At 64.7% G+C, this 57,671-nt stretch carries 48 protein-coding genes and 5 tRNA genes (2 of these 53 running past the window's edge); 21 read left to right on the plus strand and 32 right to left on the minus strand.

Translation table 11 applies throughout. From position 1 onward, the window contains the following. The 6 genes from BXE_RS13545 to rpsB all read right to left on the minus strand — a co-directional run. Positions 1-793: the 5' portion of a phosphatidate cytidylyltransferase gene (locus tag BXE_RS13545; protein ID WP_011488863.1), read on the minus strand. It extends 29 nt beyond the left edge of the window; the window shows 793 of its 822 coding nt (coding positions 1-793); its start codon is at positions 791-793; the stop codon falls past the left edge of the window. Beyond that, the gene (gene uppS / locus BXE_RS13550) at positions 787-1,569 is read right to left on the minus strand and encodes a polyprenyl diphosphate synthase (RefSeq protein ID WP_011488864.1); all 783 of its coding nucleotides are present in this window, start codon (positions 1,567-1,569) and stop codon (positions 787-789) included. The genes BXE_RS13545 and uppS overlap by 7 nt, the downstream gene beginning before the upstream one ends. Before the next feature lie 64 nt (positions 1,570-1,633). After that, a complete protein-coding gene (gene frr / locus BXE_RS13555; RefSeq protein ID WP_007181435.1) occupies positions 1,634-2,194 on the minus strand; it encodes a ribosome recycling factor in 561 nt (186 codons plus the stop codon). A 100-nt stretch (positions 2,195-2,294) separates the two neighbouring features. Beyond that, entirely contained in the window at positions 2,295-3,008 is a 714-nt protein-coding gene (gene pyrH, locus BXE_RS13560; RefSeq protein WP_011488865.1) for a UMP kinase, read from the minus strand. Positions 3,009-3,228: 220 nt separating this feature from the next. Continuing rightward, positions 3,229-4,110 carry a translation elongation factor Ts gene (gene tsf / locus BXE_RS13565; protein WP_011488866.1) on the minus strand — a complete coding sequence of 294 codons (882 nt, stop codon included), beginning with the start codon at positions 4,108-4,110 and terminating at the stop codon, positions 3,229-3,231. Positions 4,111-4,316: 206 nt separating this feature from the next. Next, positions 4,317-5,069: a 30S ribosomal protein S2 gene (gene rpsB / locus BXE_RS13570; protein ID WP_007181432.1), complete on the minus strand. Its 753-nt coding sequence runs from the start codon at positions 5,067-5,069 to the stop codon at positions 4,317-4,319. A gap of 561 nt (positions 5,070-5,630) precedes the next feature. Here rpsB and map point away from each other — a divergent pair. The 3 genes from map to BXE_RS44275 are packed head-to-tail and all read left to right on the plus strand — an operon-like array spanning position 5,631 to position 11,007. Continuing rightward, the gene (gene map, locus BXE_RS13575) at positions 5,631-6,440 is read left to right on the plus strand and encodes a type I methionyl aminopeptidase (protein ID WP_011488868.1); all 810 of its coding nucleotides are present in this window, start codon (positions 5,631-5,633) and stop codon (positions 6,438-6,440) included. Positions 6,441-6,471: 31 nt separating this feature from the next. Continuing rightward, complete coding sequence (locus BXE_RS13580; protein ID WP_011488869.1) at positions 6,472-9,051, plus strand: [protein-PII] uridylyltransferase; 2,580 nt, start codon at positions 6,472-6,474, stop codon at positions 9,049-9,051. A 6-nt stretch (positions 9,052-9,057) separates the two neighbouring features. Further along, the gene (locus BXE_RS44275; RefSeq protein ID WP_011488870.1) at positions 9,058-11,007 is read left to right on the plus strand and encodes a pseudouridine synthase; all 1,950 of its coding nucleotides are present in this window, start codon (positions 9,058-9,060) and stop codon (positions 11,005-11,007) included. A gap of 577 nt (positions 11,008-11,584) precedes the next feature. Here the strand turns inward: BXE_RS44275 and def are convergent. From def to BXE_RS13610, 5 genes are all read right to left on the minus strand, one after another. After that, positions 11,585-12,118, minus strand: coding sequence for a peptide deformylase (gene def, locus BXE_RS13590; RefSeq protein ID WP_007181426.1), 534 nt, complete (start codon positions 12,116-12,118; stop codon positions 11,585-11,587). Continuing rightward, complete coding sequence (ligA, locus tag BXE_RS13595) at positions 12,115-14,181, minus strand: NAD-dependent DNA ligase LigA (RefSeq protein WP_011488871.1); 2,067 nt, start codon at positions 14,179-14,181, stop codon at positions 12,115-12,117. The genes def and ligA overlap by 4 nt, the downstream gene beginning before the upstream one ends. Before the next feature lie 188 nt (positions 14,182-14,369). Beyond that, on the minus strand, positions 14,370-15,662 hold the full coding sequence (locus BXE_RS13600) for a cell division protein ZipA C-terminal FtsZ-binding domain-containing protein (RefSeq protein ID WP_011488872.1): 1,293 nt from the start codon (positions 15,660-15,662) through the stop codon (positions 14,370-14,372). 138 nt (positions 15,663-15,800) lie between these two features. Further along, positions 15,801-19,319, minus strand: coding sequence for a chromosome segregation protein SMC (gene smc, locus BXE_RS13605; RefSeq protein WP_038458710.1), 3,519 nt, complete (start codon positions 19,317-19,319; stop codon positions 15,801-15,803). A gap of 148 nt (positions 19,320-19,467) precedes the next feature. After that, positions 19,468-20,463 (minus strand): DMT family transporter, encoded by a 996-nt coding sequence (locus BXE_RS13610; protein ID WP_011488874.1) that lies wholly within the window; start codon positions 20,461-20,463, stop codon positions 19,468-19,470. Between the two features lie 136 nt (positions 20,464-20,599). Here BXE_RS13610 and BXE_RS13615 point away from each other — a divergent pair, with 136 nt between their 5' ends. From BXE_RS13615 to cls, 7 genes are all read left to right on the plus strand, one after another. Beyond that, positions 20,600-20,926, plus strand: a complete 327-nt coding sequence (locus tag BXE_RS13615) for a hypothetical protein (protein WP_011488875.1) — start codon at positions 20,600-20,602, stop codon at positions 20,924-20,926. Beyond that, positions 20,923-22,140: a succinyldiaminopimelate transaminase gene (gene dapC, locus BXE_RS13620; protein ID WP_011488876.1), complete on the plus strand. Its 1,218-nt coding sequence runs from the start codon at positions 20,923-20,925 to the stop codon at positions 22,138-22,140. Before BXE_RS13615 ends, dapC begins: the two co-directional genes overlap by 4 nt. Positions 22,141-22,209: 69 nt before the next feature. Further along, positions 22,210-23,037, plus strand: coding sequence for a 2,3,4,5-tetrahydropyridine-2,6-dicarboxylate N-succinyltransferase (gene dapD, locus BXE_RS13625; RefSeq protein ID WP_011488877.1), 828 nt, complete (start codon positions 22,210-22,212; stop codon positions 23,035-23,037). Continuing rightward, a complete protein-coding gene (locus BXE_RS13630) occupies positions 23,037-23,402 on the plus strand; it encodes an ArsC family reductase (protein ID WP_011488878.1) in 366 nt (121 codons plus the stop codon). Before dapD ends, BXE_RS13630 begins: the two co-directional genes overlap by 1 nt. A 250-nt stretch (positions 23,403-23,652) precedes the next feature. Then, positions 23,653-24,792, plus strand: a complete 1,140-nt coding sequence (dapE, locus tag BXE_RS13635; protein WP_038458706.1) for a succinyl-diaminopimelate desuccinylase — start codon at positions 23,653-23,655, stop codon at positions 24,790-24,792. A gap of 16 nt (positions 24,793-24,808) precedes the next feature. Then, entirely contained in the window at positions 24,809-25,693 is an 885-nt protein-coding gene (gene prmB / locus BXE_RS13640; RefSeq protein ID WP_011488880.1) for a 50S ribosomal protein L3 N(5)-glutamine methyltransferase, read from the plus strand. A gap of 145 nt (positions 25,694-25,838) precedes the next feature. Then, complete coding sequence (gene cls / locus BXE_RS13645) at positions 25,839-27,290, plus strand: cardiolipin synthase (protein ID WP_011488881.1); 1,452 nt, start codon at positions 25,839-25,841, stop codon at positions 27,288-27,290. Between the two features lie 46 nt (positions 27,291-27,336). Here cls and BXE_RS13650 read toward each other — a convergent pair whose 3' ends face one another. Then, positions 27,337-27,816, minus strand: coding sequence for a glutathione peroxidase (locus BXE_RS13650; RefSeq protein WP_007181414.1), 480 nt, complete (start codon positions 27,814-27,816; stop codon positions 27,337-27,339). Positions 27,817-27,951: 135 nt separating this feature from the next. Here BXE_RS13650 and BXE_RS13655 point away from each other — a divergent pair, with 135 nt between their 5' ends. Continuing rightward, on the plus strand, positions 27,952-29,925 hold the full coding sequence (locus BXE_RS13655; RefSeq protein ID WP_011488882.1) for an ATP-binding cassette domain-containing protein: 1,974 nt from the start codon (positions 27,952-27,954) through the stop codon (positions 29,923-29,925). Positions 29,926-30,046: 121 nt separating this feature from the next. Then, positions 30,047-31,105, plus strand: coding sequence for a CaiB/BaiF CoA transferase family protein (locus BXE_RS13660; protein WP_049782240.1), 1,059 nt, complete (start codon positions 30,047-30,049; stop codon positions 31,103-31,105). Between the two features lie 147 nt (positions 31,106-31,252). Here BXE_RS13660 and BXE_RS13665 read toward each other — a convergent pair whose 3' ends face one another. The 3 genes from BXE_RS13665 to alr all read right to left on the minus strand — a co-directional run bounded on the left by BXE_RS13665 (position 31,253) and on the right by alr (position 34,254). Next, positions 31,253-31,531 carry a DUF2866 domain-containing protein gene (locus tag BXE_RS13665; RefSeq protein WP_038457735.1) on the minus strand — a complete coding sequence of 93 codons (279 nt, stop codon included), beginning with the start codon at positions 31,529-31,531 and terminating at the stop codon, positions 31,253-31,255. Positions 31,532-31,674: 143 nt separating this feature from the next. Continuing rightward, a complete protein-coding gene (gene radA / locus BXE_RS13670) occupies positions 31,675-33,051 on the minus strand; it encodes a DNA repair protein RadA (protein ID WP_011488885.1) in 1,377 nt (458 codons plus the stop codon). A gap of 132 nt (positions 33,052-33,183) precedes the next feature. Next, complete coding sequence (gene alr / locus BXE_RS13675) at positions 33,184-34,254, minus strand: alanine racemase (protein WP_011488886.1); 1,071 nt, start codon at positions 34,252-34,254, stop codon at positions 33,184-33,186. 218 nt (positions 34,255-34,472) lie between these two features. On the opposite strand from alr, the gene lplT reads away from it, so the two are divergent. Together lplT and thiD are read left to right on the plus strand one after the other, a co-directional pair. Beyond that, positions 34,473-35,780, plus strand: a complete 1,308-nt coding sequence (gene lplT, locus BXE_RS13680) for a lysophospholipid transporter LplT (RefSeq protein WP_007181408.1) — start codon at positions 34,473-34,475, stop codon at positions 35,778-35,780. A 58-nt stretch (positions 35,781-35,838) separates the two neighbouring features. Continuing rightward, positions 35,839-36,645: a bifunctional hydroxymethylpyrimidine kinase/phosphomethylpyrimidine kinase gene (gene thiD / locus BXE_RS13685; RefSeq protein ID WP_011488887.1), complete on the plus strand. Its 807-nt coding sequence runs from the start codon at positions 35,839-35,841 to the stop codon at positions 36,643-36,645. 67 nt (positions 36,646-36,712) lie between these two features. Here thiD and BXE_RS13690 read toward each other — a convergent pair whose 3' ends face one another. The 4 genes from BXE_RS13690 to tsaB are packed head-to-tail and all read right to left on the minus strand — an operon-like array spanning position 36,713 to position 40,317. Continuing rightward, a complete protein-coding gene (locus tag BXE_RS13690; protein ID WP_011488888.1) occupies positions 36,713-37,834 on the minus strand; it encodes a DUF1853 family protein in 1,122 nt (373 codons plus the stop codon). After that, a complete protein-coding gene (locus tag BXE_RS13695) occupies positions 37,831-39,036 on the minus strand; it encodes a uracil-DNA glycosylase (RefSeq protein ID WP_011488889.1) in 1,206 nt (401 codons plus the stop codon). The genes BXE_RS13690 and BXE_RS13695 overlap by 4 nt, the downstream gene beginning before the upstream one ends. After that, on the minus strand, positions 39,023-39,517 hold the full coding sequence (gene rimI, locus BXE_RS13700; protein WP_011488890.1) for a ribosomal protein S18-alanine N-acetyltransferase: 495 nt from the start codon (positions 39,515-39,517) through the stop codon (positions 39,023-39,025). The genes BXE_RS13695 and rimI overlap by 14 nt, the downstream gene beginning before the upstream one ends. After that, positions 39,514-40,317, minus strand: a complete 804-nt coding sequence (gene tsaB, locus BXE_RS13705; RefSeq protein WP_011488891.1) for a tRNA (adenosine(37)-N6)-threonylcarbamoyltransferase complex dimerization subunit type 1 TsaB — start codon at positions 40,315-40,317, stop codon at positions 39,514-39,516. Before tsaB ends, rimI begins: the two co-directional genes overlap by 4 nt. A gap of 200 nt (positions 40,318-40,517) precedes the next feature. Between tsaB and BXE_RS13710 the strand changes: the two genes are divergently transcribed. The 3 genes from BXE_RS13710 (at position 40,518) to aceA (ending at position 44,700) form a co-directional block, all read left to right on the plus strand. Then, a complete protein-coding gene (locus tag BXE_RS13710; protein WP_011488892.1) occupies positions 40,518-40,787 on the plus strand; it encodes an acyl-CoA-binding protein in 270 nt (89 codons plus the stop codon). A gap of 487 nt (positions 40,788-41,274) precedes the next feature. Beyond that, entirely contained in the window at positions 41,275-42,888 is a 1,614-nt protein-coding gene (locus BXE_RS13715) for a DEAD/DEAH box helicase (RefSeq protein WP_011488893.1), read from the plus strand. Positions 42,889-43,395: 507 nt separating this feature from the next. Then, complete coding sequence (gene aceA / locus BXE_RS13720) at positions 43,396-44,700, plus strand: isocitrate lyase (protein ID WP_007181400.1); 1,305 nt, start codon at positions 43,396-43,398, stop codon at positions 44,698-44,700. A 264-nt stretch (positions 44,701-44,964) separates the two neighbouring features. Here aceA and BXE_RS13725 read toward each other — a convergent pair whose 3' ends face one another. Together BXE_RS13725 and BXE_RS13730 are read right to left on the minus strand one after the other, a co-directional pair. Further along, positions 44,965-45,399, minus strand: coding sequence for a universal stress protein (locus BXE_RS13725; RefSeq protein WP_011488894.1), 435 nt, complete (start codon positions 45,397-45,399; stop codon positions 44,965-44,967). Positions 45,400-45,580: 181 nt separating this feature from the next. Then, positions 45,581-46,483: a LysR family transcriptional regulator gene (locus BXE_RS13730; protein WP_011488895.1), complete on the minus strand. Its 903-nt coding sequence runs from the start codon at positions 46,481-46,483 to the stop codon at positions 45,581-45,583. 180 nt (positions 46,484-46,663) lie between these two features. Here BXE_RS13730 and BXE_RS13735 point away from each other — a divergent pair, with 180 nt between their 5' ends. Further along, positions 46,664-47,476 (plus strand): haloacid dehalogenase type II, encoded by an 813-nt coding sequence (locus BXE_RS13735; protein WP_011488896.1) that lies wholly within the window; start codon positions 46,664-46,666, stop codon positions 47,474-47,476. Positions 47,477-47,558: 82 nt separating this feature from the next. After that, positions 47,559-49,169 carry a malate synthase A gene (gene aceB, locus BXE_RS13740; protein WP_011488897.1) on the plus strand — a complete coding sequence of 537 codons (1,611 nt, stop codon included), beginning with the start codon at positions 47,559-47,561 and terminating at the stop codon, positions 49,167-49,169. 221 nt (positions 49,170-49,390) lie between these two features. On the opposite strand, the gene BXE_RS13745 is transcribed toward aceB, so the two are convergent. Together BXE_RS13745 and rraA are read right to left on the minus strand one after the other, a co-directional pair. Next, a complete protein-coding gene (locus BXE_RS13745) occupies positions 49,391-49,792 on the minus strand; it encodes a gamma-glutamylcyclotransferase family protein (RefSeq protein WP_011488898.1) in 402 nt (133 codons plus the stop codon). 108 nt (positions 49,793-49,900) lie between these two features. After that, positions 49,901-50,395: a ribonuclease E activity regulator RraA gene (gene rraA / locus BXE_RS13750; RefSeq protein ID WP_011488899.1), complete on the minus strand. Its 495-nt coding sequence runs from the start codon at positions 50,393-50,395 to the stop codon at positions 49,901-49,903. A gap of 172 nt (positions 50,396-50,567) precedes the next feature. Between rraA and BXE_RS13755 the strand changes: the two genes are divergently transcribed. Then, entirely contained in the window at positions 50,568-51,569 is a 1,002-nt protein-coding gene (locus BXE_RS13755; RefSeq protein ID WP_011488900.1) for an AraC family transcriptional regulator, read from the plus strand. A gap of 48 nt (positions 51,570-51,617) precedes the next feature. Here BXE_RS13755 and BXE_RS13760 read toward each other — a convergent pair whose 3' ends face one another. The 7 genes from BXE_RS13760 to gltX all read right to left on the minus strand — a co-directional run bounded on the left by BXE_RS13760 (position 51,618) and on the right by gltX (position 54,559). Further along, positions 51,618-52,082 (minus strand): GNAT family N-acetyltransferase, encoded by a 465-nt coding sequence (locus tag BXE_RS13760; protein ID WP_038457730.1) that lies wholly within the window; start codon positions 52,080-52,082, stop codon positions 51,618-51,620. 142 nt (positions 52,083-52,224) lie between these two features. Next, positions 52,225-52,301: transfer RNA gene (locus BXE_RS13765), tRNA-Asp, on the minus strand. Positions 52,302-52,393: 92 nt separating this feature from the next. Then, positions 52,394-52,469: transfer RNA gene (locus BXE_RS13770), tRNA-Glu, on the minus strand. Between the two features lie 61 nt (positions 52,470-52,530). Further along, a tRNA-Asp gene (locus tag BXE_RS13775) sits at positions 52,531-52,607 on the minus strand. A 103-nt stretch (positions 52,608-52,710) separates the two neighbouring features. Continuing rightward, positions 52,711-52,786, minus strand: a tRNA-Glu gene (locus BXE_RS13780). A gap of 165 nt (positions 52,787-52,951) precedes the next feature. Then, positions 52,952-53,027 (minus strand) — tRNA-Ala (locus BXE_RS13785). Positions 53,028-53,149: 122 nt separating this feature from the next. Then, positions 53,150-54,559 (minus strand): glutamate--tRNA ligase, encoded by a 1,410-nt coding sequence (gltX, locus tag BXE_RS13790; protein ID WP_011488902.1) that lies wholly within the window; start codon positions 54,557-54,559, stop codon positions 53,150-53,152. A 276-nt stretch (positions 54,560-54,835) separates the two neighbouring features. Here gltX and BXE_RS13795 point away from each other — a divergent pair, with 276 nt between their 5' ends. After that, a complete protein-coding gene (locus BXE_RS13795; RefSeq protein ID WP_407668621.1) occupies positions 54,836-55,918 on the plus strand; it encodes a patatin-like phospholipase family protein in 1,083 nt (360 codons plus the stop codon). A gap of 159 nt (positions 55,919-56,077) precedes the next feature. Here BXE_RS13795 and BXE_RS13800 read toward each other — a convergent pair whose 3' ends face one another. After that, on the minus strand, positions 56,078-56,743 hold the full coding sequence (locus BXE_RS13800) for a C40 family peptidase (protein ID WP_011488904.1): 666 nt from the start codon (positions 56,741-56,743) through the stop codon (positions 56,078-56,080). 136 nt (positions 56,744-56,879) lie between these two features. Continuing rightward, positions 56,880-57,671, minus strand: the 3' end of a protein-coding gene (locus BXE_RS13805; RefSeq protein WP_011488905.1) for an ABC transporter ATP-binding protein. Its footprint extends 840 nt past the window's final position; the window shows 792 of its 1,632 coding nt (coding positions 841-1,632); the start codon falls outside the window, past its right edge — the gene reads right to left on this strand; the stop codon is at positions 56,880-56,882.

Here is a 57,671-nt window from a genome sequence, read left to right on the forward strand (position 1 = left end):
GCACCGGCAACAATGCGTCGATGCGGTCGAGCACGCCACCGTGCCCCGGCAACAGGCCGCTTGAATCTTTCACCCCGGCCTGGCGTTTCATCATGGATTCGAACAGGTCGCCCACCACGCTGAACACGACCAGCAGGGTCAGGGCGAGCAATGTGCGCACGGCGCCCCAATGCGCCAGCAACGCAGAATACAGGGTCGGCTCGAACGCATGCAAAAAGACCGCCGCCGCCGCGACGATCATCACCGCCAACCAGCCGCCGATTGCGCCTTCCCAAGTCTTACCCGGACTGATGGCAGGCGCCAGCTTGTGTTTTCCGAACGCTTTTCCGGAGAAGTATGCGCCGATATCGGCCAGCCATACCAACAGCAGCAACGACAGCACGAACGGCACGCCCTGCATGCGCGCGGCGACGAGAGCATGCCAGCACGCGACGAATATCACAATGCCGGCAAGAAACAGAAAGGGGCGCCAGGCGCCCTGCGACAACGTGGGCTTGCGCAGCAGCACGAACGGACCGGCGACCACCCAGAAAATCGCGGCCGCCTGAAAGAGCGGCCTCGCCTGCTCGATGCCGGCGCCGAGGCGCGTGCTGGCGACCAGCGCCACCGCCGCCACCAGCGCGTAAATGACCGGGCCCGCACCGCCCAGTTTGAGCAGACGCGCCCATTCCCATGCGGCGAACACGACGACGAAGGCGATCAGCGCGCCGAACGCGCCCACCGGCGCGAACAACGTGACCGGCAGGAATACCGCCAGCAGGATGATCGCCGTGATGACACGGGTTTTTAGCATGGAAGCGAATCGACGTTTTGCGATTGCGGCTCGAGTTGAGCACTGGTGCGGCCGAAGCGGCGTTCGCGCTCCGCGTACGAAGCGATGGCGTGGCCGAGCGCGTCGGCGTCGAAATCCGGCCAGAATGTGTCTGTGAAGTAGAACTCGGTGTAGGCAAGCTGCCACAGCAGGAAGTTGCTGACCCGGCGCTCGCCGCCGGTGCGGATGAACAGGTCCGGCTCCGGCGCATAAGCCATTGAGAGGTGCTCGGCGAACGATTCCTCGGTCACTTCGACCGCCTTGCCCGCCAGCGCCGACTGCTCGGCGAGCTTGCGGGTGGCCTGCATGATGTCCCAGCGGCCGCCGTAGTTCGCGGCGATCGTGAGCGTCAGACGGGTATTGCGCGCGGTCTTGGTCTCCGCGCGCCTGATCAGGTCGCGGATGCGTGTGTCGAAGCGCGACAGATCGCCCACCACGCGCAAACGGATGCCGTTCGCGTGCAATTTGCCGATCTCGCGCTCCAGCGCGGTCACGAACAGGCGCATCAGGAACGACACTTCGTCGTTGGGACGGCGCCAGTTTTCCGAGCTGAAAGCGAACAGCGTCAGATATTCGACACCCTGACGGGCGCACGCCTCGACGGCCGCACGCACCGCGTCGACGCCGCGCGTATGGCCCGCCACGCGCGGCAGGCGCCGCTGGGTGGCCCAACGGCCGTTGCCGTCCATGATGATCGCGATATGTCGCGGCACCGCGGCGACATCAGGCACGCGCACGGTTGAGCTGGTATAGGTCATGGCCGTCGGGACAGTGACTGCAAATAAAGAAGTGAAAATCGTGACAGTGTTGAGGCGAGCGGCCTCAGACCGTCATGATCTCGGCTTCTTTCGTCACGACGAGTTTGTCGATTTCGGCGACGAACCTGTCCGTCAGCTTCTGAACGTCGTCACCCGCACGGCGCTCGTCGTCTTCCGAAATTTCCTTGTCTTTCACGAGCTTCTTCAGTTGCTCGTTGGCGTCGCGGCGCAGGTTGCGCACCGCCACCTTGGCCGTTTCCGCTTCGCTCTTGACCACTTTGGTCAGTTCGCGGCGGCGTTCTTCGGTCAGCGCGGGCATCGGTACGCGGATCACGTCGCCTTGCGTGGCCGGGTTCAGGCCGAGGTCCGACTCGCGGATCGCCTTTTCGACAACCGGAACCATCTTCTTTTCCCACGGCTGCACGCCGATCGTGCGGGCGTCGATCAGCGTCAGGTTCGCCACTTGCGAAATCGGCACCGGCGAACCGTAGTAGTCGCACTGGATGTGATCCAGCAGGCCCGTGTGCGCACGGCCCGTGCGGATCTTCGACAGGTCGTTCTTGAACGCGTCGATGGAGCGCTGCATCTTTTGTTCAGCGCCCTTTCTGATATCAGCCACAGACATTTTTAAACCTCCGAACCTTCAAAACGGTGCGAGCCGGCCGGCGCGCGCAAGATGCGGCGACCCGGGCTCGCGTCAAAGCCCACGTTATGTGAACGAGAGTTTACACGTGGACGAGCGTGCCTTCGTCCTCACCTTGTACGATGCGCTTGAGCGCGCCCGGCTTGACGATCGAAAACACGCGGATCGGCAGCTTCTGGTCGCGGCACAGCGCGAACGCCGTGGCGTCCATGACCTGCAGATTGCGGCCGATTGCCTCGTCGAAGCTGATCGTGGTGTAGCGGGTCGCGCTCGGGTCTTTCTTCGGGTCGGCGGAATAGACGCCGTCCACCTTGGTGGCTTTCAGCACGACTTCCGCGCCGATTTCCGAGCCGCGCAGCGCGGCGGCCGTGTCGGTCGTGAAGAACGGGTTGCCGGTGCCGGCCGCGAAAATCACGACTTTGCCTTCTTCGAGCTGGCGAATCGCGCGGGGCCGGATGTACGGCTCGACCACCTGGTCCATGCGCAGCGCCGATTGCACGCGCGCCTCGATGCCGGCGTGGCGCATGGCGTCCTGTAGCGCCAGGGCGTTCATCATGGTGGCCAGCATGCCCATGTAGTCGGCCGTGGCGCGATCCATACCCGCCGCGCCGCCCGCGACGCCGCGAAAAATATTGCCGCCGCCGATCACCACGGCCAGCTGCGTTCCGAGACGGACCACTTCGGCCACGTCCGCCACCATTCGTTCGATGGTCGCGCGATTGATGCCAAAGGCATCGTCGCCCATCAGAGCTTCACCGGAGAGTTTGAGCAGGACGCGTTTATAGGCAGTGGGCATAGGGGTATCCAGATCGCGCAGAACAGGGCAACAACAAGGGACTAATGTAGGGGTGAAATGCTGATTCGGGCAAGCGTCGCCAAATTGACGAACCCCAGGTTCGCCAGCGGCGGCTGCGCGGCGGGGGTCAACCCGCGTGCAGCCTTGCGGCGCTGCCGACCGCGGCAAAGTCTTGCTCCGCCGCGGGTCCAACGGTACAACAGTGATGCTTGGGTGAGGCTTATTGTTGCTTTGCAGCAGCGACTTGAGCGGCCACTTCAGCTGCGAAGTCGTCCTGCTTTTTCTCGATGCCTTCGCCGACCACGAACAGCGCGAACTTCTGGACGCTCGCGTTGCCGGCCTTCAGCATCTGTTCGATTGTCTGCTTGTCGTTCTTAACGAACGTCTGATTCAGCAGCGAAACTTCCTTCAGGTACTTCTGCACGCTGCCGTCGACCATCTTCGCGACGATTTCAGCCGGCTTGCCCGATTCCGCGGCCTTCTGCTCGGCAATGCTACGTTCCTTGGCGATCAGTTCCGCCGGCACGTCTTCCGACGACAGCGAAACCGGCTTCATTGCGGCGATGTGCATTGCCACGTCTTTACCAACCTGCTCGTCGGCGCCCGTGTACTCGACCAGCACGCCGATACGCGTGCCGTGCAGGTAGGCTGCCAGCTTGTTGGCTGTGTCGAAACGCACGAAACGGCGGATCGACAGGTTTTCGCCGATCTTGCCGACCAGCGCGAGGCGCACTGCGTCGACCGTCGAGCCGTCCAGCGGCAGTGCCGACAGCGCGGCGACGTCAGCCGGGTTTTGCGTAGCGACCAACTCCGCGACCTTCTTCGAGAAAGCCAGGAAGTCGTCGTTCTTCGAAACGAAGTCGGTTTCGCAGTTCAGCTCGACCAGCGAACCCGCGTTGCCGCCGATGAACGATGCGACCACGCCTTCAGCCGTCACGCGCGACGCTGCCTTGCTGGCCTTGTTGCCCAGCTTCACGCGCAGCAGCTCTTCAGCGCGCGCCATGTCGCCGTCGGCTTCCGTCAGCGCTTTCTTGCATTCCATCATCGGCGCGTCGGTCTTTGCGCGCAGTTCTGCAACCATGCTTGCGGTAATTGCCGCCATCATTTGCTCCTTGAGTTCCGTCTGTCACACGCCGCCCGCATTTCGATGCCGGCGGCAAGAATTCGTTTCAGCGTTGCGCGTACTTTTTTACGGACAACGCTCGGGGCACCGCTCGAGAGACTGCCGGCCGCGCCCCACTACAATGTCGCGGCTTAAAAAAAGGGGGCCTGTAGAAAGCCCCCTTTTTTGCCGGACACGGGGCAGCTTTACGCTTCCGCGTTGACCTCGACGAACTCGTCGCCGTCGCCGCCACGTGCAGCCTGCACCACTTCGTTGACCGCGTTCGCACGGCCTTCGACGATCGCGTCAGCCACGCCAGCCGTGTACAGAGCGACAGCCTTGGAGGCGTCGTCGTTACCCGGGATCACGTAGTCGATGCCTTCCGGCGAGTGGTTCGTATCGACCACGGCGATGACCGGAATGCCGAGCTTGTTCGCTTCGGTCACGGCAATCTTGTGGTAGCCGACGTCGACCACGAAGATCGCGTCCGGAATGCCGCCCATGTCCTTCACGCCGCCGATCGACTTTTGCAGCTTGGCCATTTCGCGTTCGAACAGGAGCGCTTCCTTCTTGCTCATACGCTCGGTTTCGCCTGCTTCCAGCGCGGCTTCCATGTCCTTCAGGCGCTTGATCGAAACCTTCAGCGTCTTGAAGTTGGTCAGCATGCCGCCGAGCCAGCGTGCGTTGACGTACGGCATGCCGGCGCGTTGCGCTTCTTCAGCGATCGTGTCGCGCGATTGACGCTTCGTGCCCACGAACAGGATGGTGCCGCGATTCGCTGCCAGTTGACGCGCGTACTTCAGCGCGTCGTTGTACATCGGCAGCGTCTTTTCGAGGTTGATGATGTGGATCTTGTTGCGATGACCGAAAATGAACGGGGCCATCTTCGGGTTCCAGAAGCGCGTTTGGTGACCGAAGTGGACACCGGCTTCCAGCATTTGACGCATGGTAACTGCCATGAAAATCTCCGCGAGGGTTGGGTCTTAAGCCGGCTGCCGTATCGGCCGCGCCGCCATTTCATCTATCTGGCTGAACGCGGCGGACACCCTGGATGCGCCGGCTTGCGAGTCTGCTGCCTTGTGACACTTTCCTTCGTGACACTTTCCTGCCCCATGGCGCAGGCAACCAGCGCCATGAGAAGCCATTCCCGCCGCTTTTTTGCTTCTTTTTTACTCCTATGAAGCCCATATGAAGCAATAAGCGAGACGGAGATCGACTTAGCCAAAGATTATAGCACGCGACTATTGCACGACTCAACCTGCCCGGTAGCCCCCGATCGCCGCCAGCGGGTTGCACCTTCATGCCCGCCATCTGCTCGAACCGATCGCCCGCCGCGGCTGACGCAGACAAGGCGCAGCGCCAGCGCGGGCACACGCCCGATGGCCCGCGACGCCTGCGTCAGTTGCCCGGAACACGCCCGTATAAAGGCCCACGACAGCCGCATCCGCTGGCGCAAAAGCCTGCGGCGGCAGGAATATGGTGCGATAATCGTGCAATAAATCGCATTTCAGGCCCGACTCATGGCTATTACGCTCAAAAACGAACACGATATCGCGCAGATGCGCGTCGCCTGCAAACTTGCTAGCGAAGTGCTCGACTACATCACGCCGTTCGTCACGGCCGGCATCACGACCGGCGAACTGGACCGCCTGTGCCACGAATACATGCTGAAGGAACAGGGCACGGTTCCGGCGCCGCTGAACTATCAGCCGCCCGGCTATCCGCCCTATCCGAAAGCCACCTGCATTTCCGTCAATGACGTGATCTGCCACGGCATTCCGGGCGATAAGACGCTGAAAAACGGCGACGCGCTGAACATCGACGTCACCGTCATCAAGGAAGGCTATTTCGGCGACACCAGCCGCATGTTCATCGTCGGCGAAGGCTCGATCATGGCCAGGCGTCTGGTGCAGACCACGTTCGAATGCATGTGGCTCGGCATTGACCAGGTGCGCCCGGGCGCGCATCTCGGCGATATCGGCTATGCCATCCAGAAACATGCGGAAGGCCAGGGCTACAGCGTGGTGCGCGAATACTGCGGCCACGGCATCGGCACGGTGTTCCACGAAGACCCGCAGATCCTGCACTACGGCCGTCCCGGCACCGGGCTCGAATTGCAGACCGGCATGATCTTCACGATCGAGCCGATGATCAACGCCGGCCGCCGCGACATCCGCACCATGCCGGACCAGTGGACCGTCAAGACCAAAGACCGCAGCCTGTCGGCGCAATGGGAGCATACCGTGCTCGTCACGGAGACCGGCTATGACGTGCTGACCGTTTCCGCCGGCACGCCCGCGCGTCCGCCAATCGTCGCGGCCACCGCCTGACCGACCTCCGAACCCATCGCCCCGCCTGCCAATGAGTAGTGTTCCAGCCCTCGCCCAATCCCCTGCCAGGTCGCTCAAGGCGGAGTACAAAGTGGCCAAAGCCCAATTGCTGGAACGCTTCAGGACGGCCACCAACGTCGACGCGTTGATGGCCTCGCTGGCGCGCGCCACGGACGACTCCCTGCGCGCCGCCTGGAACACCTGCGAACTGCCGGCAGAACTGGCCCTGCTCGCGGTGGGCGGCTACGGGCGCGGCGAGCTGGCGCCGCATTCGGACATCGACATTCTGGTCCTGCTGCCCGACACGCCGATGGAGCATCTGGAAGCCCGCATCGAGCGCTTTATCAGCCTCGCCTGGGATCTGGGGCTGGAGCTCGGCAGCAGCGTGCGCAGCGTATCGCAATGCCTCGAAGAAGCCGCCAACGACGTCACGGTGCGCACCTCGCTCCTCGAAGCAAGGCGCATTACCGGCAGCGCCGCGCTGTTCGACGACTTCGCGAGGCGTTACCGCGAAGCGCTCGACCCGAAGGCTTTTTTCCAGGCCAAAGTGCTGGAAATGCGCCAGCGCCACGCCAAATTCCAGGATACGCCCTACTCGCTCGAGCCCAACATCAAGGAAAGCCCGGGCGGCCTGCGCGATCTGCAGCTGATTCTATGGATCACCCAGGCGGCCGGCTTCGGCAGCAGCTGGCGCGAGCTCGAAGCGCGCGGCCTGATCACGGAGCGCGAAGCACGCGAATTGCGCCGCAACGAAGGTTTCCTGAAAGCGCTGCGCGCGCGGCTGCATGTGATCGCCGGGCGCCGTCAGGACATCATGGTGTTCGACCTGCAAACGCCGGTGGCCGAGAGCTTCGGCTACAAGCCGACCGCCACCAAACGCGCGAGCGAGCAGCTCATGCGGCGCTATTACTGGTCCGCCAAGGCTGTCACGCAGCTCGCCACGATCCTGATCCAGAACATCGAGGCGCAGCTCTTTCCGAGCACGAGCGGCATCACGCGTGTGCTGTCGGACCGCTTCGTCGAGAAGCAGGGCATGCTGGAAATCGCCAGCGACGACGTGTTCCAGCGCGAGCCGAACGCGATCCTCGAGGCCTTCCTGCTGTATGAACAGACGCCCGGCGTGAAAGGTCTGTCGGCGCGCACGCTGCGCGCGATCTACAACGCGCGCGACATCATGGATCAACATTGGCGGCGGGACCCGGAAAACCGGCGCCTTTTCATGGACATCCTGAAGCAGCCGGCCGGCATCACTCACGCGCTGCGCCTGATGAACCAGACCAGCGTGCTGGGGCGCTATCTGCTGAACTTCCGGCGCATTGTCGGACAGATGCAGCACGATCTGTATCACGTCTACACGGTCGACCAGCACATTCTGATGGTGCTGCGCAATCTGCGGCGCTTCGCCGTGGCCGAGCACGCGCACGAATATCCGTTCTGCAGCCAGTTGATCGCGAACTTCGACCGGCCGTGGGTGCTGTACGTGGCGGCGCTGTTTCACGACATCGCCAAGGGCCGCGGCGGCGACCACTCCACGCTCGGCATGGCCGACGCGCGGCGCTTCTGCCGCAATCACGGTATCCTGGGTGAAGACGGAGAACTGGTGGTGTGGCTGGTCCAGCAGCATCTGACGATGAGCCAGGTCGCGCAGAAGCAGGATACGAGCGACCCGGAAGTCATCAAGCGGTTCGCCGAACTGGTCGGCACCGAGCGCCGCCTCACGGCGCTCTACCTGCTGACCGTGGCCGACATTCGCGGCACCAGCCCGAAAGTCTGGAACACATGGAAAGGCAAGCTGCTCGAAGACCTGTACCGCGCCACGCTCGCCGTACTCGGCGGCGCGCGGCCGGACGCGCATTCTGAGCTGAAGTCCCGCCAGGAAGAAGCGCTGGCGCTCCTGCGTCTCGAAACCGTGCCGGAAGGCGCGCAAAAGGCGCTGTGGGACAAGCTCGACATCGGCTATTTCCTGCGTCACGACGCGGCGGATATCGCGTGGCAAACGCGCGTGCTGTACCGCCACGTCGAAACGCCCACGCCGATCGTGCGGGCCCGCCCTTCGCCGATCGGCGAGGCGCTCCAGGTGCTGGTCTATGTGAAGGATCAGCCCGATCTGTTCGCCGGCATTTGCGCTTATTTCGACCGCAATGGCCTGTCGGTGCTCGATGCGCGGGTCAGCACAACCCGTCACGGGTACGCGCTAGACAATTTCCTCGTCGCGCATACCGAAGAAGACGTGCATTATCGCGATATTGCCAATCTGGTCGAACAGGAGCTGACCGCCCGCCTCACCGGTGACGGCACCCTGCTTCCGGGACCGTCAAAAGGCCGTCTGTCGCGGCTGTCGCGGACCTTCCCTGTTACGCCGCGCGTCGATCTCCGGGCCGACGAGCGCGGCCAATACTACATCCTGTCCGTGTCGGCGAACGACCGGCCGGGCCTTCTTTATTCGATCGCGCGTGTGCTGGCCGAGCATCGGGTCGGCGTCGCTTCGGCGCGGATCAATACGCTTGGCGAACGCGTCGAAGACGTGTTTCTGCTGGATGGACACGGTCTGTCGGACAGCCGTCTGCAAATTCAGGTCGAGACCGAACTGCTGCGCGCGATTGCAGTGTGAGATTTCATGCGAGTCAAATTAACAGCCAAGCACCCGCGGCCGGCTTCGTCCGAACGCGCCCCTGTCCGTACCGGAAGCACCTCGGCGCGTAAGCCGACGCGGCCGGCGGGACCGAAACCGTCTGTAGCGACGGATTCCGGCGACGCGCGGGGCAAGCGGGCCGGTGCCGCTCCGGCGGGCGGCAAGCGGCCGACCGGCGGTAAGCCGGCGGGTGCAGGCGCGCGCGCGCCGCGCGCTGAAGGGTCGTTCTCACGCGAGCGTGATGCGGGTGGTGCGGGCGCAGCGCGCCGGGCGCCGTCGGACCGGGCGCCGCGGCGTGAGGACGGCGGCGGCGCGCCGCGGCGTTTCGAAGGCGCAAGTGGTCGCGGTCCGCGTCGAGACGATGGTGAGCGTGCACCGCGCAGGTTCGAGGGTGGCGGTGAGCGTAGCGAACGCGCGCCTCGTCGCGTCGAAGGCGGCGCCGAGCGCAGTGAACGCGCACCTCGTCGTTTCGAAGGCAGCGCCGAGCGCAGCGAACGCGCACCTCGTCGCGTCGAAGGCAGTGTCGAGCGCAGCGAACGCGCACCACGCCGTTTCGAAGGCAGCGCCGAGCGCAGCGAACGCGCACCGCGCCGGTTCGAAGGCAGTGCCGAGCGCAGCGAACGCGCACCACGCCGTTTCGAAGGCAGCGCCGAGCGCAGTGAACGCGCACCACGCCGCGTCGAAGGCAGCGCAGGCCGACCGCCGGAAGGCAGAGCTCGCGGCGAGCGTCCAGTACGCAGCGCGGCGAGCGGAAGCACCGATCGGCCGCGCTCTGGCGGTGACCGGGCTCCGCGCGGCGATACCACGCCGCGCCGTTTTGAGAACGACCGCGGTTCGCCGGAGCACCGTGAGCGCAGCTTCGCCAAACCCGTCAAAGGCGCGTATACCGACCGCTCGGACCGTCCGGCACGCGCCCCGCGGGACGATCGCGGCGAACGCGCGCCGGCCAAACGCGAGTTCGGCGATCGCGCTCCCCGCAGCGGCGAGCGCGCGGAACGTGGCGAACGGCCGGCACGCGGTTTCGACAGATCGCTGCCGACTGCCCCGCGCCGCTTCGGAGACGACCGGCCCGCACGCGCCGACAAGCCTCGCGGCACATCGCCCGCCGCCCATACAAAACGCGACGCCGCTGCCGGCGATGCGCCGCGCACACCGCGTCGCGATTACGAAGACGCACCCGGCACCCTGCGCCTGTCCAAGCTGATGTCCGAACTCGGCTTGTGCTCGCGCCGCGAAGCCGACGAATGGATCGAGAAAGGCTGGGTGCTGGTGGACGGCGAGCGCATCGACACGCTCGGCACCAAGGTTCGTCCGGACCAGCGTATCGAGATCGACCCTGCCGCCGAAGCCGCACAGGCGAGCCAGGTGACCGTGCTGATCCACAAGACGGTGGGCTTCGTCTCCGGTCAGGCGGAAGACGGTTACCAGCCGGCCATCACGCTGGTCACGCCGGAAAACCGCTGGGAAGGCGATCGCTCGAACATCCGCTTCTCCGTTGCGCATTTGCGCCAGCTTGCGCCGGCCGGGCGGCTGGACATCGATTCGACGGGCCTGCTGGTGCTGACGCAGGACGGCCGTATCGCGAAGCGGCTGGTCGGCGGCCATTCGGAGATCGACAAGGAGTATCTCGTGCGCGTGGCATTCGGCGAGCACACGACCGACGTCGAAAGCCACTTCCCGCCGGAAAGCCTCGCGCTGCTGCGGCATGGCCTCTCGCTCGACGACGTGCCGCTCAAGCCGGCACAGGTCAGCTGGCAGAACGGCGAGCAATTGCGTTTTGTGCTGCGCGAAGGCAAGAAGCGTCAGATTCGCCGCATGTGCGAACTGGTCGGCCTCGAAGTGATCGGCCTGAAGCGCGTGCGGATGGGCCATGTGATGCTGGGCGCGCTGCCGCCGGGCCAATGGCGCTACCTCGCAGCCGACGAATCGTTCTGACGCTGTGCGCCGGATACCGACGGCGCGATAAGCATCCGCGCCGGCCTTGACAAGTCAGCCGCACAAAAAACAGCCCCACGTTTTCGAAGAAAAACGTGGGGCTGTTGCCAATGAAGCGGCCTTTCAGGCACCCAGCCATTCATCAGCCTGAATGACGCCGGGCGCGAGCCTCAAGTGCCTGCCCGGCCGGCAACGCGCACTTCAGAACACGTAGCCGCCTGCCACCGCAGGCTGGACACTCCCTTGTGCCGGGGCTGCGCGGTCGCGCATTGCCGGCTGCCGGTCGGCATAATCGCGAGCCTGTTGCAGCATTCTCGCGTCCGATCCGGATCGTCGCGGGCGCGGCGCGCGTCTTGCCGACGCTCAGTACAAGCAGGCTGTCCGCGCGGATTGAAACCGGCGGCTGTCAGCGTCAGCATCGGACCGTTGATGGTGCTCGCGCGGGGAAAATCGAGGGGGATGTCAGGGAGACAGCACCACCCCGGGAAGGTGGTGGCCTTGGCGGCTGGAACGACTTCGGCAACGGCGGCAAAACACGCGTTCGCCCGCCGCCCTATCGCAGGCCGAACGCGAGACGTCAGTCGTCGCTATTCGGATCCATATCCGGAAACAGCACTTCCGTGAAGCCGAACTTCGCGAAGTCGTTGATCCGCATTGGATACAACTTGCCGATCAGGTGATCGCATTCATGCTGCACGACGCGCGCATGAAAACCTTCCGCGACGCGATCGATCGGTTTGCCGTATTGGTCGAAACCGTGATACTTGATCATCGAAAACCGGCTCACCGCGCCGCGCAGGCCCGGCACCGACAGGCAACCCTCCCAGCCCTCTTCCATGTCCTGCGAGACCGGCGTGATGGTCGGGTTGATCAGCACGGTTTCGGGCACCGGCGGCGCGTCCGGATAGCGTTCGTTGTGGCCGAAGCCGAAGATCACCACCTGCAGATTGACGCCGATCTGCGGCGCGGCGAGGCCCGCGCCGTTGGCGTCGTGCATGGTCTCGAACATGTCCTTCACGAGTTCATGCAGTTCGGGCGTGTCGAAGTGATCGACCGGATCGGCAATGCGCAACAGGCGCGGATCGCCCATCTTGAGAATTTCGCGGATCATAACTGCCCCTCCAGGAGCTTACGCATACCATCTTCGTCGAGTACGGGAATGCCGAGTTCCTCGGCCTTGGCCAACTTGCTGCCCGCTTCGGCCCCCGCCACCACATAATCCGTTTTCTTCGACACGGATCCAGCCACTTTCGCGCCCGCTGCTTCCAGCATTTCCTTCGCTTCTTCGCGGGCGAGGCTCGGCAAGGTGCCGGTCAACACCACCGTCTTGCCGGCCAAGACGCCTTGCGGCGCTTTGGGCGCGGGCGGCCCCTCCGGCCACGTGACCCGGCCCGGCGCGCGCAGTTGTTCGATCACCGTGCGGTTGTGCTCTTCGGCGAAGAACTGATGAATCGACTCGGCCACTACCGGCCCGACGTCGTTGACTTCCAGCAAGGCTTCGACCGACGCGTCCATGATCGGATCCAGCGAGCCGAAATGTTTGGCCAGGTCTTTCGCCGTCGACTCGCCCACATGGCGAATCCCGAGCGCGTAGATAAAACGCGCCAACGTGGTGTGCTTGGCCTTTTCGAGCGAATCGAGCAGGTTCTGCGCGGACTTCTCGGCAAAGCGGTCGAGTTCGGCGAGCGTCGCGAAGCCGAGGTTGAACAGATCGGCCGGTGTGCGCACCAGATTCTGCTCGACCAGTTGATCGATGATCTTTTCGCCAAGGCCGTCGATATCCAGCGCGCGCCGCTGCGCGAAATGCCACAACGCCTGCTTGCGCTGCGCGGGACAGAACAGGCCGCCGGTACAGCGCGCAATCGCCTCGTCCGGCAGCCGCTCGATGTTCGAGCCGCATACCGGGCAATGCGTGGGCATCACGAATTCGCGGGCGTCGTCGGGGCGCCGGTCGAGCAGCGCGCTCACCACTTCGGGAATCACGTCGCCGGCACGCCGCACGATCACCGTGTCGCCGATGCGGATATCCTTGCGGCGCACCTCGTCTTCGTTGTGCAGCGTGGCATTCGTGACCGTCGCGCCGCCCACGAACACCGGTTCCAGCCGCGCCACCGGCGTGACCGCACCGGTGCGGCCGACCTGCACGTCGATCGCGACCAGCCGGGTGAGCGCTTCCTGCGCGGGGAATTTGTGCGCCAGCGCAAAACGCGGCGCGCGCGACACGAAGCCGAGCGCCTCCTGCTCATCGCGCCGGTTGACCTTGTAGACCACCCCGTCGATGTCGTACGGCAGCTTCTCGCGCTTTTCACCAACGGCGTGGAAAAAGCCCAGCAAACCCTCCGCGCCGTGCACCACCGCCCGTTCGCCGTTCACCGGCAAGCCGAGCTCCTTGTACCAGTCGAGCAGTTCACTGTGCGTGGCCGGCATGTCCATGCCTTCGAGCACGCCGATTCCATAAGAGAAAAACGACAGCGGCCGCTGCGCGGTGATCTTCGAATCGAGCTGCCGCAAGCTGCCCGCCGCCGCATTGCGCGGATTGGCGAACTCCTTTTGTTCCGCGGCCCGCTGGCGTTCGTTCAGACGTTCGAAATCGCGCTTGAACATCAGCACTTCGCCACGCACGTCGAGCACGTGCGGCACGCGTTTGCCCTTGAGCCTGAGCGGAATGGAGCGGATGGTGCGGACGTTTTCGGTGACGTTCTCGCCGGTCGTGCCGTCGCCGCGCGTGGACGCCTGGACGAATACGCCGTCGACATAACGCAGCGAAATGGCGAGGCCGTCGAACTTCAGCTCGGCCGCGTATTCGACCGGCACCGGCGGCTCGCTCGCATTCTTGCCGAGCGCGTCGCCAACGCGCTTGTCGAACGCGACGATGTCCTCGTCCGCGAAACCGTTGTTCAGCGACAGCATGGGCTGCTCGTGCACAACCGGCTCGAAACCGCTCGCCGCCTCGCCGCCCACGCGCTGGGTGGGCGAATCCGGCACGATCAGGTCGGGATGTTCCGTCTCGATGCTCTCGAGTTCCTTGAACAGCCGGTCGTATTCCGCGTCGGGCAGGTCCGGCTGGTCGAGCACGTAGTACGCGTAATTGGCGCGTTCGAGTTCCGCGCGCAGCCACGCGGCACGCTCTGCCGGGGCGCTGGTTGCGGGAGGTGAGACGGGGGTTCGGGCCATGCTGTCGGACGGTTCTTCAGTGAAATTCAGACATTGGATTATCGCAGGAAGCGTGCCCCTTTACATCGGCCGAATGGCCAGTTTCGGCGCGCGGCGCGTCCACGCGAACGGCGCGTGCGAACGCGGCGCCTGAAACGACAGCGGCCGCACATCGTGCGGCCGCTGCGGACACCGGTAAAACGTAGAAATTACTGGCTGAACAACCGGCGCGTGGCCGGCGAACCCGCCGGGATGCCCGCCTGTTCGAGCTTCGCGTAGAGGGTCATGAGCTGCTTTTCGATTGCGAGCAACGCGGTTTCAGGCAACGGACGCCGGCCGTCGTCGACCACCCGCCCGCCAATGCGCTCCGCCAGCGATTTCGCGTAGTCGCACATCAGGCGGAACGGCAGGATGTCTTCGTCGGCCACCGGCACGTCGAGCACCAGCGTGATCATCTGGCCGCCCTTGTAGGTCAGGTCGTCGCGCAGGAAATTAGTATCGCCGAATTGCAGCATGAACACCGGGCTTTGCCGCGCGTCGAGCTTGACGAAACGCGTACCGTCGCGCGACAGCAGTAGGCCGTCCTGCGAGGCGATTGCCTGCACGTAGTTGGCGGACCACGGCGCGCCATCGGAGAGCACGTTGATCGACAACTGCGCGTCGCACTGCGCGGCGAAGCCGTCGAGTTCGCGCGCCATCGCGACCGTTTCCAGCATGTCCGGGAATTCCGGCGAGGCATCCAGCGCGTCGGCAAATTGCTGCACGCCGGTCACGAACTCGGAAAACTCCAGTTCGTTGAGCGCGCCGCTGCGGTTCGCCAATTGCGCGGCCGCGCGCAACTCTTCATAACGCGCGCCGTTTTGCAGCAGTTCCCACGCGCCGCCTTCGAGTTTGCCCTCGATATGCACCGGCTTGCTGCCCGCGCGGCGCAGGCGCTGCGCAAGCGGAATCACCTTGTCGCCGGCAACCGGGCCGTTCAGGCGGATCGGCACGATACAGTCGATGCGCCGATCGACGATAGCCGGCGGCGCCGATGAAATCGTCGTGGCGGCGGGCAGAATCGGTTCGACCGGCTCGTCGTCCTGGCGGGCGGCCGGCGCGGTCTTGCCGGCCTCCGCATGATCGCCGCCTTCGGCTTGAGCCACGCCCTCGGCTTCCGGGTAGCCATTCGGCGTGGTCGTTTCGGCCTGGATATCGGCCGGCGTATCGAGCGGCGCGGCCGTCGCGGCGGGGCTGCCGAACGTCGGCTCGACGCGCGCCGACGCGGTCTGCTCCGCCGCTTCGGTGCCCACCACCGGTTCGCGGCGCATGGTGGGCCGAGCCGGCTCGATGAACGGGCTCTGTTCCTCCTGATCGTCCCGCGTGAAGTTTTCCGCGGCGTCGGCCGGCATTGGCCGCGGCATCTTGCGGCGCACCTTCGCGCCCTGCCACGCGTTGTACACGACCACGCCCCCGACCACCACGGCACCCGCGCCGATCAAACCGAGTGTCAACTCGTCCATGCATGCTCCATCAGCAATTCTTTTATCTGCGCGGCCTAGCGCCCGCTCCACGTGTCGCGCGGCCACCGGCCGCTGCGCTGAACGCGGACACCCGCGATTCCCGACTCAAGCGCAATTCAAGCGCAATTCAAGCGAAACTCAAACGATATTCTGGGCGAAACCCGCGGCCGTTTCCATGTCGACGGCCACGATGCGCGACACGCCCTGCTCCTGCATGGTCACGCCGATCAATTGCTGCGCCATTTCCATCGCGATCTTGTTGTGCGAGATGAACAGGAACTGGGTTTTGTCCGACATCGCCCGCACGAGGTTCGCGAAACGTTCCGTGTTGGCGTCGTCGAGCGGCGCGTCCACTTCGTCGAGCAGACAGAACGGCGCGGGGTTCAGCTGGAACATCGCGAACACCAGCGCGGTGGCGGTCAGCGCTTTTTCGCCGCCCGAGAGCAGGTGAATCGTCGAATTCTTCTTGCCCGGCGGCTGCGCCATCACCTGCACGCCGGCGTCGAGAATTTCGTCGCCGGTCATGATCAGCTTCGCCTGGCCGCCGCCGAACAGACGCGGGAACAGTTCGCCGAAATGCTGGTTCACCTGATCGAAGGTGCCTTGCAGCAGCGTGCGCGTTTCCGCGTCGATCTTGCGGATGGCGTCTTCGAGCGTTTCGATCGCGCTGTTCAGATCGGTGGACTGCGCGTCGAGGAACGACTTGCGCTCGGTCGCCGCCTTCAGTTCGTCGAGCGCGGCCATGTTGACCGGGCCGAGCGCGGTGATGGCGTTGTTGATGCGCGTGACTTCGCCCTGCAAATACGACGGCTTCATGTCCGGCGTGAGCTTGGCCTGCAACTGCGCCTCATCGACGCCGGCCGCGGCAAGTTGCTCGATGAACTGCTCGCCGTTCAGGCGCGCCGCCTGTTCCTTCAACTGCAGTTCATTGATGCGGTCGCGCAGCGGCTGCAACGCGCGCTCGGCCGTCAGACGCGTTTCGTCGGCGGCACGCAGCTTGGCGGTGAGATCGTCCAGTTCGAGGCGCGCGGCGTGCAGCGCTTCTTCCTTGACGGCGCGAATATCGAGCGCGTCCTGCAAGCCGGTGTGCGCGGTCTGCTCGTTGATGGTTTCCAGCTCGGCGCGCGCGTCTTCCAGCGACGCCGCGACACGCTCGCTCTGCTCGTGCGCGACCTGAATGCTGCGCTTCAGTTCGTCGATGCGGTTCGCCATGTTGCGCGCGGCAAAGCGCGCGTCGGTAGCGGCACGGTCCAGATCGCGCGCCTGGCCGCGCGCGGCGGTGAGTTCTTCGTCGAGCGCTTCGAACGCCAGTTGATGATCTTCGAAACGCGCCTGCAGTTCGGCGAGCTCACCGTCATGACGCTCGAAGTTCGCTTCCGACTCCGCGCGCATGGCGCGCTGCTCTTCGATCTGCGCGGTGATCTCTGCAAGTTCCTCGCGAATCTGCGTGCTGCGCTGGGTGTAACGCTCGTGCGCCTGGGTGAGTTTGAGCACGTCCATTTGCAACGCGTGCACGCGCTGCGTGGCGCGCTCCGCCTGCTGGCGCACGTCGGTCAATGCCTGCGCGGCCTGCGTGTGTGCGGCTTCGGCGCGGATCGCGGCGGCTTTCGCTTCGTCCGCGAGCAACGCCTGGGCGCGAACCTGACGCGCGAGATTTTCGATTTCCTGCTGACGGGCCAGCATGCCGGCCTGCTCGGAGTCGGCGGCATACAGCTGGACGCCGACGCGCGTCACCACATGCCCCGCCTTGACGACGAACGAGCCGCCTTCCGGCAATTGCGAGCGCATGGCGAGCGCCTGCTGCAGATCGTCGGCGACGAACGAAAGGCCGAGCCAGTCGTTCAGCACCGCGCGGATGCCCGCGTCGTCGATCCGCACCAGCGACAGCAGCGGCCGCAGCGCAGGCGGCGTGGCGGCAGGCTGACCGGCGACAGGCGGCGCGTAAAAAGCGAGCTTGGCGGGCGGCGCGTCGGTGGCGAAGGCCTTGACCCAGTCGAGGTTCGACACTTCGAGCGCGGCGAGCCGCTCGCGCAGCACGGCTTCGAGCGCGGCTTCCCAACCGGCTTCGACATGCAGTTTCTTCCACAGACGCGGCAGGCCGTTCAGCTCGTGCTTTTCGAGCCACGGCTGGATCTTGCCTTCGGTCTGGACGTTTTCCTGCAACTGCTTGAGCGCGGCAAGGCGCGCGTCGAGCTGATGAATCTGCGAGCTTTCCGCCTGCACGCGCTCCTGCGCTGCGCGGCGCTCGCCGTCGAGGCGCGGCAGCGTTTCCTGCGCGTCGGCCAGACGCGTTTGCGCGTCGTGCAGGATTTCCTCGTGCTCGGCAAGCTGCATGCGCAGGTCTTCGAGCTGCGCTTCGTCGGGTGCGTCGAGACCGCCCGCTTCCGACTTCAACCGCTCGTGACGCGCCTGCAGTTGCTGCAATTGCTGATCGGCATTGCGCTGATGCGCGGCTTCGAGCTTGAGCGCCTGTTCGGTCTGAGCGATCCCGCCACGCTCGGCGTTCAGTTCGGTTTGCGCGTCGCGCCAGCGAGCTTCGAGCGCGGGCATCGCGTCGTGTTTGGCAGCGGCTTCGTCTTCGACCAGTGTGGCTTTTTCTTCGGCCACCGCCAGTTGTTCTTCGGCGTCCGCGAGATCGTCTTGCGCTTTTTGCGCCTGCGACTGCCATTGCTCACGCTGCGCGTTCAGCGCGGCGATCTGCGCCTGCACCCGATTGCGCGATTCGACGATGAACTTGATCTCGGCTTCGAGCCGGCTGACTTCCGAATTCGCCTCGTAGAGCGCGCCTTGCGCGCCCTGCATTGCGTCGCTCGCGGAATAATGCGCGACGCGCAGCGTTTCGAGTTGCGCTTCGACTTCGCGCAGCTTCGCGGTGTGCGCTTCGAGGTCGATCTGGGCCTGTTCGATCGCGCGCTGCTGGCGTTCCTGCTCGCCACCGGCTTCGTTCTTGCGCAATAGCCACAAGAGCCGCTGCTTCTCTTCGCCGTCGGCCTGCAGTTCCTTGTAACGCGTGGCGACCACGGCCTGCGCTTCCAGCTTCTCGAGGTTCGCGCCCAGTTCACGGACGATGTCCTCGACCCGTGTCAGATTTTCGCGCGTGTCGTGCAGACGGTTTTCGGTTTCGCGGCGGCGTTCCTTGTACTTCGACACACCCGCGGCTTCTTCGAGGAACACGCGCAGCTCTTCCGGCTTCGCCTCGATCAGGCGCGCGATCATGCCCTGCCCGATGATCGCGTATGCGCGCGGCCCGAGACCGGTGCCGAGGAAGATGTCCTGAATGTCGCGGCGACGCGCCGGCAAATTGTTGATGTAGTAGCTCGAGGTGCCGTCGCGCGTGAGCACGCGCTTGACGGCGATTTCGGCATACTGGCCCCACTGGCCCGCGGCCCGGCCGTCGGCGTTGTCGAACACCAGTTCGACGCTGGCGCGGCTGCCGGGCTTGCGCGCGGTCGAGCCATTGAAGATCACGTCCTGCATCGACTCGCCGCGCAGTTCGGAGGCGCGCGATTCGCCGAGCACCCAGCGCACGGCGTCGATGATGTTGGACTTGCCGCACCCGTTCGGTCCGACCACGCCGACTAGCTGGCCCGGAACCTGGAAATGCGTGGGATCGACGAATGACTTGAAGCCAGCGAGTTTGATCGAGGTCAGACGCACGGCGATTTCGCTGTTTGAAAAGGGAAAAAATGGGTGGCTCGTGAAGGCCGCGCCAGCCGTTCGCCGATAGAGCGACACGGCCCGCGAACCCTCGGGCCTCGGGTGCCGGCTTCATGCGGTGAAGCATGCGTCGGCCAATGAGGGGCAATCATACCATCGCGCGTGGGCGGTTCTTGCCGTCCTTGCGCTCGCCGGGGTCGGCACCGCGATCGCCGGCGGGGCTCGCGTCCTGAATGGCCGGATCGGGCGGCATCGCCCTGGTCCGATGCACCCAACTGGAGAGCGCCGAGGCCAGCACGATGCACACGCCGCCCGCCCATTCGCGCGGCCCGGGCGTCTCGCCGGCGAAGAGCCACGCCGACAACGCCGTGACCACGATCTCGAACAGCATGATGATCGACGCGCGGTTGGCCGGCACGCGCGCGAGTTCGTACTGCACCAGCATATTGTTCGACGCCAGCAGGAAACCGAGGCCGAGCACCAGCCACGCGGCCGTGCCGAGATGCGCGCCGGTGGGCGGCGCGGGCATCGCCTCGAATAGCGAAGCACAGGCGCTGAAAATCGCCGCGCCGCCGAAGATCGTCGCGGTGCGCATTTCCGGCCTCATGTCAGGCAGCACGCGGCTCGTCTTGAGGATCAGCACGTTGCTCATGGCAAAGCCCATGCCGCCCGCGAGGCCCGCCCATTCGGCGAGATTGCCGGGCACCGGAATGCCCAGTTGCGGCGACCACAGCATGGTCATCGCACCGACGAGCGACAGCGCGGCGAGACCCGCGCCCGCCCAGGTGAGCCGTTCATGCAGGATGAAGTGCGCGAAGAGCGCGGTCCACGCCGGGGTGAGATAGAACAGCAGCAGCACGCGCATCACCTGGCCGTGAATCGAGCCCCACACGAAGCCGAGGTTGGTAATGCCCGCCGCCAGCGCGAGCGCCGGCAGCAGCCAGTGCCAGCGCACGGTCCTGAGGGTTCGATAGCGCACCAGCAGCACGAACAGGCAGCCGGCGCCGCTCGTCAGCGCACTGGCCGCCGTGCCGGTCACGCCGAGCGCCGCCAGCATACGCAATGGATACCAGATCATGCCCCACACGGACGCGCCGAGCATGATCGCGAGCGTCGGCCAACTGTTGCGAAGCCAGCTGGTCATGGTGCGAGGCTCCTTGCGGAGTCGTTCGAGTCGTTCGAGTCGTTCGAGATGTTCGAGTCGTTCGAGATGTTCAGACCGGGGACCGCGGCGCTCCTGCGCCTGTTCTGTCCAGTTGTCTGCGGGACCGCTACGTACATTGCTGCTCCTGCTTCTTTCTTGCGCGAACCGTCGGCGGTTCGCGCCGTTCCCGCTGCAGCGCATTGCCTGCGCCGCCTGGCGGGTTGCGCCGTTGCTCGACGACGCGATGTCCTTCACCTGCTCAACCGTTCAATGGCCCTTCACGGCCCGGCCGCGGATCGCCCGCGACCGCTGCGGCACGATACGTCCGCCACGCTATAATCATCCGCTCGCCGTTGCTACCGTCCGTCTCGCGCGCTTTGCGCGTTTTATCGCCGGCGCGCGTGCCCTGCTTTCCCTTCGTCCATCAGCGCTCATCTTCGATCAGGCTCGATCCGCCCAGTGAACCCGCTACTCGACTCCCTTCAGCCCTACCCGTTCGAAAAGCTGCGCGCGCTTTTCAAGGACGTCACGCCGAACGCCGGCCTCGCGCACATCAGCTTCGGCATCGGCGAGCCGAAACACCCTACGCCCGCGCTGATCCGCGACGCCGTGGTGGCCTCGCTCGGCGGCTTGTCCGCGTATCCGGCCACGAGCGGATCGCCCGCCTTGCGCGAGTCGATCGCGAAGTGGGTCACACAGCGCTACAACCTGCCGCCGGTCGATCCGGCCACCCAGGTGTTGCCGGTATCGGGTTCGCGCGAGGCGCTGTTCTCCCTCGCCCAAACCGTGCTCGACCCGCAAAAGAATGCCGGCGGCGAGCCTGCGATCGTACTCTGTCCGAACCCGTTCTACCAAATCTACGAAGGCGCGGCGATTCTGGCCGGCGCGCAGCCGTATTTCGTGAATAGCGACCCGGCGCGCAACTTCGCCTGCGACTATTCGGCGGTGCCGGCCGAGATCTGGGCGCGCACGCAACTGCTCTACGTTTGTTCGCCCGGCAATCCGACCGGCGCGGTGCTCACGCTCGACGACTGGCGCGAGCTGTTCGCGCTGTCGGACCGCTACGGCTTCGTGATCGCCTCGGACGAGTGCTACTCCGAAATTTACTTCGACGAAGCCAAGCCGCCGCTCGGCGGCCTGGAAGCGGCCCATAAGCTCGGCCGCGGTTTCGAGCGGCTCGTCATGCTGTCGAGCCTGTCCAAGCGCTCGAACGTGCCTGGCATGCGCTCGGGCTTCGTCGCGGGCGACGCGGCGATTCTCAAAGACTTCCTGCTCTACCGGACCTACCACGGCGCGGCCTTGTCGACGGTGTTCCAGAACGCCAGCATCGCGGCCTGGAACGACGAGGCACACGTGCGCGAGAACCGCGCGAAGTACCTGCAGAAGTTTTCCACCGTCACGCCGATGCTCGCCGAGGTGCTCGACGTGCGCCTGCCGGACGCGGCGTTCTACCTGTGGGCAGACGTCTCGCGCACGGGTCTCACGGATACCGTGTTCGCCCAGCGCCTCTACGCCGACTATAATGTGACGGTTCTGCCGGGCTCGTTCCTCGCGCGCACTGCGCACGGCGTGAACCCCGGCCGCAATTTCGTGCGCATGGCGCTCGTTGCCGACGTCGACGAATGCACGCAGGGCGCGCAGCGGATCGTCGATTTTTGCCGTGCGCTGGCGGGTTAGGATTCGTCAACGGCCGCTGCGCACCGCATCCCTTCTTCAGACTTCAACTCTCTTCGATAAAGCACGCATATGTCGCAACAACTTCAGCAGATCATTGACACCGCCTGGGAAAACCGCGCCGAGCTGTCGCCGAAGGCCGCTCCGGCCGACGTGCGCGAAGCCGTCGCCCACGCCATCGAGCAACTGGACAAGGGCCTGCTGCGCGTCGCCGAGAAGAAAGACGGCGACTGGGTCGTCAATCAATGGCTGAAGAAAGCCGTACTGCTGTCGTTCCGCCTGGAAGACAACGCGCCGATGCCGGCCGGCGGCTACTCCCAGTTTTACGACAAGGTGCCGTCGAAGTTCGCCAGCTACACCGCTGAAGACTTCGCGGCCGGCGGCTTTCGCGTGGTGCCGCCCGCCATCGCGCGCCGCGGCTCGTTCATCGCGAAGAACGTCGTGCTGATGCCGTCGTACACCAACATCGGCGCGTACGTGGACGAAGGCACGATGGTCGATACGTGGGCCACCGTCGGTTCCTGCGCGCAGATCGGCAAGAACGTTCACCTGTCGGGCGGCGTGGGCATCGGCGGCGTGCTGGAGCCGCTGCAGGCAAACCCGGTGATCATTGAAGACAACTGCTTCATCGGCGCGCGCTCGGAAGTGGTGGAAGGCGTGATCGTCGAGGAAAACTCGGTGATCTCGATGGGCGTGTACCTCGGCCAGAGCACGAAGATTTACGACCGCGAAACCGGCGAAGTCACGTATGGCCGCATTCCTGCGGGCTCGGTGGTGGTGGCGGGCAACCTGCCGTCCAAAGACGGCACGCACAGCCTGTACTGCGCCGTGATCGTCAAGAAGGTGGACGCCAGGACGCGTGCGAAGGTCGGCCTGAACGAGCTGCTGCGAGGCGACTGATGGCACGCGGCACCAAAACCGTCGTCTACGGCATTCCGAACTGCGATACCGTGAAAAAAGCCCGCGTGTGGCTGGAAGAGCACGGCGTCGAGTTCGAGTTCCACGACTTCAAGAAACACGGCGTGACCGAGCCGCTCGTGCAGGACTGGCTGAAGGACGTGAAGCTCGACGCGCTGCTGAACCGTCGCGGCACCACGTGGCGCGGCCTGTCCGACGACATGAAGGCCGCTGCGGATACGCAGCCGGGCGCGATCGCGTTGATGATCCACAAGCCGTCGGTAATCAAGCGGCCGGTGCTGGTGGTCAACGGGCGCGTCAAGTCGCTCGGCTTTTCCGCGGACGAGTACGCAGCGCTGTTCGCATGAGAGCGGTATTGTTTTTCTGAGCGCAGGGCTGTTTGCCTGGGTCAAAGCGCGACTCGCCTGGTTTGGCGTGCAGTGCTGGATGCCTGGGCTCGCGGTCAGTTCGGCGCGAGTCTCAGGGCATGCGTCGAACGTATCGCGCCATGTAGTAAAAAACGCGGCCCCGGCCGCGTGACTCAAAAAGCTGTTGCCGGCTGCGGTGTTCAACCGCCAGCCGGCATTTTTTCATTTCAAAGTGGCTTGTATCGAATCCATGTCCGGCACCCTCGCCCTTACCGAACAACTGATCGCGCGCGCGTCCGTCACGCCCGACGACCAGCATTGCCAGCGCCTCCTGATCGAACGCCTGGCCGCGCTCGGCTTCGAGCACGAGACGATCGAATCGAACGGCGTCACCAATCTGTGGGCCGTCAAACGCGGCGTCGACGGCACCGCGGGCAAGCTGCTCGCGTTCGCCGGCCATACCGACGTGGTGCCGACCGGCCCGCTCGAACAATGGCACTCGGCGCCGTTCGAGCCGACCCATCGCGACGGCAAGCTGTACGGCCGCGGCGCGGCGGACATGAAAGCGTCGATCGCGGGCTTCGTGGTGGCGAGCGAGGAGTTCGTCGCCGCGCACCCGGCGCACCGCGGCTCGATCGCCTTCCTGATCACGAGCGACGAAGAAGGCCCCGCCACCGACGGCACCATCAAGGTCGTCGAGGCCTTGCAGGCGCGCGGCGAGCGCATGGACTACTGCATCGTCGGCGAACCGACGTCGAGTGCGCGGCTCGGCGACATGGTGAAGAACGGCCGGCGCGGCTCGATGTCGGGCAAGCTGATCGTCAAGGGCGTGCAAGGCCATATCGCCTATCCGCATCTGGCGAAAAATCCGGTGCATCTGCTCGCGCCCGCGCTCGCCGAGCTGGTCGCCGAGCGCTGGGACGACGGCAACGAATATTTCCCGCCCACCACGTGGCAGGTGTCGAACATTCACAGCGGCACCGGGGCGACCAACGTGATTGCCGGCCATGCGGACGTGATGTTCAACTTCCGCTTCTCGACGGCGAGCACGGTGGAAGGGTTGCAGGCCCGCGTCCACGCGATCCTCGACAAACACAAGCTCGACTACGATCTGCAATGGACCGTGAGCGGCCTGCCGTTCCTCACGCCGCGCGGCGATCTGTCGAACGCGCTCGCCGCGGCGATCAGGGACGAAACCGGCGTCACCACCGAACTGTCGACCACCGGCGGCACCTCGGACGGCCGCTTCATTGCGCGCATCTGCCCGCAGGTGATCGAATTCGGCCCGCTGAACGCCAGCATCCACAAGACCGACGAACATATCGAAGTCGCACACATCGAGCCGCTGAAGAACGTGTATCGCCGCGTGCTCGAACAACTGATTGCGTGACCCAAGGACTATTGCGATGACGCTCCCGTTTTCCACCGTTCGCGACCTGCTGCGTTTCGCGGTTTCGCGCTTCAACCAGGCCAATCTGTCTTTCGGCCACGGTTCGGCCAATGCTTACGACGAAGCCGCCTATCTGATCCTGCACACGCTGCATCTGCCGCTCGATCTGCTGGAGCCGTTTCTCGACGCGCGTTTGAGCGCCGCCGAAATCGACGCCGTGCTGAACGTGATCGAGCGCCGCGCCACCGAGCGCGTGCCGGCCGCTTACATCACGCAGGAAGCGTGGATGCACGGTTTCCATTTCTATGTGGACGAACGGGTGATCGTGCCGCGCTCGTTCATCGGCGAATTGCTGCAGGACGGTTTGCAGCCCTACGTGGAAGATCCCGAGCAGGTGAGCGCGGTGCTGGAGTTGTGCACCGGCTCCGGCTGCCTCGCGATTCTCGCGGCCCACGCGTTTCCGAACGCGGACATCGACGCGGTGGATCTGTCCGCGCCCGCACTGGAAGTCGCCACGCGCAACGTCACGGACTACAAGCTCGACGACCGCATCGCGCTGTTCGAGGGCGACCTGTACGCGCCGCTCGCCGAGCGCCGCTACGACGTGATCATCAGCAATCCGCCGTACGTGAACGCGGCGTCCATGCAGGAGCTGCCCGCCGAATACCGGCACGAGCCGGACATGGCGCTGGCGGGCGGCGCCGACGGCATGGACATCGTGCGCCGCATCATCGCTGACGCGCGCAACTGGCTCACCGACGACGGCGTGCTGGTCGTTGAAATCGGCAATGAGCGGCAGCACGTGGAAGCAGCGTTTGGCGGCCTCGATCTGGTCTGGCTGTCGACCAGCGCCGGCGACGACAACGTGTTCCTGATCCAGGCTGCCGATCTGCCGGTCTGAAGTTCTGCTGCATTCGCGCACGAAACCACGAAGCCTGACCGTCACGCGCCCCCAAAGCACGCACGTTCGGTAAGATAGGCGCGGTCAGCTACCCGGCGCTCATCGAACCGGCCCGGGCAGCGCTTCGCCAACCCTTCGTCCACCTATGCAATTCGACCTGCTTCACATCGGCACGCTGGTCGCCCTCTGCCACATTCTCGGCGTGGTCGCGGCGTGCCATGCGATTCTCAACACCCGCACGTCGCAAGGCGCGATTGCGTGGGCCGTGTCGCTGGTCGCAATGCCTTATCTGACGCTGGTGCCGTATCTGTTCCTCGGCCGCAGCAAGTTTGCCGGCTACGCGGACGCGCGCCGGGTCGAGAACGAACTGCTGCGCACGCGCGCGCATCCGCCGGAATGGGACACGCAGGCTTCGTCGGAAAGGCTGCCCACGCAGGAGCTCGGCGGCAGGCTCGTGCATTCGCTCACGCGTCTCGGCGGCATGCCGTTTCTGCCCGGCAACTCGGTGCGCACGCTGGTCAACGGCGCGGCAACCTTCGAGGCCATCTTCCAGGCGATCGAGGGCGCGCGCCGCTACGTCATCGTGCAGTTCTTCATCGTGCGCGACGACGCGCTCGGCGAGATGCTCAAAGACGCGCTGATCGCGAAAGCGCAGCAAGGGGTGCGCGTCTACTTCCTGTACGACAGCATCGGCAGCTTCGATCTGCCCCACCGCTATGTGGCGGCACTGCGCGCGGCGGGCGTGGAAACGCACCCGTTCGCCACCCATCGCCGCTTCGTCAACCGTCTGCAGGTGAATTTCCGCAATCACCGCAAGATCGTTTCGGTGGACGGCGAACGCGCGTTTGTCGGCGGACACAACGTGGGCGTGGAATATCTCGGCGGCAAACCGCCACTTTCGCCGTGGCGCGATACGCATATCGAAGTGCGCGGCCCGGCGGTCGCCAGCATCCAGTTCGTGTTCACCGAAGACTGGCACTGGGCCACGCAGCAGTTGCCCGAATTCGACATGCCGCCCGCTGCGGCCGCCGACCCCGCGGCCGGCCAGGGCATGCACTGCCTCGTAGTGCCGAGCGGCCCGGCCGACAAGCAGGAGACCTGTTCGCTCTTTTTCGTCGAAGCGATCAATGCGGCGCGCGAGCGGATCTGGATCACCTCGCCCTACCTGATTCCCGATGAAGCGGTGTTCTCGGCGTTACGGCTCGCGGCGCTGCGCGGCGTGGACGTGCGCATTCTGATTCCGAGCCGGCGCGATCACCTCGTCGTATTCGCTGCTTCCAAACTGTATGCATATGACTCGCTGCGCGCCGGGATCCGGATCTTCCGCTACCAGCCGGGCTTCCTGCATCAGAAGGTCGTGCTGATCGACAGCGTGGCCGCGGCCATCGGCAGCGCCAATCTCGACAACCGCTCGTTCCGGCTGAACTTCGAGATCATGGTGCTGACCGTGGATCGCGGCTTTGCCAAAGAGGTCGAAATGATGCTGCTGGCCGACTTCGCCGAATCGCGCGAAATCGACCGCAATGAGTACCGGCAGGCAGGCGCCCTGAAGCGCGTGCTGATGCACGTGGCGCGGCTCTTTTCGCCAATCCTGTAGAGACCGCCGTGACGCAACGCCAAGCCACCGTCGCCGTACCGCGGCCTCACAGCAGCTTTTCGATGTCCTCGGTAATCGCCTCGGGCTTCGTCAGCGGCGCGTAACGCTTCACCACATTGCCCTCACGGTCGATCAGAAACTTGGTGAAATTCCACTTGATCGCCTCGAGACCCAGCACGCCCGGCGCCTCGCCCGTCAGATAACGGAATAGCGGATGCGCGTTCGCACCGTTCACGTCCACCTTGTCGAACATCGGGAACGTCACGCCGTAATTCTTTTCGCAGAAGCTGCCGATCTGCGCTGCGTCGCCCGGCTCCTGCTTGCCGAACTGGTTGCACGGAAAACCGAGTACCGCGAGCCCGCGCGCCGCGTAGGTCTCGTACAGCTTCTGCAAGCCGGCGTATTGCGGCGTGAACCCGCATTCGCTCGCCGTGTTGACGATCAGCAAAACCTTGCCGCTATATTGCTCGAGGCTCACTTCCTCGCCGCCGAGCGTGCGTGCCGAAAACGAATAGATCGATGTCATGGGCTCCCCCCGTGAAAGCCGTCAGTCTATGCCAAAAGCTGCGCCGGTACAGTCGGCCGAATGGCCGATCCCGCTTGAGCGCCCGGTGTCGGGCCCGGCAGTCTAAAATAGCGGTTTTCTCCAGCCGGCCTCTTCGTGATCCGCTTTAACCAGTTCAGCCTCGCGCGCGGCACCAAGCCGCTCTTCGACAACACCACGTTCACCCTCAACCCCGGCGAAAAGGCCGGTCTGGTGGGGGCGAACGGCGCGGGCAAGTCAACGCTGTTCGCCGTGCTGCGCGGCGAACTGCATGCGGACGGCGGCGATTTTTCAATTCCGCCCACCTGGCAGATCGCCCACGTCGCGCAGGAAACGCCCGCCGCGGACAAGACCGCCCTCGCCTACACGCTGGACGGCGACGCCGCGCTGCGTACGATCGAAGCGCGCATTGCCGCCGCCTCCGCCGCCCATGACGGCGCGGCCGAAGGTGAAGCGCACGCGGCCTTCGCCGACGCCGACGGCTACACCGCGCCCGCGCGCGCCGAAGCGCTGTTGCTCGGCCTCGGCTTCACGCTCGAACAGACGCGCGAGCCGGTCAGCAGTTTTTCGGGCGGCTGGCGCATGCGGCTGAATCTCGCGCAGGCTCTGATGTGCCGCTCCGACCTGCTGCTGCTCGACGAACCGACCAACCACCTGGATCTCGACGCGATCGTCTGGCTCGAAGACTGGCTGCACCGTTATCCGGGCACGCTGATCGTGATCTCGCACGACCGCGAATTCCTCGACTCGGTCTGCAATGTCACGCTGCATCTGGAGCAGCAGCAGATCAAGCGCTACGGCGGCAACTACTCGCAATTCGAAGTGCTGCGCGCGCAGCAGATCGCGCTGCAACAAAGCGCGTACGAAAAACAGCAGCGCACGGTCGAGCATTTGCAGAGCTATATCAACCGCTTCAAGGCGCAGGCCACCAAGGCGCGCCAGGCGCAAAGCCGCGTCAAGGCGCTGGAAAAGATGGAGCTGATCGCGCCGGCGCATGCGGCCTCGCCGTTCACGTTCGAGTTCCGCACCCCCGATTCCGCGCCGAATCCGATGATGGTGATGGAAGACGTGCGCTGCGGCTATCGCAGCGAGAGCGAACCGGGCGTCGAGATTCCCATCGTCGACCACGTCATGCTGTCGATCCAGAACGGTCAGCGCATCGGCCTGCTCGGCGCGAACGGCCAGGGCAAGTCCACGCTGATCAAGACGCTCGCCGGCACGCTCGAACCGCTCGGCGGCCACGTGCGGGAAGGCAAGGGGCTGCGCATCGGCTATTTCGCGCAACATCAGCTCGAAACACTGCGTCCGGAAGACACGCCGTTGCAGCACCTCGCGCGCCTCGCACCGGACACGCGCGAACAGGAATTGCGCGACTTCCTCGGCAGCTTCAATTTTTCCGGCGAGATGGCGACCTCGAAGATCGCGCCCTTCTCCGGCGGCGAAAAGGCCCGCCTCGCGCTCGCGCTGATCATCTGGCAAAAGCCAAACCTGCTGCTGCTCGACGAACCGACCAACCACCTGGATCTCGAAACGCGTCACGCGCTGACTATGGCGCTCGCGCAGTTCGAAGGCACGCTGATTCTGGTCTCGCACGACCGGCATCTGCTGCGTGCCACCACGGATCAATTCATGCTGGTCGCGAAACATCGGCTGCAGGAGTTCGACGGCGATCTCGACGACTACCGCGACTGGCTGCTGCAACACGCGGCCGAACAGCGCGCCGCGCTCAAGGCGGGCACGGCGTCGAACGGCGGCAATGGTGGTAATGGCGGCAGCGGCAGTGACGGCGGCGCGGACAACGGCGTGAATCGCAAGGAACAGCGGCGCCTCGAAGCCGAAACGCGCCAGAAGCTCGCGCACCTGAAAAAGCCGCTGCAAAGCCGGATCACGAAGATCGAAAAGGAAATGGACGCGCTCAACGCGGAGAAGACCACGCTCGATGCGTTCGTCGTCGATCCGGCGAGTTACGAGCCCGGGCAGAAAAGCAAACTGACGGAGGCGATCCGCCGTCAGGCAGATGTGAACGCGCGCCTCGAAGCGCTCGAAGCCGAGTGGCTCGAGGCGCACGAGGAACTCGAACAGATCGGCTAGCGGCACGCTGTTTCAGGTCCGCGCCGGCATCGACGAGAGGTTGGCCTTGTCTTCTGCGACATCATCCGTCTCAACGCCTGCATCATCGGCCGTTTCATCGGCCACCCCGGCGCCGCCCGCGCTGCAAGGGCTGCGTGTGCTCGACCTGACGCGCCTGCTGCCGGGCCCGGTTGCCGCCTTGCGGCTTGCCGAGCTGGGCGCCGACGTGCTGAAGATCGAAGCGCCCGGCGCCGGCGACCCCACCCGCACGATGATGCAATCGTCGAGCGACCGCGTGGCCGGCCGGCCCGGCGCGTTTTACCGGCTGGTGAATCGCGGCAAGCGCGAAACGCGCCTCGACCTCAAATCCGAAGCGGGACGCAACGTGCTGTGCGCGCTCGCCGCCGAAGCGGACGTGCTGATCGAGAGTTTCCGGCCCGGCGTGATGGAGCGGCTCGGCATCGGCTACGAAACGTTGCACGCCATCAATCCCCGGCTGGTCTATTGCGCGATCAGCGGATATGGTGCGAGCGGGCCGTTCGTCGAGCATGCCGGCCACGATCTCAACTACATCGGCTACGCGGGCGTGCTCGATCAACTGGCGGGCCGCGACGGCGCGCCGATCCTGCCGAATTTCCAGATCGCCGACCTGCTCGGCGGCGCCCTGAGCGCGGTCACGCAGATTCTCGCGGCGTTATGGCATGTGTCGCGCGGCGGCGAAGGCCGCTTCGTCGACGTGTCCATGACGCATGTCACCTACGCGCACAACGTCGTGGCGCAGGTCGCGCTCGCCAACGACGGCGCGGCGCCCATCGTCGGCGGCAGTCTGCTGAATGGCGGCGTGCCCTGCTACAACCTCTACCGCACGCTCGATAACCGCTGGCTCGCGGTCGGCGCGCTCGAACTGAAGTTCTGGGAAACGCTCTGCATGGCGCTCGACCGGCCCGAATGGGCCACGCGCCACTGGAGCCTCGGCCAGGCCATCGGCGGCCCGGATGCCGCCGCGCTCACGCAGGAACTCGCCGACGTGATCGGCAAGCGTGCGCTGGAAGAATGGGTTGCGATGCTGGAGCCGCTCGACTGCTGCGTCTCGCCGGTGCTCACGCCGGCCGAGGCGGCGCGGCATCCGCTGTTCAATCCGCAGGCTGATGAAGCGGCGAATGTGAGTGGCGAAGACGGGGAAGAGCGGTCGATCCGGTAACGTGGGGGTATGTGCGCCGCGGGTGCGATCAAGTTTGGGGCGGCAAGGCAAATCGGCAGTCAATCCGCGCGGCGTGTTCGTCTCAGTTCGTCTCGCAACGAGGTCCGCCCAATACTTTCCGCAGCGGCCCACCCCGCCCCAACAACCTCAGCGCCGCGCCACCGTCTGCCGCGGCAAGGTCTGACGCGGCGTCTTTTCATCGTCGTACAGCATGTGCTTGCGGCCTTCCACATGACGGTCGATGGTCGCACGGACTTCGGCGGCAGTGGCGTCTTCGGCCACCACCCGCCGTGAAATCTGCCCCGCCGTGTCGATCCACTCGACGATCCGGCAGGCACCGCCCCACGGCTGGCGAATGGGCGCGGAGACGCGGCAGCCGCGCACGTGTATCGGCCGCTCGGCTACGGTTTCATATGACTGTTTCAAGGCGCGATCCTTTTTCGGGCATCAGAAGGGATGCAGACCCTTGCAGCTTAGGAAAAAGGAATGTCGGGTAGGTTACAGCCAATATGGAGATATTTACCGGCCATTACGGAGCAGCAGGCGCCCCGAAGCGCCCGAAGCCCCGTCTATTCGAGCGTGCGGACCCGGTCGATCGCCTGTTCGATCCGCTCGACCGCAACGACCTGTAAGCCTTCTATCGGCTGCTTCGGCGCATTGGCCCTGGGAATCACCGCGACGGAAAAGCCCAGTTTGGCGGCTTCTTTCAGACGCTCCTGACCGCGCGGCGACGGCCGGATTTCGCCGGCGAGACCCACCTCTCCGAACACCACCAGGCCCTTGGGCAGCGGCTTGTTGCGCATGGACGAATGGATCGCGAGCAGCACGGCGAGGTCGGCGGCGGGTTCGGTGATCTTCACTCCGCCCACGGCGTTCAGGAACACGTCCTGATCGAAACAGGCAATACCGGCGTGACGGTGCAGCACCGCCAGCAGCATCGCGAGCCGGTTCTGTTCGAGACCGACCGCAAGGCGCCGCGGATTCGGCGCGTTGGCGGCGTCCACGAGCGCCTGCACTTCGACCAGCAGCGGCCGCGTGCCCTCCTGCGTCACCAGCACGCACGAACCCGCCACCGACTGCTCGTGCTGCGACAGAAACAGCGCCGACGGATTGGCCACGCCGCGCAAGCCGCGCTCGGTCATGGCGAACACGCCGAGTTCGTTGACCGCGCCGAAGCGGTTCTTGATCGCGCGCACCAGACGGTACGACGAATGCGTATCGCCCTCGAAGTACAACACCGTGTCGACGATGTGTTCAAGCACGCGCGGCCCCGCCAGCGCACCTTCCTTGGTCACGTGCCCGACCATGATGATGGTGGTGCCCGACTGCTTGGCGATCCGCGTGAGTTGCGCCGCGCACTCGCGCACCTGGGCGACCGAGCCCGGCGCGGAAGTCAGCGCGTCGGAATAGACCGTCTGGATCGAGTCGATCACCGCGACGTCCGGTCGCTGCTCGGCGATCGTCGCCTGAATTTTTTCGAGCTGGATTTCCGCCAGCAGTTGCAGCTCGCTCGCCCTCGAACCCGGTTCCAGCAGTGAAAGTCGTTGCGCGCGCAACGCAATCTGCGCGGCGGATTCTTCGCCGCTGATATAGAGCGCGCGTTTGTCGGCGGCGATTTCCGCGAGCGATTGCAGCAGCAGCGTCGATTTGCCGATGCCCGGATCACCGCCGATCAGCACCACGCCGCCCGGCACCAGACCGCCGCCCAGCACGCGGTCGAATTCGCTCACGCCGGTGGTGAAGCGCGGCACGTCGGACGCTTCGATATCGGCGAGTCGGCGCACCGGCGCGCTCTTTGCGAGCGACTGGAAGCGGTGCGTGGACGGCGCTTCCGCCACCGACTCGACCAGCGTGTTCCACGCATTGCACGAAGGGCACTGACCGGCCCATTTCGGCGATTGCCCGCCGCATTCACTACAGATGTACACCGTCTTGGGTTTAGCCACGCGCTCGTTGCCTGAGTTGCTGTTCTTTGGATTGAAACATTGAAACGGCCGACGGGCGATCCGTTGGCCGCAGTGCCGCCCTGCCTTGTCCCGCCCTTACCCTCGCCCTTACCCGCGCGCTTACTCCTCGCCTTACTCCGCGCGCATAGGCACGCGCGGCGCCACGGCGCACATCAGCTCATAGCCGATGGTGCCGCAGGCCTGCGCGACGTCGTCGATCGGCAGCGCGTTGCCCCACAGTTCGACGCGCGAGCCGACGTTGGCGGTAGGAATCGGCGTCAGGTCCACGGTGAGCATGTCCATTGAGACGCGCCCGACGATCCGCGTGCGCACGCCCTCGACGATCACCGGCGTGCCTTCCGGCGCGACGCGCGGATAGCCGTCCGCGTAGCCGCACGCCACCACGCCGATGCGCATCGAGCCGCGCGCCTTGAACGACGAACCGTAGCCGACCGTATGGCCTTCGTGGAGCGTTTGCACGGCGATCAGTTCCGAGGCGAACGTCATGGCCGGCTGCAAACCCGTGCCTTCGATCGCGGCCGTCACGCCGGACGGCGACGCGCCGTACAGGATGATGCCCGGGCGCACCCAGTCGAAGTGCGTGGCAGGATGCCACAGCGTGGCCGCTGAATTGGCGAGGCTGCGCGCGCCGGCAATGCCCTGCGCGCCGCGCTCGAATGCCTCCACCTGGTAGTCGACACCGCGGTCGCCGTCGGCGTCCGAGAAATGGGTCATCAAGGTGATCTGGCCGACGCCCTGGGCAGCGCGCGCCCGCTCCCACGCGGCGCGGAACTTCTCCGGCGTGTAACCGAGACGGTTCATGCCGGTGTTCATCTTCAACTGGATGTTGACCGGTTTGGACAGGCGCGCCATTTCCAGCATGCGCAGTTGCTCGTCCGAATGCAGCGCGGTGGTCAGGCTGTAGCGGTCGATCACGTCGATATCGGTCGGGCGGAAAAAGCCTTCGAGCAGAAGAATTGGCCCGGCCCAGCCCAGTTCACGCAACTTCACGGCTTCTTCCAGGTCCAGCAACCCGAAGCCGTCGGTTGCGCGCAAGCCCGGAAAAACGCGCGCAAGACCGTGCCCGTAAGCATTGGCCTTGACGACGGCCCAGATTTTGGATTTCGGTGCGTAACGCCGGGCGACGGCGAGATTATTGGCGAGAGCGGAGGTGTGGATCGTGGCTGAAAGGGGGCGCGGCATGAGATATTTTCGTAAAGACGCTTGCGAATCAGCGGCTTACAGGGCGTTTTCAGAGCCAGGTAGCCCGCTGGGCGGTGCGATCAAGGATTTTGCTAGTCCGAATCCAGCTATTTTCGTGATATAAAGCCGTGCGCACAACCCATTTCGAACGGTATAAGCCCGGACGCTCAATCAGCGGCCGGGGCGGACAGACCGCAGCGAGGACAGCATCGCATCAGATGAAAAAAGGTTTTTACACCATCATGGCCGCGCAGTTTTTTTCGTCGCTGGCCGACAATGCGCTTCTGATCGCCGCTATCGCACTGCTGAAAGATCTTCACGCCCCGAACTGGATGACGCCGCTGCTCAAGTTGTTCTTTGTGCTGTCGTACGTCGTTCTTGCCGCCTTCGTGGGCGCCTTCGCCGACTCCCGTCCGAAAGGACGCGTGATGTTCGTCACCAACACCATCAAGGTGGTCGGCTGCATCACCATGCTGGTCGGCGCGCATCCGCTAATTGCGTATGGCATCGTGGGGTTCGGCGCGGCGGCCTATTCGCCCGCCAAATACGGCATTCTCACCGAGCTGCTGCCGCCTGACCGGCTGGTCGCCGCGAACGGCTGGATCGAAGGCACCACCGTCGGCTCGATCATTCTCGGCACCGTGCTCGGCGGAGCGCTCATCAGCCCGCACATCGCCGCGCCAATCCTGCGGCAGCACATTCCCACCGTCAACACACCCGCCGAGGCGGCGATGCTGGTCATCATGGCCATCTACGTCATTGCCGCGCTGTTCAATCTGCGCATTCCCGACACCGGCGCCCGCTATCCGAAACAGGAACGCGGCCCGATCAAGCTCGTCACCGATTTCGCCGACTGTTTTCTCGTGCTGTGGCGCGACAAGCTCGGCCAGATTTCGCTCGCCGTCACCACGCTGTTCTGGGGCGCCGGCGCAACGCTGCAATTCATCGTGCTGAAGTGGGCCGAGGTGTCGCTCAACATGTCGCTCTCCGAGGCCGCGATCCTGCAGGCGGTGGTCGCCGTGGGCGTGGCGGCCGGCGCGATTTTCGCGGCCTCGCGCGTACCGTTGAAGAAGTCGCTCTCGGTGCTGCCGGTCGGCATCATGATGGGCATCGCCGTGATGCTCATGGCGTTCTACACGCGCGACCTGTTCCCTGCCCATTGGGGCCTCTATTTCGGCCGCATGCATGTGCCGGGCTATCTGATCGTCGCGTACATTTTCCTGATGATCGTCGGCGGCCTGTCGGGCTTTTTCGTCGTGCCGATGAACGCGCTGCTGCAGCATCGCGGGCACGTGCTGCTGTCGGCGGGTCACTCGATCGCCGTGCAGAACTTCAACGAAAACCTGTCCGTGCTCGTCATGCTGTGCCTGTATGCCGTGCTCGTGTGGCTCGACGTGCCGGTCACGGCGGTGATCGTGCTGTTCGGCACCTTCGTCTGCGTGATGATGTGGTTCGTCATGCGGCGTCACCAGGCCAACCAGCGCGCGTTCGACTCGGTCGCGCTGATCGGCGAAGTCAAGCACTGATCCGCAGCGGGTTTCGGCTCGCGCCGGTGCCCGCGCCTTCTTTCCTCCTCGCTTTGCCATGACTCAACCGATTCCCAATGTGCTGACGATCGCCGGCTCCGATTCCGGCGGCGGCGCCGGCATTCAGGCCGACCTGAAGGCTTTCTCGGCGCTCGGCGCGTATGGTGCGAGTGTCATCACCGCGCTCACCGCGCAGAACACGCGCGGCGTCACCGCGATTCACGCGCCGGACCCCGGCTTCGTCACCGCGCAACTCGACGCGGTGTTCGACGACATCCGCATCGACGCGGTGAAGATCGGCATGCTGGCGAATGCGCCGATCGCCCGCGCGGTGGCCGACGCGCTGCGCCGGCACAAGCCGAAGCACGTCGTGCTCGACACGGTGATGATTTCGAAGAGCAACCATGCGTTGCTGCTGCCGGACGCGGTCGCGGCGGTGCGCGACGAATTGCTGCCGCTCGCCGATCTGCTCACGCCCAACCTGCCGGAAGCCGCCGCGTTGCTCGGCGTGCAAGCCGCGACCGATGAAGCCGGCATGGTCGAGCAAGGCGAAGCGCTGCGCGCGCTCGGCGCCCGCGCGGTGCTGATGAAAGGCGGCCATCTGAGCGCGGCGGACAGTCCGGACTGGCTGGTGCAGGAGAGCGGCGCGCTGCGTCTGGGCGGCCCGCGTGTGCCGGTGAAGAATACGCACGGGACGGGTTGCACGTTGTCGTCGGCGATCGCGGCGCTGATTCCGCAACGTGGCGACCTGGCAAGCGCCGTCGCCGATGCGAAGCAGTATCTGACCGGCGCGCTGCAAGCGAGCGATCGACTCGACGTCGGTAGCGGCGTCGGGCCGGTGCATCATTTCTATCGGTGGTGGTGAGGGGCGTCGTGCGCGGGAATTGACCGGCCGGGTCGGCCGGCTTACGCGTTTTTTCACTTAACCGCGGCTACTGCCGCGCGTAGTTCTGGGCCTGCTCCGGCCACTCGTCCGGCACGATAAAGCCGCGCGAGCGCTCGATCAGATTGCCCGCGCTGTCCTCGGCGAACGCGGCGACCATCGCCGGGCCGGGTTGATGCGATGTTTGCACCGCGAGCGTTGGCGCATCGGCGAAAATCAATCCTGCGGCCTGCGCCTCATGAGGTGCATGCCGCCGCGGCGCGAGCCACTCCAGCCGCGGCAACGTCCGCCACTTCTCCGTACCGGCCGCAACGAATGCAGGCCAATCGCTGCGCGTCACCCACCAGCCACGGGCATGCGCCGGATTTAGCTCGGCAGGCTCGAGCGGCGTTTCGCCGCGCCGGTAAAACAGCCAGCCTTTGATGAACATCTGCGGCGTCCACGGCCCTGCGTAGCCGACCGATGCGAACTCCTCACGCGCGCTCAACGGCAACTGGTGATTCAGCAGATGGGCGAGCTTGAGGTCGAAGCGGTCTTTCAGATTCGGACCGACGTAGTGGGATAACTGGGCGGGTGACGGCGTGGGTGACGGCTTGGATGGCGGCGCGGATGGCGGCGCGGATGGCGGCGTGGATAACTGAGAGGATAACTGCGCGGATGACTGACCGGACAACGGCGCAAACGACTGCTCCCGCTCTTCACCGGCATGCAGATAGCACTTCACGGCCAGTTCCCAATGCAGCCGCGCGCCCCGCTGCGTCTGGACCAGAAAATCGCATTCGCCGAGCGTGACGCCCGCACGCCGCAGCGGCACGCCCGCGGCCACCAGCCGCGCCGCTGGTCCGTGCTGCAGGAACCAGCCGAGCAGCCGTTCGGCATAGCGGCCGAGTCGCGTGGTGCGCGTTGCCGCGAGGTCGTGATGCAAGGGCTCAGGCGCGGCGTCGAGCGCGCGCAGCCAGTCGACGGTTGCCCGCGCCTCATGCTGCGTTTCAAAGGGATTCGCCAGCACGCCCAGCGGTGGTTGCGGGCGCAACAGATCGGCACTCAGCAGCAACCATGCGAGATCGCGCACGGCAGAATCATGCAGGCTGTCGAGCAGCGTAGCGCGACTCGCGGCATCGATGCCGGGCGCGCCGGAGGAACCGGCCGCCGGCTCCCCGGCAGTCGTCACTTCGACGCGTTCGACGCGTTCGATGGCACACCGCCCGCCGCGCGCCACGTGTCGCGCGCGAGGCACAGGTCGGCCCAGGCTTTCGCCTTGTCGGGCAGGCTGCGCAGCAGATACGCCGGGTGGTACGTCACGATCACGGGCACCCCTTCGTATTCGTGCACGCGGCCTCGCAGCGACGAAATGCTCGCGTCGGTTTTCAGCAGGCTTTGCGCCGCAAAGCGGCCGAGCGCGACGATCAGCTTCGGCTTGACCAGCGCCACCTGACGTTGCAGATACGGCTCGCAACGCGCGACTTCGTCCGGTTCGGGATTGCGGTTGCCGGGCGGCCGGCATTTGATCACGTTGGCGATATAGACGTTGGCGTCGCGCGCGAGCGTCAGCGAACGCAGCATGTTGTCGAGCAGCTTGCCGGCCTGGCCGACGAACGGCTCGCCCAGACGGTCCTCGTTCTCACCCGGCGCTTCGCCGATCAGCATCCAGTCGGCACCCCGATCGCCGACGCCGAACACCGTGTTCGTGCGCTTCTCGCACAGACGGCAAAGCCGGCAGGCGGCGACGCGCTCGCTCAGCGCGTCCCAGTCGAGGGTGTGGATCGCGGTGGCTGGGGGCGCGGCGTCGGCTGCGTCTGCTGGCGCGTGGGTCGGCAGGTCGTCGAACCATGCGAAATCATCTTCCGGTGGGGCGTCGAATGCCGGCGGCTCGGGTGTGCGGGATGGCTGCTGCGGTTGCTTTGGCTGACGCGTTTCGGCGGGCGTTTGTGCCCGGCCTGGCGCCGCCTGCGCCGCATCCTGTGCAGGCGGCGCGCGGCGTTCGCTCTGTGCCGGCGCGGCATCGGCCCGTCGTGCCTCGCCTGCTCGCGACGCGGCCGGCGCGGTTTCCTGCGTGCGCACTGCCGCCGACCCACTCTCCCGCGAGCGCGCGGCGGGCGGCGCAGTTTCCTCCTCCGCAAGCGCAGAGGCCGGCGCGGCTTCCCGCGAATGCGAGCGCGCAGCGGGCGGCAACCCGCGCGCCGCACCGCGCACATCGTCGCGGCTCGCACCCTGGCCGGCCGTGTCGCCAACGCCCTGCGCGGCTCCGGCGTCGGCTCCGGCTCCGCCTTCGGCCTGCGCTTCAGCAGCCGCTTGCGGGGCCGCCGCCATCCCGCGACGCACCCACAGCGGCGCGAGTCCGAACTCTTCCAGTACCGATTCATGCAGCGCCATCTGCGCCCTCCGAGGCAAACGAGAAACGCATCACGATGGCGTCCTCCCGGCTGCGATGTCGCGCCGGATAATAGTTTTTGCGCCGGCCGATCGACGCAAAGCCGAAGCGCTCATACAGCCGGATCGCCCGATGATTCGACGGCCGCACTTCCAGCAGCAGGCCCTCGAGTTTTTCAGCGCGGGTAATGCGCACCGCTTCGCGCAGCAGCGCGAGCCCGGCGCCGGCGCCTTGCGCCGCCGGCGTCACGCACAGATTGAGCAGATGCATTTCGTCGACGACCGGCATCAACACGCAATAACCGATCAGCGTGCCCGTGACGTGGCGCAGACAGACGCCGAAGTAACCGTTGCGCAGCGAGTCGCCGAAATTGCCCCGGCTCCAGGGAAACTCGTAAGCGATCTTTTCGATGGCGGCGACTTCGTCCAGATCGCCTTCGGTCATCGGCGACATGTACCGGTCTGCGAGCAACACGCCACTCATTGCCGGCCCTCGCCGTGAGGGACATCGTGCGCGAGTCTGGCGGCTTTTTCGGCGACCCGCTCGGCCGTGGTCTGGGCGACCTTGTCGCGCACGTACTCGGGCGCGGCCTGATCCGCAGGGACCGTGCGGCCGGCGCGAAACGCGCGCAGCGCGGCGTGGGCGAGCGGCACGGCGTGCGGCAACGCTTCGCCGTCGACGCTGCGCGCCGCAGCGAGCGCGGGCAGCCGCGCACCGAAGGCCGCGGCGGCGTTGCCCGCCAGCGTGAACGGAACGTCGGGCAACGCGAGCCGGTCCGGCGCATCGAGCGAAGCCCGCTGGACCGCGCGCCATTCGCCCTGCGCATCGTCCCAGGCGTAGTCGGCCCAATAGACTTCGTCCATGCGGGCGTCGAGCGCGGCGAGCACGCGCGCGGCCGACGGATCGCGCAGACGCGCGCTTTCGGCACACGCGAGCAGCGTGCTGATCGGCACGACCGGCAGATTCAGGCCAAACGCGAGGCCTTGGGCGACGCCGGTCGCCGTCCGCAAGCCGGTGAACGAGCCCGGACCGGAACCGAACGCGATAGCGTCGCAGTCCGCCAGTTTCAGGCCGGCTTCGTCGAACAGTTCGCGAATGGCGGGGAGCAGGCGCGTGCTGGACACCGCGCCGGTTTGCTCGTGGCGCACCCAGACGCGCGGTTCGGTGCGCGGCTGTCCAGAGGCGGCAGGCGCGGCGCCGGTTGCATGGCCGGCGGCCGACACAAGCGCCACCGAGCAGAATTCGGTTGAAGTATCGAGGGCAAGGAGCACGGTTTCAGTCATGGACCGTATTGTAATCGGCACTGCACGCGCGGATGTGGTTTGGCTTGCGGCGTGGGCGGTCCGGATTTCCCCTCGGGTGATCCGGCTTCGCACCCGGGCCTGCGCCGATGTTTGGAATAAGCCTTCAACCTCACGGCGGCATGCAGTTGTTATGATCGTCAGCCGACCTCAACCCGACCCCGCCCGGCGGGCAAACCCAAATGACCGATATCGACTCCCAGTTCACCCAGGCCCAGGAAGACGTAAAACAACTGCCGGAACGCCCGGGCAACCTCACGCTGCTGCGTCTGTACGCCCTCTTCAAGCAGGCTAGCGAAGGCGATGTTCACGGCGACAAGCCGGGCTTCACCGACATCGTCGGCAAATACAAGTACGACGCGTGGGCCGCGCTCAAAGGCACCGCGCAGGACGCCGCGAAGCAGCAATACGTCGACCTCGTCGAATCGCTGAAGAGCGGCGCGTCGGCCTGAAGCGGCTCTGAAGCGGCTCTGAAGCGGCTCTGAAGCGGCTCCGAAGCGGTAACGGGCGGCCCGACCGGCAATCGGGCGGCCCTCCGGTCGCCTTCCGCTGCAATTTTTCTGCCAGGAAGTTTCCTAACAGTGGCGCGGTGCAGCAAAACCCTATACAATGCTGCCTGCGCTTCACTGCTTTGCCCGGCTTTCTTCTAGCGGCCTTTGCGGCGCAGCGCCTCGTAGCGTTTAGCTCCAATCCAGTTTAGAACCTGTCCCCTCCTGCCTAGCCCCCTACGGGCGATCATGTCCCAGGCTGGCGGCACGCCGTGTTGGCATGTCGCATCCGATACAGCTTCTAACGAAAAGCTCGCCTTCATTGTCGCGAGCTGCCCCCGTTTTTCGATTTGCTCGCTGCTTCTTTGCTCGCTGAATCCGACGACTTGGGTATGCCGATTGGCGCCGACGTTTTAATTCCGTGTGTACCAAGGATTTACCAAGGATTCTCATGACTTCGAGCAACACCCCCAGCAGCCCGTTGAACGCCATCGCCGACCAGGCACTCGGTCTCGCCGACGCACCCGCGCAAGCCGCAGCCATCGCTGCCGCCCCGGAAGCCGTCGTCGCTGAAGCCGCAGCACCGACCGGCCCGTCGTTCGCGTCGCTCGGTCTGTCCGCGGACGTCGTCTCCGCGCTGACCGCCGCTGGCTATCAGAACCCCACGCCGGTTCAGCAACGCGCGATTCCCGCCGGCATCGCCGGCCGTGACCTGATGGTCTCGAGCCCGACCGGTTCGGGCAAGACCGCCGCGTTCATGCTGCCCGCCATCGAACGTTTCTCGCAACTGCAAAAGACGCAGGCCGGCCAGCCGCGTGAGCCGCGTCCGGCCGACGGCGCCCGCACGCGCCGTCCGCAACCGGTTGCCCGTCCGACCATGCTGGTTCTGACGCCGACCCGCGAACTCGCAATGCAGGTCACCACCGCCGCCGCCACTTACGGCAAGCACCTGAAACGCCTGCGCACCGTCAGCATTCTGGGCGGCGTCGCTTACGGCCAGCAATTGATGCTGCTCGCGAAGAACCCGGAAATCCTGGTCGCCACGCCGGGCCGTCTGATCGACCACCTGGAGCGCGGCCGCATCGATCTGTCGCAACTGCAGATCCTCGTGCTCGACGAAGCCGACCGCATGCTCGACATGGGCTTTATCGAAGACATCGAAACGATCGTTGCCGCTACGCCGGCTACGCGTCAAACCATGCTGTTCTCGGCCACGCTCGACGGCAAGATCACTTCGCTGACCGGCCGCCTGCTGAAGGACCCGGAGCGTATCGAAATCGTTCAGCGCATGGAGCAGCGCACCAACATCGCGCAAACCGTCCATTACGTCGACGACCGCGATCACAAGGACCGTCTGCTCGACCATCTGTTGCGCGACTCCGGCCTCGATCAGGCTATCGTCTTCACGGCAACCAAGATCGATGCCGACCAGCTGGCCGGCCGTCTGGCCGATGCCGGTTTCGAATCGGCCGCCTTGCATGGCGATCTGCCGCAGGGCGCGCGTAACCGCACGATCCGCGCGCTGCGCGAGCGCCGCGTGCGCGTGCTGGTGGCAACAGACGTCGCCGCTCGCGGTATCGACATTCCGGGCATCACGCACGTGTTCAACTACGACCTGCCGAAGTTCGCCGAAGACTACGTGCACCGCATCGGCCGTACTGGCCGTGCCGGCCGCTCGGGTATCGCGGTGAGCCTCGTGCATCACGCGGAACAGGGCGCGCTGAAGCGCATCGAGCGCTTCGTGCGCACCCCGCTGGCAGTCAATGTGGTCGAAGGCTTCGAGCCGCGCAAGTCGGCACCGTCGGGTAACGGCCGTCCTGGCTTTGGTGGCCGCGGCCGTCCGGGCGGCGGCAACGGCGGTGGCCGTCGCTTCGGTAGCGGCTCGGGCAAGCCGGCCGGCAACGGCGGCGCTGCGCGCAGCGGCACCGGTAGCAACGGCGGCGGCTGGGCCGGCAAGTCGGCTGGCGGCGGTTCGCGTGAAGGCGGCTTCGGCGGCGGTTCGCGCGACGGCGGCTACGGCGCACGCCGTAGCGACGGTCCGCGTACGGCGCGTCGCGGCAGCTAAGTACTGGGCTGGGCGCACGCTGCTTCGGGTTTTCGTACCGTTGCAGCGCCCAACAAGTACTCAGTCAGCTTGAAAGATGACCCGGACAGCTTCGTGCTGTTCGTCGGCAGGAAGAAACCGGTGCTTACGCGCCGGTTTTTTTTCGCCCGTCGCTCCGGCAGCCCTAAATTTCACGATGTGGAAAATTTTTTTGCGTCGTAAAAAATCGTGCTGCACGGCACAAGACGACCTGTTGCAAGATGGGAAAAATCGTTTCTTGATGTGAAACGAACGCTATAAATCACTGATTATAAACAAAAATAAATATTCAAAAAACATCTCTCAGCGACTGTTGCGTGTTCCTCGATTTGCCTAGACTCTTATATAAGACTTCACGAAACGGAACGCCCGATCAGGCCGACCGCTTCAACGAAGACTGCAAGTTTGCATGGGACCGGAGTAAGCGTCGAAGCGCCAACTCTGGTCGACAGAGTCACTTATTCATTACAGGCAACCAAGGAGCAAATCATGTCCCGTCAGGAACAAGCCAAACAACTTCAGCAGCAATGGGAAACGGATCCGCGCTGGAAAGGCGTGAAGCGCAGCTACACGGCGGAAGACGTGATCCGCCTGCGCGGTTCGGTGCAGGTCGAGCACACGCTCGCCAAGCGCGGCGCGCAAAAGCTGTGGGAAAGCGTGAACAACGAGCCGTTCGTCAACTCGCTCGGCGCGCTGACCGGCAACCAGGCCATGCAACAGGTCAAGGCCGGCCTCAAGGCGATCTATCTGTCCGGCTGGCAAGTCGCGGGCGACGCGAACGTGGCCGGGGAAATGTATCCGGACCAGTCGCTGTATCCGGCGAACTCGGTGCCGCTCGTCGTCAAGCGCATCAACAACACGCTGACGCGTGCCGACCAGATCCAGTGGTCGGAAGGCAAGAACCCGGGCGACGAAGGCTATATCGACTACTTCGCGCCGATCGTGGCGGATGCGGAAGCGGGCTTCGGCGGCGTGCTGAACGCGTTCGAACTGATGAAGGCGATGATCGAAGCGGGCGCTGCCGGCGTGCACTTCGAAGACCAGCTCGCCTCCGTCAAGAAGTGCGGCCACATGGGCGGCAAGGTGCTCGTGCCGACCCGCGAAAACATCGCCAAGCTGACCGCCGCGCGTCTGGCCGCCGACGTCTCGGGCGTGCCGACCGTGCTGCTGGCGCGTACCGATGCGGAAGCCGCCGACCTGATCACCTCGGACATCGACGAAAACGACAAGCCGTTCCTGACCGGCGAGCGCACGGTGGAAGGCTTCTACCGCACGAAGCCGGGTCTCGAACAGGCAATCTCGCGTGGCCTCGCCTACGCGCCGTACGCCGACATGATCTGGTGCGAAACCGGCAAGCCGGACCTCGAGTTCGCGAAGAAATTCGCCGACGCGATCCACAAGGAATACCCGGATCAACTGCTGTCGTACAACTGCTCGCCGTCGTTCAACTGGAAGAAGAACCTGGACGACGCAACGATCGCCAAGTTCCAGCGCGAACTCGGCGCGATGGGCTACAAGTTCCAGTTCATCACGCTGGCCGGCTTCCACGCGCTGAACTACTCGATGTTCAACCTCGCGCACGGCTATGCCCGCAACCAGATGACCGCCTTCGTCGAAATGCAGCAGGCTGAATTCGCTGCGGCCGAAAAGGGCTTCACCGCAGTCAAGCACCAGCGCGAAGTCGGCACCGGCTACTTCGATGCCGTGACGCAAACGGTCGAACGCGAAGCATCGACGACCGCGCTGCACGGCTCGACGGAAGACGAACAGTTCTTCGACAAGCGGGTCGCGTAAGCAGCCCCGCGGTCTTAGCGAAGGAACAAGGCAGACAGACGGACTAGCAGCCTTCGTCAGAAAGGCGCCGTCACAGGGAGGAGCAAGCCGTCGGGGCATGCATCAGTCGATCAGCGCCGGCGGCTGGAATCTGGGAGAGACAGCAGCAGCGGGACAAAGCCAGCACAACGCATTGTGCGGCGAACACAGCGCGCGCCGGCCTCACCGCCGGCGCGTTTTTTTGTCGGCTTCAATCTTGTCCGCCTCAATCTTGCCGGCTTCAATTCAGCGATACACGATCACCGGAATCTTCGTATGCGTGAGCACCCGCTGCGTTTCGCTGCCGATCAGCAGGCTGCCCAGACCGCGGCGCCCATGCGACGCCATGAAGATCACGTCGCAGCCGCCCTGCTCGGCCGCCTCGATGATGCCGAGATACGGCGCCGGGTGCACGCTGGTCCGGCTATGAACCGCGACGCCGACACGGCGCGCCGCCATTTCCACTTCACGCAGATGCACACGCGCTTCGCGTTCGCTGCGCTGCAGGAATTCGGACGGCGGTTCGACCACCACGTCGGAGAACGGCGAGTACGGATATTGCGGCAGACATGCATAAGCGGTCACGCGCGCGTCGACGGCTTGCGCGAGATCGATGGCGCCCTCGATCGCTTTGCGAGACAGGTCTGAACCGTCCGTCGGAACCAGAATGTGCCTGAACATGATGCCCTCCGTCGCCGGCTGCGCGCAGCGCGGCGTCAGCGTCCAACGAGGCTCGGCGTACAAGCCGCTTCAATCGATTGTAGGTCGCGGAATCGGGCCGAAGGATCCGCCGAGGGTCTGTCCGCATATCGGAAACCCCTTGTTCGGCGCGGCGCAAATCGGCGGGCGAGATCGCGCGGCGTCAGCCCCAATAGCCGGGATGTCCATAGGTATGCTTGAGAAAGTCCAGAAACAGTCTCACGCGCAGCGGCAGATGGCGGCGCTGCGGAAACACCGCATGAATGCCGATGGGCGGCGCGGCGAATTCGTCGAGCACGCTGACGAGCCGCCCCGCCGCAATGTCCGTACCGACCTCCCACCACGAGCGCCACGCGAGACCATAGCCTTCGAGACACCAGTCGTGCAGCACCGCGCCGTCCGAGCATTCCATCGTGCCGGACACCTTGATCGAAACCACCTTGTCGTCCTGCTGGAACATCCAGCCACGCTGCTGGTTGGCGCTCGCGCCGAGCGCGAGGCAGTTGTGATGCGCGAGATCGGCGAGGCTGTGCGGCGCACCGCGCCGGCTCAGATACGCGGGCGACGCGACGCAAACCCGGCGGTTCTCGCCGAGCCTGAGCGACACCAGCGACGAATCCGGCAATTCGCCGAGACGCACGGCGCAGTCGAAACCCTCGTTGACCAGATCGACGAGCCGGTCGGACAGGTCGAGCGTGATCGACACGTCCGGATGCGCGACCGTGAACGCCGGCACCAGTGGCGCGACGTGCCGGCGTCCGAAGCCCGCGGGCGCGGAGAGCCGCAGATGGCCGCTCGCCTTGACGCCGCCCGCCGACACGCTGGCTTCCGCATTCTGCATCTCGTGAATGATGCGCTGACAGTCTTCGAGAAAGGCCGAGCCTTCGAAGGTCAGCGTGAGCTTGCGCGTGGTGCGCACCAGCAATTTGACGCCGAGACGCTCTTCGAGCGCGTCGATGCGTCGCCCGATGATGGCCGGCGCCACGCCTTCGGCCGAAGCCGCAGCGGACAGGCTGCCTTTGGCCGCGACGGTCACGAAAGTCTCGATCTGCTTGAAACGGTCCATAAGCGAGGGGGCCGCGCCGTCCCATCAAGGCATTTTCCTTGAGACGCGACGCGTGGAAGGTGGTCAGTGCGCGTCAGATTAGGTGCATGAAAGTAAAAGATCAAGTGATGTTTAGCCTCTTTTTTAGCGCAGAGTATCACTAATACAATCCATCCTGACCTCTGACAGGAGTGCACGGCAATGTCGGCCACAACGACACTCTCCCCCAAAGCAGTGATTTTCGACGCGTACGGCACGCTCTTCGACGTGCATTCGGTGATCGCTGCCGCGGAGCAGATGTTCCCCGGCCACGGCGACGCGCTTTCGCAGTTGTGGCGGCAGAAACAGATCGAATACACGCAGTTGCGCACGCTCGCCGCTCCGGCGGGCGCACCCGACGCGCACTACCGGCCGTTCTGGGACATCACGCTCGACGCGTTGCGCTTCGCCGCGAAAAAACTCCAGCTCACGCTAGGCCGCAGCGCCGAAAAACGTCTGATGGACGAATATGCGTGCCTGTCCGCCTTCCCCGACGCCGTGCCCGCACTGCGCCTGTTGCGCGACGTGTCCTCCACGGCAGCGGCGCCCGCGAGCGGCGAATCCACCTCGCGCCTGCGTCTCGCGATTCTCTCGAACGGCAATCCGCAAATGCTCGACATCGCCGTGAAAAGCGCCGGCATGACGGGCCTGTTCGACCACGTGTTGTCCGTCGACGCCGTGCGCGCCTACAAACCCTCACCCGCCGCTTATGCGCTCGGCACACAGGCCTTCGGCGTGGAACCGCGCGAGATCGTCTTCGTGTCGTCGAATGGCTGGGACGTGGCGGGCGCGACGTGGTTCGGCTTCACCACTTTCTGGCTCAACCGGCAAAACGCACCCGCCGAAGAACTGGGCGTCACGCCGCATGGCGCGGGCGCAGGCATGACCGATCTGCCCGCTTTTCTGAAGACCCTGACGTCGCCCGGCCGCAGCAGCGGCGCCGGCGGCCGTCCGCGCCACAGCCCTGGCGCGTGACAGCTACCACCGGACTGCGCGACGTGCATCACCCGCATCTCAACATTTGTATCTTTGCAATCTGACCGACCAAGGAGAAAACATGGCGAACCCGCAGTCACCGCATGCAACGTTGCAGTTGCCGCAAGGCATGGAAATCACGGCTGAGATCAAGCCGGGCTATGACGCGATTCTCACGCGCGAAGCGCTCGAACTCGTCGCCGCGCTGCACCGCACTTTCGAACCGCGCCGCCAGCAATTGTTGCAGGCGCGCGCGGAACGCACGAAGCGCCTCGACGCCGGCGAGCGTCCCGACTTCCTCGCCGAAACGAAAAGCGTGCGTGAAGGCGACTGGAAAATCGCACCGCTGCCGCAGGACTTGCAGTGCCGTCGCGTGGAAATCACCGGCCCGGTGGAGCGCAAGATGATCATCAACGCGCTGAATTCGGGCGCGGATTCATACATGACGGACTTCGAAGATTCGAATGCGCCGAGCTGGGATAACCAGATCACCGGCCATATCAATCTGAAGGACGCGGTGCGCCGCACGATCTCGCTGGAGCAGAACGGCAAGTCGTACGCGCTGAACGACAAGGTCGCCACGCTGATCGTGCGTCCGCGCGGCTGGCATCTGGATGAGAAGCACGTAAAGGTGGACGGCAAGCGTGTGTCGGGCAGCATCTTCGACTTCGCGCTCTTCATGGTGCACAACGCGAAGGAACTGCTCGCGCGCGGCTCGGGCCCGTACTTCTATCTGCCGAAGATGGAGAGCCATCTCGAAGCGCGCCTGTGGAACGACATCTTCGTGGCCGCGCAGGAAGCGGTCGGCGTGCCGCGCGGCACGATTCGCGCGACGGTGCTGATCGAAACGATCCTCGCCGCGTTCGAAATGGACGAGATCCTGTACGAGCTGCGCGAACACAGCTCGGGCCTGAACGCCGGCCGCTGGGACTACATCTTCTCGGCGATCAAGAAATTCAAGTCCGACCGTGATTTCTGCCTGGCCGACCGCTCGCAGATCACCATGACCTCGCCGTTCATGCGCGCCTATGCGCTGCTGTTGCTGAAGACCTGCCATCGCCGCAATGCGCCGGCGATCGGCGGCATGAGCGCGCTGATTCCGATCAGGAACGATCCGGCTGCGAACGACAAGGCAATGGCCGGCGTACGCTCGGACAAGGCGCGCGATGCCGGCGACGGCTACGACGGCGGCTGGGTCGCCCACCCGGGCCTCGTGGCGATCGCAATGGAAGAGTTCGTCAAGGTGCTCGGCGACAAGCCGAACCAGATCGGCAAGCAACGCGACGACGTGCTCGTCACGGCGACCGACCTGCTCGACTTCCGTCCTGAAACGCCGATCACCGAGAACGGTCTGCGCAACAACATCAACGTCGGCATTCACTACCTGGGAGCCTGGCTCACGGGCAATGGCTGCGTGCCGATCCACAACCTGATGGAAGATGCCGCCACCGCGGAAATCTCGCGCTCGCAGGTGTGGCAATGGATTCGCTCGCCGAAGGGCAAGCTCGATGACGGCCGCAAGGTCACGGCCGAGCTGGTGCGCGCGATGTCGGCGCAGGAACTCGACAAGGTGAAGCAGGCCGTGGGCGGCGATACGAAACCGTATGAGCGCGCCGCGCAGATCTTCGAGGAAATGTCGACGTCGGAGCAGTTCACCGACTTCCTGACGTTGCCGTTGTACGAGGAGATCTGAGGCCGGCGTCGGACCTCTGAGCGCCCTGGTGGCATCAGGTACATGAGTGACCGGACGACGCAGTAACAACTGTAGCAAGCCCGCTTTCGCGTGTTATTTCGCGTGCTTATTCGTGCACCGCACAGGGCGCGAAAGCGGCTCGAGTCGCAAGGCTGACCGACCGGCGGCCCGACAGGCGCATGCCTGCCGGGCCGTTTTTTATGCACGCGTGACGCGTTCGGTCAGCGCGAGCTGCGATGTTCGACCCAGTCGCCCGATCTGATCTCGGGCAAGCCCTTCACCGCGTTCGGCGCCACGGGATAAAAGCGGCAGTTCACGACACTGCCATCGACTTTCACCATCACCTCGCGCGCGAGGAAGCGATCCTCGACGCCCGGATAGACCGCCTCGATCTCATCGAGCACCGCGACCAGTTCGTCGTCGATCTCATAGACGTCGCCGATCACGTCGACACCGGCTTCGTCGACCACGAGGCCCGGGTACGAGCCGAAATCGAACAGGTGGCCGCGCACCGTGGCCGTGCCGAGCAGATTGGGCGCGGCGATCTGGTTGCGCGCCGCCGCTTCGCTGATGTCGTTCACTTCACCGGCGCGCAATGTGCCGTATACAAAGACGGTTTGCATCGTCGTTTGCTCTCCTTGAAGGGGGTTCGGGTGACTCGTGCTTCTGTTCGAGCCTGCGTCCTGGCTGCGGTTCAGTTCAGCTCGGCGCAGTGCACTTCAACTCTCTGTTCACTTCAACGCCGCGCTCGCCACCAGCACGCCGTCGCTGTCCGCGTAGATCCATTCACCAGGGCGCACCAGCGCGCCGGGCAATTGCACCGCCACGCCACGCTCGCCAGTGCCGAGCTTCTGGCCGCGCCGCGGGCAGGTTGCCAAAGCCGCAATGCCGACGTTCACTTCGTTGAGCTCCAGCGTATCGCGCACGCAGCCGTTCAGGACGATGCCCGCCCAACCGTTCTGTTGCGCGATCTGCGCAAGGTTGCCGCCCACCAGCGCGCAGCGCTGGCTGCCGCCGCCGTCGACCACCAGCACACGGCCCGCGCCCTTCTCTTCGAGCGTGGCGCGCACGAGCGCATTGTCCTCGAATACCTTCAGCGTCACCGCTTCACCGCTGAAACACCCGGCACGGCTGAACAGGTGAAAGACCGGCTCGAGCACGCGCAACGTGCCGAGCGCCAGCTGGTCCTCGTGCGCGTCGCACAAGTCCGCGGTAGCAAAGCTCATGGAGTTCTCCTCGGGTCTGGGCATCGGCACATTATGCAACGCCGGGTGCCACGCAACACCTACAATGAGAGGCCCGCGGCGGTTTGCCGTAGCGGGGTTTGCATGGCGGTGCATTGGGACTACTTTCCGGGTCCGCGCTTTCGCGTTTCCGTTATCGGGATCGATCTTCACCATGACTTCGTCCGTCGCCTCAGACCTGTCGAGCTTCGTACGCTTCGCCGACATTCCGCCCGAGTTCCAGCCGACCGACGCGCATCCCATTCGCGTGCGTTCCCGGCTGATGCCCTCGGGCAGGCGCATTGCGCGTCACACGCATGCGTGGGCGCAGGTGGCCTATGCGTCGCGCGGCGTGCTGCGGGTGGCGACGACCGGCACGACGTGGATGGTGCCGCCATCGCGCGCAATCTGGGTACCGCCGCATGTGACGCACGAAGTGGTCGCTGTCGAAGACGCGTTCCTGCGCACGCTCTACATCACCGAAAGTACCGTGCCGGCCGGGCTCGATACGCCGCGTGTGGTCGAAGTCTCGGATCTGCTGCGCGAAGTGATCGCCGCGCTCGACACACCCGGCATTTCGGCCACGCGCGAGCAGTTGCTCGGCGCGCTCGCACTCGACGAATTGACACGCTCCGAGCCGCTGCCGCTCTCGGTGCCGATGCCCAATGAAAAGCGCCTGCGCGCGCTGTGCGAAGCGGTCATCGCGGACCCGACGCATGGCGAGTCGCTGGAACAATGGGCGTCCAGCGTAGGCGCAAGCACGCGCACGATTGCGCGGCTGTTCCGTCAGGAGTTGGGCGTGAGCTTTTCGCAATGGCGCCAGCAGGCGATTCTGGCGCGCGCGATTCCGCTGTTGAGCCAGGGAAGGCCGCTCTCGCATGTCGCGCTGGAACTGGGCTATCAGAGTCAGAGCGCTTTCTCCGCGATGTTTCGCCGCGCGTTCGGCGAAAGTCCGCGCGCGTTCATCGAGCGTGGCTCGGAACATCGCGTGGAAGATGGGGAGCGGGGTGACATGGAGACGGACAACGAGACGGCGGCGCAGGACCGCGCGGATGTCGCGGATGTCGCGGATGTCGCGGATGATGCAGGTGATGCAGGTGATGCAGGCGATACAGGCGATACAGGCGATACAGGCGATGTAGGCGATGTAGGCGATGCGGACGATTCCGAGCTCTGAGCGTTCGCCCCGAACGCCGCGGGCGATGCCGGGCGCCGAGCTGCAGCCTCAGACGCGCCGCGCCAGATGACGGATCGCGCCGAGTTGCGCCAGACGCGGCCCGGTCAGCTTATAGCCTTTGCGCTGATAGAGCCGTGCAGCGGGATTGTCGACGAACACACGCAACTGCAGCTCGCGCAACCCGCGCTCGCGCGCCCATTGATGCGAGACATCGAGCAGATACGTGCCGGCGCCGAGCCGGCGGTGACCTTCGGCAATCTGCACGTCGCGGATATGCAGCGAATCGCCCTCTTGCGTGATGCGCAACACGCCGATCGGCGTGCCGTCTATCTCGAGAATGAAATTTTCCGACTCGCGCCAGCTGCCGAGAAACAGATCGCCGCGCCAGACGAGATGGTGACGGCGATAGTAACCGCCCATGTTGTTGCGAGTCAGCGCCTCGGCGAACTCGAAATCGTCCATGCTGGCTTTGCGCAGATGAAACGGTAACGCAGCTTCGGTTGGATCGAACATGGCGGGGCGACAAAGATGAGTCGGATCGACGGTAAAACAGGCCGCGCGCGCTGGCAATGGCTGTTTGTCCCGAGCATACCCAGGCGCAATGGATAGCGAAATAAAAAAAGCCCACTTCTTTCGAAGTGGGCTTTCTCAAATCTGGCGGAGCGGACGGGACTCGAACCCGCGACCCCCGGCGTGACAGGCCGGTATTCTAACCAACTGAACTACCGCTCCAGATTTTTGCGCCGCGGCTTGTGAAGCTGGCTCACTTACCACTGCGTCAACACTGCATCGCTCAAACTTCCAACCGAACGACGCCGATGCTCTGGCGTCCCCTAGGGGATTCGAACCCCTGTACTCACCGTGAAAGGGTGATGTCCTAGGCCTCTAGACGAAGGGGACAACGTACTGCTTATACCTTTAATGAAAAAGCCCGTTCAGGTTTGGATGAACGGGCTTTGTCTGGCGGAGTGGACGGGACTCGAACCCGCGACCCCCGGCGTGACAGGCCGGTATTCTAACCGACTGAACTACCACTCCAGTCTTTACACCCTGGCTTGCGAGCGTCGGTTATTTCTCTGCAAGCTGCGCTGCTTTACTGCCCACCGAGTTGCACTCGGAACACTAAAGCGACGCTGATGTTTGGCGTCCCCTAGGGGATTCGAACCCCTGTACTCACCGTGAAAGGGTGATGTCCTAGGCCTCTAGACGAAGGGGACATAATCTTTTCAGATCTGTCTTTAACTCGCTGCCAACTTACGCTAACTTGTCAGTTATTTCGTTTCGTCAACTGCGAAGACCGCTATTTTAACTATGCTACAACTGTTTGTGAAGTCTTTTTTGCTACAAGCCCCAGACTCCAGGACGACTTCATTCTGCTCTGATGGTGGAGGTAAGCGGGATCGAACCGCTGACCTCTTGCATGCCATGCAAGCGCTCTCCCAGCTGAGCTATACCCCCCTTGCAGAACAGAAACGAGATTCTAGAGGCCAATTTGCGCTTTGTAAATACCCTTTGAGCAATTGCATGCGACTTTTTTCGCAAGTCGCATGCAAACCCGCTCAAGGCGCGCCCGAACGCGCTCAGGCCAGCGCTTTTTCGATACGGCTCACCACCACATCGCGCCCGAACAGCATCAGCACGCTGTCGATCGACGGCGTGTGCGTGGTGCCCGCCACCAGCAGACGCACCGGCATCGCAAGCTGCGGCATCTTCAGCTTGTGCGCGCCGAGCGTTGCCTTCAACGCGGCCGCGATGGCTTCCCTGGTCCACTCCACTGCCTTGAGCGCGGCCGCCAGATCGGCGAGCGCCGGCCGCACCGCGTCGGTCACATGCTGCGTGAGCGACTCGGCGTCCGGCGCCGGCGCGCGATAGAACATCGCGGCATTCTCTGCGATTTCCTTTACCGTCGACGCGCGATCCTTCAGCAAGCCCACCACGGCGGTCAGATCGGCGCCCTGGGCAAGCATGGCTTCGTCGATACCGAGCCCAGCGAAGAAGGGCCGCGCCAACTCCGCGAGGCGCACGTTGCCGGCTTCCTTGATGTAGTGCGCATTCAGCCAGTTCAGCTTGTCGTGGTCATATTGGGCCGGGGACTTGCCCAGATGCTCCAGATCGAACCACTCGACGAACTGTTCACGAGAGAAGATTTCCGCGTCGCCATGCGACCAGCCCAGACGCGCCAGATAGTTGACCACCGCCTCCGGCAGGTAACCGGCGTCGCGATAACCCATCACGCTCATTGCGCCGTGACGCTTGCTCATCTTCTCGCCCTGTTCGTTCAGCACGGTGGGCAGGTGCGCATAGACGGGCGGCTCGCCGCCGAGCGCGCGCAGAATGTTGATCTGGCGCGGCGTGTTGTTGACGTGATCGTCGCCGCGAATCACGTGCGTGATACGCATGTCCAGATCGTCGACCACCACGCAGAAGTTGTAGGTCGGCGTGCCGTCCGGGCGCGCGATCACGAGGTCGTCGAGTTCCTCGTTCGAAATCTCGATGCGGCCCTTTACGGCGTCGTCCCATGCCACCACGCCGTTGAGCGGGTTGCGGAAGCGCAGCACCGGCTGTACGCCCGCAGGCGGTTCCGGCAGCACCTTGCCCGGCTCCGGGCGCCACGTGCCGTCGTAGCGCGGCTTTTCGCCGGCTTCGCGCTGGCGTTCGCGCAACGCGTCCAGTTCTTCCGTCGACATGTAGCACAGGTACACCAGCCCCTCGTCCTGCATCTGCTTGAGCACTTCGCGGTAGCGGTCCATGCGCTGCATCTGGTAGAACGGACCTTCGTCGAAATCGAGGCCGAGCCACGCCATGCCTTCGAGAATGGCGTCGACGGATTCGCTCGTGGAGCGCTCGACGTCGGTGTCCTCGATCCGCAGCACGAAGGTCCCTTTCATCTTGCGCGCGAACGCCCACGGATAAAGCGCGGAGCGAATGTTGCCGAGGTGGATGAAGCCGGTGGGACTCGGTGCGAAACGGGTGCGAACAGAGGTGGTCATTAGCGGTTACTCGGAAAGACAGGCGCCGGCGCCCGGGTGGAACATAGCCCGTGAAGCAGCCCGTGAAGCGCGGCAGCGGACCGCGCCCATGCAGCAGGCAGGCGCCGCGCATGGACACGAAGGAAATAAATGCGAGAGGCGAATTATACCTTCCGCAAGCCGGTTGCCTGCCCTCGTCCGAACGGCCAACGCGGCCCGCGTGCCGCGCAGCGCCCGAGCGTTTCCTCTGCAACGTTTCATTACCGCGCCGCCGCGCGCACCGGGCTTTGATTTATGATGTGCGCGCGCTGCGGCCGGAGTTCGATCCTCAGCGCCTGGAATCGCCGCCGGCGATCCGGTCGTCTGGCTATCTGCCTGATCGCGGCCAGGGTGACGCCGATTGCGTTGCCCGCGCCGTTGCTGGAGAACCCGTTGAAGCCCTCATCGCCTCGCCTCGCCCGCCGCAACTTTTCGTTGGCCGCCGCCTCCGCGGTGCTGGCCGCCTGCACCACCACCGGCGGCAAAACCGATAGCACGCCCGTCGCCACCACGCCCACCGCCAACACGCCGCCGCTCGACAAGCCACAGCGGCCGCTGCGCGTCGCGCTGGCGCTGGGCGGCGGCGCCGCGCGCGGCTTCGCGCACATCGGTGTGATCAAGGGGCTCGAGGCGCGCAATATCCAGATCGATCTGGTGGCCGGCACCAGCGCGGGTTCGGTGGTCGGTGCGCTGTACGCGTCGGGCATGAACGGCTTCGCGCTCAACAAGCTCGCCTTGAGCATGGACGAAGCATCGATCAGCGACTGGGCCATGCCGTTTCGCACGCGCGGCTTCCTGCAAGGCGTCGCGTTGCAGAACTACCTGAACACCACGCTCAACAACCGTCCGATCGAGAAGATGGCCAAGCCGCTCGGCGTGGTCGCGACCGACCTGAAAACCGGCCAGCCGATCCTGTTCCAGCGCGGCAATACCGGCGTCGCGGTGCGAGCGTCGTGCAGCGTGCCGTCGATTTTCGAGCCGGTGAAGATCGGCGGACACGAGTATGTGGACGGCGGGCTGGTGAGCCCGGTACCGGCGTCGTTCGCGCGCAAGATGGGCGCGGATTTCGTGATCGCCGTGGATATCTCGCAGCGCCCGGAAAGCGGCCTGACGGCCAGTTCCTTCGACGTGCTGATGCAGACCTTCACGATCATGGGCCAGACCATCAAGGCCTATGAGCTCGACAAATACGCCGACATCGTGATCCGGCCGAATCTGGCCGCCATGAGCGGCAGCGATTTCTCCCAGCGCAACGCCGCGATTCTGGCCGGCGAAGAAGCGGTGGCGAAGATGATGCCGGAGTTGCAGCGCAAGCTGGCGGCGAGCCGCGCGGCGGCGTAGCTGCGTAGCGGACCTGAAGGCGGACCTGAAGCGCTCTGCGAAGCAGCTTGTTCGTCGCTCAAATGCAAAAAGCCTGCTTCTTTCGAAGCAGGCTTTTTTACGCCTGAACCGCCGCGCAACGGGTCACAAGCCGGGTAACAAACCGGCCCGCGCAATCCGTTACTGAGTGTCGCCGAGCGCCGCGTTCACGCGTTTGCGCAGATCCTGGCCGTCCTGATAGGACGTCTCGATCCGGCGCGCGCCGGTGAAACGTTTTTCCCAGTAACCGCTATCCATGTCGTCGACACGGATCGTGCTGCCCGTGGAAGGCGAATGCACGAACTTGTTGTCGCCGATGTAGATGCCGACGTGCGAGAACGTGCGGCGCATGGTGTTGAAGAACACCAGATCGCCCGGCTTCAGGTCGCTCACGCGAACCTTCTCACCGACGCGGCTCATTTCCTCGGCGCGGCGCGGCAGCGCCATACCGAGCGTGTCCTGGAACACATAGCGCACGAAGCCGCTGCAATCGAGCCCGGAATCCGGTGTATTGCCGCCCCAGCGGTAGCGCACGCCGATCATGTTCAGCGCGCCGACCACCACGTCGCCTGCTTTGCCGGCCATGCCGGACAGGAACGATTTGGCGCCGCTATCGCTATTTGGAGCGGTGGCTTGAGAATTGGGAGTGGGCGAAGAATTCGACCCGCCGAGGGTCGAATATGAGGCATTCTGATTGAAACTGCTTACTTCGTCGGCGAACGCGCCGGGAGTTGCTGCCATCAAGACGCCAATGAACATCCCGGCGACGACGCGCGTGCAAGCCTGGGTTAGGTTTCTGTGCTGCATTGGTCGGTATTTTTTGCCTAAAAATCAGGGGGCTACGGAAAAAGTTTGGTCGATACTAGCCAGTAAGTATTCACGTGTCAAAACAAATAGAAAAATTCAATCGAGTTACGCACCCAATTGGTGAAAGGGTGAAAAATCAATGGTCAAGCGCTGCTTTCAGCAGCTTTCGAGTGTAGGGGTGCGCGGGCGTCGCAAAAATTTTCTCAACCTCACCCGTTTCCACGATCGAACCGTTTTGCATGACCGCGACACGATGCGCCATCGCCCCGATCACGGCCAGATCGTGGCTGATGAAAACGAAGCCCAGGTTGTACTTCTGCTGCAACCCGCTGAGCAGCTTCAGCACCTGCTGCTGAATGGAAACGTCGAGCGCGCTGGTCGGTTCGTCGAGGATCAGGATGCGCGGTTCCAGCACCAGCGCGCGTGCAATGGCAATCCGCTGACGCTGGCCGCCGGAGAATTCGTGCGGATAGCGTTGCAGCACCGTGCGATCGAGTCCGACTTCGCGCAGCACCGCGATCACCTTGTCGCGCCGCGCCTGTGGTGTCATGCTCGGCCGGTGCAGCGCAAGCCCTTCGCCCACTATGCGTTCGATGGTCTGGCGCGGCGAAAGCGAACTGAACGGGTCCTGAAAGACGACCTGCATGTTCGAGCGCAAGGTGGTCTGTTCGGCGCCACGATAGCTGCCGAGCGGCCTGCCCTGAAACTCGATCTCGCCATGCACCGTGCGCTGCAGACCGAGCAACGCCATCGCCAGCGTCGATTTGCCCGAACCCGATTCGCCGACGATCCCGAGCGTCTCACCCTGCCGCACGGACACATTGGCGTCCGCGACCGCGCGAAACCGCCCCGAGCGAAACCAGCCGCTGAAGCCCGGCAGCTTCGTTTTGAAATCGACCGAGATGTCGCGCCCTTCGAGCAGCACCGG

Origin of the sequence: Paraburkholderia xenovorans LB400, from assembly GCF_000013645.1 — a bacterium.
Lineage (GTDB): Bacteria > Pseudomonadota > Gammaproteobacteria > Burkholderiales > Burkholderiaceae > Paraburkholderia > Paraburkholderia xenovorans.

What these genes read in the sequence shown, in the direction of transcription:
- BXE_RS13725 (WP_011488894.1), bottom strand. Translation starts at nt 45,399, where the DNA reads ATGTTCAGGCACATTCTGGTTCCGACGGACGGTTCAGACCTGTCTCGC.
- rpsB (WP_007181432.1), bottom strand. Translation starts at nt 5,069, where the DNA reads ATGGCAGTTACCATGCGTCAAATGCTGGAAGCCGGTGTCCACTTCGGT.
- map (WP_011488868.1), top strand. Translation starts at nt 5,631, where the DNA reads ATGGCTATTACGCTCAAAAACGAACACGATATCGCGCAGATGCGCGTC.
- dapD (WP_011488877.1), top strand. Translation starts at nt 22,210, where the DNA reads ATGTCGCAACAACTTCAGCAGATCATTGACACCGCCTGGGAAAACCGC.
- BXE_RS13795 (WP_407668621.1), top strand. Translation starts at nt 54,836, where the DNA reads ATGTGCGCGCGCTGCGGCCGGAGTTCGATCCTCAGCGCCTGGAATCGC.
- BXE_RS44275 (WP_011488870.1), top strand. Translation starts at nt 9,058, where the DNA reads ATGCGAGTCAAATTAACAGCCAAGCACCCGCGGCCGGCTTCGTCCGAA.
- cls (WP_011488881.1), top strand. Translation starts at nt 25,839, where the DNA reads ATGCAATTCGACCTGCTTCACATCGGCACGCTGGTCGCCCTCTGCCAC.
- BXE_RS13755 (WP_011488900.1), top strand. Translation starts at nt 50,568, where the DNA reads ATGACTTCGTCCGTCGCCTCAGACCTGTCGAGCTTCGTACGCTTCGCC.
- BXE_RS13710 (WP_011488892.1), top strand. Translation starts at nt 40,518, where the DNA reads ATGACCGATATCGACTCCCAGTTCACCCAGGCCCAGGAAGACGTAAAA.
- thiD (WP_011488887.1), top strand. Translation starts at nt 35,839, where the DNA reads ATGACTCAACCGATTCCCAATGTGCTGACGATCGCCGGCTCCGATTCC.
- BXE_RS13735 (WP_011488896.1), top strand. Translation starts at nt 46,664, where the DNA reads ATGTCGGCCACAACGACACTCTCCCCCAAAGCAGTGATTTTCGACGCG.
- tsaB (WP_011488891.1), bottom strand. Translation starts at nt 40,317, where the DNA reads ATGACTGAAACCGTGCTCCTTGCCCTCGATACTTCAACCGAATTCTGC.
- gltX (WP_011488902.1), bottom strand. Translation starts at nt 54,559, where the DNA reads ATGACCACCTCTGTTCGCACCCGTTTCGCACCGAGTCCCACCGGCTTC.
- aceA (WP_007181400.1), top strand. Translation starts at nt 43,396, where the DNA reads ATGTCCCGTCAGGAACAAGCCAAACAACTTCAGCAGCAATGGGAAACG.
- BXE_RS13610 (WP_011488874.1), bottom strand. Translation starts at nt 20,463, where the DNA reads ATGACCAGCTGGCTTCGCAACAGTTGGCCGACGCTCGCGATCATGCTC.
- BXE_RS13760 (WP_038457730.1), bottom strand. Translation starts at nt 52,082, where the DNA reads ATGTTCGATCCAACCGAAGCTGCGTTACCGTTTCATCTGCGCAAAGCC.
- BXE_RS13715 (WP_011488893.1), top strand. Translation starts at nt 41,275, where the DNA reads ATGACTTCGAGCAACACCCCCAGCAGCCCGTTGAACGCCATCGCCGAC.
- prmB (WP_011488880.1), top strand. Translation starts at nt 24,809, where the DNA reads ATGACGCTCCCGTTTTCCACCGTTCGCGACCTGCTGCGTTTCGCGGTT.
- rraA (WP_011488899.1), bottom strand. Translation starts at nt 50,395, where the DNA reads ATGAGCTTTGCTACCGCGGACTTGTGCGACGCGCACGAGGACCAGCTG.
- tsf (WP_011488866.1), bottom strand. Translation starts at nt 4,110, where the DNA reads ATGGCGGCAATTACCGCAAGCATGGTTGCAGAACTGCGCGCAAAGACC.
- BXE_RS13580 (WP_011488869.1), top strand. Translation starts at nt 6,472, where the DNA reads ATGAGTAGTGTTCCAGCCCTCGCCCAATCCCCTGCCAGGTCGCTCAAG.
- lplT (WP_007181408.1), top strand. Translation starts at nt 34,473, where the DNA reads ATGAAAAAAGGTTTTTACACCATCATGGCCGCGCAGTTTTTTTCGTCG.
- aceB (WP_011488897.1), top strand. Translation starts at nt 47,559, where the DNA reads ATGGCGAACCCGCAGTCACCGCATGCAACGTTGCAGTTGCCGCAAGGC.
- BXE_RS13630 (WP_011488878.1), top strand. Translation starts at nt 23,037, where the DNA reads ATGGCACGCGGCACCAAAACCGTCGTCTACGGCATTCCGAACTGCGAT.
- BXE_RS13730 (WP_011488895.1), bottom strand. Translation starts at nt 46,483, where the DNA reads ATGGACCGTTTCAAGCAGATCGAGACTTTCGTGACCGTCGCGGCCAAA.
- BXE_RS13650 (WP_007181414.1), bottom strand. Translation starts at nt 27,816, where the DNA reads ATGACATCGATCTATTCGTTTTCGGCACGCACGCTCGGCGGCGAGGAA.
- ligA (WP_011488871.1), bottom strand. Translation starts at nt 14,181, where the DNA reads ATGGCCCGAACCCCCGTCTCACCTCCCGCAACCAGCGCCCCGGCAGAG.
- alr (WP_011488886.1), bottom strand. Translation starts at nt 34,254, where the DNA reads ATGCCGCGCCCCCTTTCAGCCACGATCCACACCTCCGCTCTCGCCAAT.
- dapE (WP_038458706.1), top strand. Translation starts at nt 23,653, where the DNA reads ATGTCCGGCACCCTCGCCCTTACCGAACAACTGATCGCGCGCGCGTCC.
- BXE_RS13695 (WP_011488889.1), bottom strand. Translation starts at nt 39,036, where the DNA reads ATGGCGCTGCATGAATCGGTACTGGAAGAGTTCGGACTCGCGCCGCTG.
- BXE_RS13800 (WP_011488904.1), bottom strand. Translation starts at nt 56,743, where the DNA reads ATGCAGCACAGAAACCTAACCCAGGCTTGCACGCGCGTCGTCGCCGGG.
- def (WP_007181426.1), bottom strand. Translation starts at nt 12,118, where the DNA reads ATGATCCGCGAAATTCTCAAGATGGGCGATCCGCGCCTGTTGCGCATT.
- uppS (WP_011488864.1), bottom strand. Translation starts at nt 1,569, where the DNA reads ATGACCTATACCAGCTCAACCGTGCGCGTGCCTGATGTCGCCGCGGTG.
- BXE_RS13745 (WP_011488898.1), bottom strand. Translation starts at nt 49,792, where the DNA reads ATGCAAACCGTCTTTGTATACGGCACATTGCGCGCCGGTGAAGTGAAC.
- pyrH (WP_011488865.1), bottom strand. Translation starts at nt 3,008, where the DNA reads ATGCCCACTGCCTATAAACGCGTCCTGCTCAAACTCTCCGGTGAAGCT.
- frr (WP_007181435.1), bottom strand. Translation starts at nt 2,194, where the DNA reads ATGTCTGTGGCTGATATCAGAAAGGGCGCTGAACAAAAGATGCAGCGC.
- BXE_RS13600 (WP_011488872.1), bottom strand. Translation starts at nt 15,662, where the DNA reads ATGGACGAGTTGACACTCGGTTTGATCGGCGCGGGTGCCGTGGTGGTC.
- rimI (WP_011488890.1), bottom strand. Translation starts at nt 39,517, where the DNA reads ATGAGTGGCGTGTTGCTCGCAGACCGGTACATGTCGCCGATGACCGAA.